A 57,671-nucleotide genomic window follows, 5' to 3' on the forward strand; every position below is an offset into this window, starting at 1 on the left:
GCAATGGCTGCCGGGGGTGAGCATCAACTATCGCCCAGACGATCTCACCGTGTATCGCGCCTCGTTCCGGCGCAGTTTCAGCCGCCCGGCGTTCGGCCTGATTTCCGGGCAAACCGTGTATTCCATCGACGACACGCAACAGGTGGTCGGCATCTCCAAGCCCAATCCGGATCTGCAGCCAAGCAAGGCCGACAACGCCGATCTGTCTGCCGAGTTCTACGACCACAGCGGCGGTGTGCTCAGCGCCTCCACCTACTACAAGCGCATCTCCGGCTTCATCTATACCTCGCAATCGGCCACCAGCAACGACAACACGCTGGGCGGCCTGGTGCCGACCGGCACCACCTTCGAAAACGGTGTCCCGGTGACCATGCCGCAGAACGGCGGCACCGCAACGCTCTACGGCCTGGAGTTGGCAGCGAGCAAACGGCTGCAGCAGTTGCCGGGAATCTTGAGCAACCTGGGGGTCACCGCCAACCTCACACTGCAACATAGCCAGGCAGACAGCAGACGCAGCGATCAGCCGGAAAAGACCTGGCTCCCACGTGCGCCCGAACGGCTTTACAACCTGGACCTGTTCTACGACGACACGCACCTGCGCACCGACCTGAGCTACAACTACACCGGCCTGCATTTGCTGGGGCTGACCACCGACCGGCTCAACTACTACCTGCAGCCGGTGAAGTCGCTGGACTTCAATGCCACCTATCACCTGCCGCACCATGTGGATGTGGGCGTGTCGGCCAAGAACCTGCTCAACGCCGCCACCTTCTACGAGACCCAGGGCAAATCCAGGCGCTACATGGCCTACGATCCCGGCGCCGACGGTGCCTATGTGCAGACCGGGCGCGTCTACATGCTCACGCTGGGCTACACCTACTGATGCCCGCAGGCGTGGTGTTGCGCGCGCGTTGACGCGCGCGCAACACCACGCAGCAGTAGCTATCGAACAGCACAGATGGCCATACGCCGCCGTGCCTGATTCCCGGCAATGCATCCGCCGGCGCAATCCCCCGCTCTCACGATTCCCCATTCCCCATTCCCCATTCCCGCCAGCCATGCCCTGTCGAACCCAAAACCGCCTGCCCAACCGCTCAGTTCCTGTGCAGCCATTTCACGCAGAAAACGCAGCCGGCTGCGGCAAGGTGCGCGCATGTCTCCCTTGGATCTGCACATGCCATCACGCTCCTATGCTCGTGTCTGCTTGCTTGCCCTGGCGCTGAGCGCGTCGCTGCCTGCGCTGGCGCAGGCACCGCAACCTGCGGCGGCCGCTGCGCCGGCACCGGCAGCTGCGCCTCCTGCCAAGCAGGTGGACACCGGGCCGCGATCGGATCTGCATGCGCAGGTGCTGCTGGACCGCGCGCATTTTTCGCCGGGCGAGATCGATGGCGAACGTGGCTCCAACCAGAAGCGGGCGGTGTCCGGCTTTCAGGCTGCACACAAGATCAAGGTGACCGGCGAGCTGGATGACGCCACCTGGCAGGCGCTGCAGGCCGACAGCACGCCGGCGCTGGTGCAGTACACGCTGACCGACGCCGACGTTGCCGGCCCTTTCCAGCCGATTCCCAAAGGCCCGGCCGAGCAGGCCACGTTGTCTGCGCTGGGCTACGCATCGGTGGACGAGGCGCTGGGCGAACGTTTCCATGCCGCGCCGGAACTGCTGCGCCAGCTCAACCCCGGCGTAGAGCTGGGCAAGGCCGGCAGCGTCATCCAGGTGCCGAACATCGACGGCGTCGCGCCCCTGGCCAAGCCGGCCAAGCTGGTGGTGGACAAGTCCGAATCGACGCTGCGCCTGTTCGATGCCGACGGCAAGGTGTATGCACAGTTCCCGGTGTCTTCCGGCAGCAAGCACGATCCGCTGCCGATCGGCCGCTGGAAGGTGCTGGGCGTCGCGCGCGACCCGGTGTTCAAGTACAACCCCAAGTTGTTCTGGGACGCGAAGAAAGACGACAAAAAAGCCACGTTGCCGGCAGGCCCGAACAACCCGGTCGGGCGCGTGTGGATCGATCTGTCCAAGCCGCACTACGGCCTGCACGGCACGCCGGAACCGGGCCACGTGGGCAAGACCGAATCGCATGGCTGCGTGCGCCTGACCAACTGGGATGTGGTCAATCTGGCCAGCGTGGTCGGTCCGTCCATGCCGGTGGTGATGCAGGAGTAAGCATGAAACTGCTGATGATCTTGATCGCAGGCGTGGCGATCGGCGCAGGCGGCTATTGGTGGCTGGAGCGCAGCGCGCCCGAGGCGCAGGTGCCGTCGCCAGCGACCGCTGAACCGGCCGTTGCAGCGCCGTCCACGGCAACCGCGGCCGTGTCGGCAGCTGCGCCTGCACCCGCACCCACCGTCCCGGCCGCGGCAGAGCCCGTGAGCGCTGCCCAGGCACCTGCCGCCTCAGCCCCGGCGGCCGATGCGTCGGCGGCCGGCTCCGGCCTGCTGATTCCGGTGCAAGGCATCGGCCGCGAGCAGTTGCAGGACACCTTCACCGATGCGCGCAGCGAAGGCCGGGTGCATGACGCCATCGATATCCTGGCACCGACCGGCACACCTGTACTTGCGGTCGCCGACGGGACGGTGGAAAAGCTGTTCAACAGCGAACGCGGCGGTCTCACCGTGTATCAGTTCGCGCCGGGTGGCACGTACTGCTATTACTACGCCCATCTGGAACGCTATGCCGATGGGCTGGCAGAGACGCAATCCATCAAGCGAGGCCAGGTCATCGGCTATGTAGGCAGCACCGGCAACGCAAATCCGGCCGCGCCGCATCTGCATTTCGAAATCCACCGCCTGGGGCCGGAAAAGCAGTGGTGGAAAGGCGATGTGCTCAATCCCTATCCCATCCTGCATGGCGACCAGCCACTGCAGTGATTCCCCTGACGCTGCGCCCTCATACCGGAGTGCAGCGTCATCGCAGCTGGACCTGCCGCACGCGGCGATGGCGTTCTGACCGACGACATCGCCGCACTGCGGAGACGCCTCAGATCAGCATCCCGCCGGAGACTTCGATGCGCTGCGCGTTGATCCAGCCCGTGCCCGGCGCCAGCAAGGCCGCCACCACCGGCCCGATATCGTCCGGCAGGCCCGTCCGGCCCAACGCGGTGACCGAAGCCACCATCGCATTGACCTGCGCATTGTCGCGCACCGTGCCGCCGTTGAAATCGGTCTCGATCGCTCCCGGCGCCAACGTGTTGGCACGGATGCCGCGTGCACCCAGCTCCTTGGCGAGATAGCGGGTAAACACTTCCACCCCGCCTTTCATCATCGCGTAGGCGGAGGAACCCGGCAGCGCGAAGCGCGCCAGCCCGCTGGAGACGTTGAGGATGCGTCCACCGTCGGCGATCAGTGGCAACAACGCCTGGGTCAGGAAGTACGGCCCCTTGAGATGGGTGTCGACCAGCGCGTCGAACTGCGCCGGCGTGGTGTCGGCGATGGCGGCATGCAGGCCGGTGCCCGCGTTGTTGACCAGCGCATCGAACTGGATGCGCCCCCACCCGGCCAGCACCGCCTTCAGCTGCGCGGCGAATCCGGCAAAGTCATCGGCCTTGGCGACATCCAGCTGCAACGCGTGCGCGCGCCGGCCCAACGATTGAATCTGCGCCACCACCGCTGCGGCTTCGTCGGCTTGGCTGCGGTAGGTCAGCACGATGTCGTTGCCATCGGCAGCGAGCGCAAGCGCGGCATTGCGCCCCAGCCCGCGGCTGCCGCCGGTGATCACGGTGATGGGTGTGGAGGTGGTCGACATGGGCAAACTCCTGGGGTGATGACGGCGATAGGTGGCGTGGCGACGATCAGACGAGGCGATCGCGCAATGCGTTACGAACGCGCTCAGGCTAGTGCGCTTGCCGTGCCGCATAAATCAGCTCAATCTGACTTCACCGTTCAAGATCGCCGACCAATCGATGGACACCATGGAGTCGTTGCGCGCCTTCCTGCGCGTTGCCGAGCTGGGCAGTTTCACCCGTGCCGCCGACACCCTGGGCCTGCCCAAGGCCAGTGTCTCGACCGCCGTGCAACGGCTGGAAGCTTCGCTCGGGACCCAGCTTCTGCATCGCACCACGCGACGCGTGCAGCTCACCGGCGATGGCACCGCGTTCTCCCAACGCGCCCGCGACATCCTCGACGACATGGAGGAGTTGCACGGCATGTTTCAGCGCGAACGCGGCCAGCTGCGCGGTCGCCTGCGGGTGGATATGTCGTCCGGCATCGCACGCAACTTCGTGATCCCTGCGCTGCCGTCGTTTCTGGCCCGGCATCCGCAGCTGGACGTCGAGATCAGCAGCACCGACCGTCGCGTCGATGTGGTGCGCGAAGGCTTCGATTGCGTGCTGCGCGTGGGCACGCTTGAAGACACCAGCCTGGTCGCCCGCCCGCTGGGTGCGGTCCGCATCGTCAGCTGCGCCAGCGCCGACTATCTTGCCCGCCGCGGCACGCCAAGCTGCCTGGACGATCTCGCCCAGCACGACCTGGTGCATTACGTGCCAACGCTGGGGCAGCGCTCGCCCGGCTTCGAATATCACGACGGGCAGCGCTATCGACTGCTGCCGATGCAGGGCCCGGTGACGGTGAACAACGGCGATGCCTATCTTGCCGCCGCGCTCGCAGGGCTGGGCATCATCCAGGCGCCGGCCAGCCCGCTGCGCCCGTATCTGGACAGCGGCGCGCTGCGTGTCGTGCTTGCCGACCACCCCGCCGAACCAATGCCGGTGACGTTGTTGTATGCGCAGCGCCGCCATCTGCCGCAACGCGTCAGCGCCTTCATGGAATGGGTGGCGCAGGTGCTGGCACCGCAACTGGAACCGGTGATGCGTTGAGCGATGGTCACCGCAGCGATGCGGCGCAGTGTCGTTGGAGTGCTGCAGGCATGGCGCGCTGCAGACGCCGCACTGCGGTCATGCCAACCGGGTCGTGCGCGTTCCCGTCCGCACCACGCCGTTCCAGCGCGACAGCCAAGGGCTGCCACTGACAAAGCGCTCCGCTCCACGGCAGACCCGCCATCCCCGTCACTGCGTGGACGGATATAAAAAAACACAGGCACCGTTCCGGCTGCCTGTGTTTTTGCTCGACAAGACCGGGCAGCAGGGCGCCCGGCGTGGCCGTGGATCAGAACGTGTAGTTGAAGGTCAGCATGCCGTTGCGCGATGCACCCCATGCGCCATAGCCGCCGTTGAACTGCGCGTAGTAACGCTTGTCGAGCAGGTTATCGACGTTGAGTTGCACGGAGAACTGCGGCGACAGACGGTAGCGTGCGAATGCGCTCACCAAGGCATAGGCGCTCTGCTGGAAGGTGCCGTAGACCGGGTCCACGTAGTACGCACGGTTCTGCCAGTTGACGCCACCACCGACGGTGAGATCGCTCCACGCACCCTGCGGAGTGTAGCTGCTGAACAGCTTGATGGTGGTGCGTGGCAGGTGGGTGTTGATCGAGGTGCCGCTGTCGTCGCGTGCGGTGTAGTGCGAGGCGCCGAAGGTGGCGTTCCAGCCCTGGGTCAGGCGGCCGGAGAGCTCGAAGTCGAAGCCTTCGCTGACCACGCCGCTGGCAGCCACGAATGCGGACTCGCTGCTGCCCGGCACGAAACCGCCGGTGGCCACGCCCAGGTTGTCCTGCTCGATGCGGAACAGGGCCAACGAAGCATTGAGCTGATCGTCGAACCATGCGGCCTTGACGCCGGCTTCGTAGCCCTTGCCGCTCAACGGGTCCAGGTAGCCGCCATTGGCATCGCGCAGCGTCTGCGGGTTGAAGATCTCGGTGTAGCTGACGTAGGTCGACCACACATCGTCGATGTCGTACACCAGACCGGCGTACGGGGTGACTTCGGTCTGCGTGTCGGAGAACGGTACAAGCCCCTGCACCGCATCGACGTTGCGGCCATCGATCTGCCAGTCGGTATAGCGCGCGCCCACCAACAGCGTCAGCGGGTCGGCCAGCGAGAACCGTGCGGCCACGTAGGCGGCCTTCTGCTTGATGGTGCCGTCGCTCTGCACCGAGCGCGGGCTCCAGTTGGGCTCCGGATAGGCTCCGGTCCAACCGAAGTAGCTGTCCAGCGGCGCCGGGAAATCGAAGGTGCCGTTGTTGACGTACTCGCGGCGGTTGTAGCTGGCGCCGGCCACCAGGTGATGCTCACGGCCAAACAGCTGGAACGGGCCTTCCGCATACACATCGGCGCCATCGGCCTTGCGCTCGGTCTGGTAGTTGCCCGAATACGGCACCACGCCACCGCCGGTGGCGCGGTCGAAGCCGAAGATCGTATAGAACGGGTAGAACAGGTGGTTGGCCGCTTCGGTCTTCTCGTGGCTCACGTTGGCCTTCAGCAACCAGCCGCTGTCGAAGCTCTGCTGCAGGCTGGCGAAGGTGCGCTGCAGGCGCGTGTCCCAGAAGGTCCAATCGGCGGCCGGGTTGAACGAGCGGTCGTAGTTGGTGCGCGTGCCATCGCTGTAGAACAGCGGGAAGCCGCCCCAGGTGACATCGTCTGATTCCTTCTTCTGGTACTCATAACCCACGCTCAGCAGCGTGCTGTCGGTGAGGTCGGCATCGATGATGACCGAACCGATCTTCTTGCGCAGGTTGTAGCGGTCCATGTCGGACTCGCCGTCCTGATACACGCCCACCACGCGCGCACGCACGGTGCCCTCGGGGCTCAGCGGCACGGTGACATCGGCCACGCTGCGGGTCTTGTTGAAGTCGCCGCCGCCCACCGACACGGTGCCGGTGAAGTCGCGGCTCACCGCATGCTTGCGCACCAGGTTGATCGATGCCGACGGGTTGCCCGAACCGGTGAGCAGGCCGGTGGCGCCACGCACTACTTCGACGCGGTCGTACAGCGCGACGTCCAGCGCCGAGTCACCGTAGCTCCAGGCCTGCTCCATGTAGGCCGGGATGCCGTCGAACTGGTAGTTGTCGATGTAGAAGCCGCGTGCGTAGAACTCCAGCCGCTCGCTGTCGCTCTGCGCCACCGAGATGCCGGTAACGTTGTTGAGCACGTCGGTGATGCTCTGCAGGTTCTGGTCGTCCATGCGGTCGCGCGTGATCACGGTGACCGACTGCGGAATCTCGCGCAGCGCCAGGTTCATGCGCGTACCGGCAGTGGTCTTTTCCACCGTGTAGCCCTTGGCCTGCTCGCCCTGCACGTTGAGCCGGTCCAGGGTGGTGACCTCGGCTTCGCCGGCCGGCGTTTCGGCAAGTGCCTGGCCGGCGGCCAGTGTGCACAGCGCGGCAAACACCGCATGCGACAGCGCGCGCGGGCGCCCCGCGATGGGAAGAAGACGCATTACGGTAGGACGGTTCATCACAGCTCCGGCGCAGACAATCGAGGGCGGCCACCGCAGGATGTGCGGCGGCAGACAAAGGGGGAAGGACACCACGGACCCGTGGCAGCGCCGCATTTTAATGGGAATGATTCACATTTTAAACAGGCAATGCACACATCGCCTTGTGCGGCTGCGCGTCGAAGCGAACGCTTCAGCAGGATTCGGGCCGCGCAGGCCTTGCCGGGCCGTGCTTACCCCCCGGTGAGAACGCCGTCTGGCGCCGCGACCGGACTCATCAGGTTCACCCGTGCCGACGTCTCCGGCGCAGAGGCGACCGCGACAGCAAGCCCCTGCATCCCAGTTTGCCGGGGGGAGATTTCACCCAGGTCGCGACTGGCGGCACCAGCCTGTCGATGCCCGGATCTTCGATCTATGTTGCTGGCGGCTAGTGCGCCGGCAGCTCGGGCATGCGCGGCAAGTGACCGGGTGTACTCCATGCACGCTGTACCACGCTGGGTGAAGGATCGCCTCCACCTGCCTGAGTGCGACGTAGCAGTAGTTGTCGCTTCAGCGTCCCTGCAAGCCCACGTTGCGCCCGCACCGACACCTCCCTGCCCCGCGCGCACGCACGCACGCAGCGTGCATTCAAGCGCCCCGGCATGCACACGCTCGGCGTCATCGGCCCATGGCAATGCCCGCACAGGACACGCGACGCGCTGAGGTAATCAACAAAAAACGCCGGCAAACGCCGGCGTTTTTTGTTGCGACACTGCGCGGATTTACAGCGCCTTCGCTGCCTGTACCACGTGCTCGGCAGTGATCTTGAAGTACGCATACAACTGATCGGCCGGCGCCGAGGCGCCGAAGGTGTCGATGCCGATGACATCGCCATCCAGGCCCACGTACTTGCGCCAGAAGCCGGTCACGCCCGCTTCCACCGCCACGCGCTTGCGCACTGCCTTCGGAAGCACGGATTCGCGGTACGCCGCATCCTGGCGGTCGAACACATCGGTGGACGGCATCGAGACCACGCGCGTCTTCAGACCCGCGGCGTCCAGGGTCTTCTTGGCTTCCACCGCCAGACCCACTTCCGACCCGGTACCGATCAGGATCACGTCCGGCGTGCCGCCTTCGGCATCGGCCAGCACGTAGCCACCGCGTTCGATCAGCTTGATCTGCTCGGCGCTGCGCGGCTGGTGCTGCAGGTTCTGGCGGCTGAAGATCAGGCAGCTCGGGCCGTCCTTGCGGGTGATGGCGGCCTTCCAGCTCACCGCCGACTCCACCGCATCGCCCGGGCGCCATACATCGTTGTTGGGGATGTAGCGCAGCGAGGCCAGGTGTTCCACCGGCTGATGGGTCGGGCCGTCTTCGCCCAGGCCGATCGAGTCGTGCGTGTATACGTGGATGGCATGCGCCGGGTTCAACGCGCTCATGCGCACGCCGTTGCGCGCGTAATCGCTGAACACCAGGAAGGTGGCGTCGAACGGAATGAAGCCGCCATGCAGCGCCAGGCCATTGGCAATGGCGGTCATGCCGAACTCGCGCACGCCGTAATACACGTAGTTGGCGTCCGGGTCGTCGGTGGCCACCGACTTGCTGGCCTTCCACAAGGTCAGGTTGGAGTGCGCCAGGTCGGCCGAGCCGCCGATCAACTCGGGCAGCAACGGCGCAAACGCTTCGATCGCCAACTGCGAGGCCTTGCGCGAGGCGATGGTCTGGCCGTCTTCCTGCGCCTTGGCGATGTAGGCATCGGCCTTGGCGATGAAGTCGGCCGGCAACTCGCCGTGCGAGCGACGGGTCAGCTCGTCGGCTTCGCTGCCGTACTGCTTGCTGTACTTGTCGAACAGCTGCTCCCATTCGGCCTGACGCAGGGTGCCGGTGCCGCCGGCGCGCCAGCCGGCGTAGATTTCTTCGGGAATTTCGAACGGGCCGTACGGCCAGTCGAGCGCCTTGCGGGCGCCTTCCAGTTCTTCCTTGCCCAGCGGCGCGCCGTGCGAGGATTCCTTGCCGGCCTTGCTGGGCGCACCGAAACCGATCTTGGTGCGGCAGCAGATCAGCGTGGGCTTGTCGCTGTTTTCCAGCGCGGCCTCGATGGCGGCCTTGATCTTGTCGGCGTCATGCCCGTCCACGTCGCGGATGACGTGCCAGCCGTAAGCCTCGAAGCGTGCCGGGGTGTTGTCGCTGAACCAGCCGGCAGTGTTGCCGTCGATGGAGATCTGATTGTTGTCCCAGAACGCGACCAGCTTGCCCAGGCCCCAGGTACCGGCCAGCGAGGCGGCTTCGTGCGAAATGCCTTCCATCAGGCAGCCATCGCCCATGAACACCCAGGTGCGGTGATCGACGATCTCCAGCTCCGGGCGGTTGTAGCGCTGCGCCAGCAACTTTTCGGCCAGCGCAAACCCGACCGCATTGGCAAAGCCCTGCCCAAGCGGACCGGTGGTGGTCTCCACGCCGGGGGTTTCGCTGCGCTCGGGGTGGCCGGCGGTCTTGCTGTGCAACTGACGGAACTGCTTGAGCTGCTCGATCGGCAGGTCGTAACCGGACAGGTGCAGCAAGGCGTACTGCAGCATCGAGCCATGCCCGTTAGACAGCACGAAACGGTCGCGGTTGAACCACTGCGGGTTGTTCGGGTTGTGCCGGAAATAATCGTTCCACAGCACTTCGGCGATATCGGCCATGCCCATCGGCATGCCGGGATGACCGGACTTGGCGGCTTCGACCGCGTCTGCGGCAAGAAAACGGATGGCGTTGGCCAGCTGGCGGCGGGTGGGCTGGGTCATGGGCGTCTATGGAAGCGGAGGGGAACACCGCTGGAAGCGGAGACACCTATTCTCCCATACACGGCGTTATGGGAATCGGGAGTCGGGAATGGGGAATCGGATGCAGCGTTGCGGGTTGGTCGATGGACTCCCCTCCGCACCGGGCCGGGCCGCTTCGGCGACGCGGCAAGACCACGCATCACTCCTTACCCTCGCAACAGCCCGCTTTAACGATTCCCGATTCCCGATTCCCTATTCCTCGCCCTTGGCCACCAACGTCGTCAGCGCCAGATCCCCGGTCACGTTCAATGCCGTGCGGCACATGTCCAGGAAGTGATTGACGCCCAGGATCATGCCGATGCCGACCGGGTTGACCCCGACCATGGCGCAGATCAGCGCCACCACCGGCAGCGAGCCCGACGGCACGCCTGCAGTGCCGATGCCGCCCAGGATGCAGACCAGCATCACCATGAACTGCTGGCCCAGGCTCAGGTCCACGTTGAAGAACTGCGCCAGGAAGATCACCGTCACGCCTTCGAACAGCGCGGTGCCGTTCTGGTTGGCGGTGGCACCCACGGTCAACACGAAGCGCGATACGCGTGGCGGCAAGCCCATCTCGTCGGCCACGCGCAGCGCAGTCGGCAGGGTGGCGTTACTCGACGCGGTGGAGAACGCCATCATCGTGGCCGCCTGGGTCTGCTTGAAGAAGCCCAGCGGCGAGCGCCCGGCAAACTTCACCGCCAGCCCGTAGCTCACCACCATGTGCAGGCCCAGCGCCAGCACCACCACGCCCACATAGGCGCCCAGGCGGATCAACAGATCGAAGCCGAACAACGCCGCCAGGTTGAACATGAAGCAGGCCACCGCATACGGCGCCAGGCGGATCACCAGCCCGATCAAGGTCATGGAAATTTCGAAGATGCCCTCGATGCCGCGCTTGAGCGTGGCGACCTTTTCATCGGCGGTCAGCACCATGCCCACGCCGAACATCACCGCGAAGAACATCAGCGACAGGATCGCGCCATTGCTCGACGCGGCAGCAATCACGTTGTTGGGCACGATCGACAGCAGCATGTCCATGCCCTGCGGCTGGGTGCCGGAGCTGGAGATGATTTCGCGGGTGCGGTCGGCGTTTTCCTGGATCAGCTGGTTGGCCAGCTGCGGGTCCACGCCGGCGCCGGGCTTGAGCACGTTGACCAGCACCAGGCCCAGCAACACCGCCACGCCGGACAGCACGACGGTATAGCCCAGGGTGCGCCAGCCCACCCGTCCAAGGGCACGGATGTCGCCCATTTCGGAAATGCCCATGACCAACGCCGAAAACAGCAGCGGCACGATCAGCATGAAGATCAGATTGAGGAACACCTGCGAAAACGGCGTGGTGACGTACTTGGTCACCAAACGCACCCACTCGGCGTCGCTGCCGGCCAGGTAATAGACCGCAAGACCCAACAACAGGCCGACGGCAAAGCCGATCCCCATCTTCCAATGCAGGGGCAGGCCCGGGCGGCGCGCGGCTGGGGATGCAGTCATCTGGTCGGCCTTGTTCTGGACACAAAGGCCGGAGCTTAACAAACGCCAAGAATGCGGCCACCTACCCGGGTGCTCCTGCGCGCCTGCTGGCGGGTAGGTGCACCTCCCAATCTTGGGTGATGCAAGCGTTGGAACTCGCTTTGCACCTGACTGTTCCCACCTGCGCGACAACGGAAATCTCAAGTCGTAGCGGCGCCTCCTATGTCGTCAGATGCCTCAGGTCGAAAGCCTGGTGTATCGAGTGCGCGGTGCCCTCACCGCTCGCGGGACACGCCGTCAACCCGTCCATGGGGGCTCGGTGGCGGCATCCATGCCGCCAACGGTCCCGCAAGCGGTAAGGACACCGCACCAGACAGTTGGCTGGTGGTTTTGTTGAAGAGCGAAGTCAGCGCACTAGACAGTTTGCTGGCTGCTTTATTTAAATCTATGCAAACCGACCATCTTGACTGGTCCTTGCCCGCCCACCGTCGCGGGACCTTGAGCGGCATGGATGCCGCGCCAGAGCCTCCAGGGACGGATTCACGGCGTGTCCTGCGATGGTGGGCGGGCAAGGGCCCTGCAGCAGACTCGCAGCAGTAACGTTTTTCTCGGCGACACGGTTTTCAAACCAGCCGCATGGAGCTCAGAGAACTACGGCGACGTAAAAGTGATAACCATCGTCGCCATCAACCGCCACCGATTCATCGCAGCCGATCAAGACACCGGCGGATACAACGGCGCCAGCACCTCGGGCTCTGCCGCGCTCGCATGCCGCCAGCGGGGACCCTTGGCAAATGCGTCGCGCAGCGCGGCGCGTGCCCCTGCCACATCCCCGTCGCCACCCCAGCGCGCACGTTGCATTCGCGCCACGGCGTCGCGCTGGGCGGGATCGGCCAAGGCGGCCAATACGCTGTCGATATCGGCCACACCGGCCATGCCACAGAGCACGTTTGCCACATCGTCCATGCCCCCGCTGTCCAGCGCGCGGCGCAGCTCGGCCACGCCATGGGTTGCACGCTTGCCGGGCATGGGCGCGTCGCCGACGGTGGCCTCGGCAGAACTGCGTGCCGTGCCGCGCCGGCGCCGCAACGCCCATACCAACGTCACCACCCACAACACCGCAAAGCCTGCGGCGGCGGCCATCCATCCCCACGGCCGTTGCGTAGCTGGCGACGGCTGCTGCTGCAACGTCAGCGCACTGGCTGCTGGCGCAGGCGCCGCGTCGTTGCTTGCCGGGCTGCCTGTGGGCGCAGGTGCCGGCGCCGGGGCCGCAAAGGCCCCGCTACCCGCCGCAACATCCAATGTCAGATCCGGCACCGCTGCAGTCTTGGCCGCGCCTGCGCCGACATCCCACCAGGCCACCTGCAGCCCCGGCACGACCAGCGGGCCGGCGCGGTTGGGCACGATCGAATAGCGGCGCGTCAGGCGCAGCTGCGGCGAGCCGTCCACAAAGCGTTCTTCGTATTGCGGCGGCTCGGCGAACACCTGCGCATCGGGCACGCTTGGCGTGGGCAGCTCGGGGAACTGCGCCTGGGTGGCGCCGCGCGCGCTGGCTTCCACCACGAACTGCGTCGCCTCCCCGGCAGTGGCGCGTTGCGGCGTGGCCGTGTAGCGCAACTGCAGGCTGCGCAGCGGCAGCCAGGGCTGCGGCGCGTTGACGGGCTGGGCGCGTACCTGCAGCGGAATGCTGGCACTGCGCGCGCTCAGCTCACCGTTGCCGCGACCGAAATGATCGTCGAAGAATCCGCCGACCGATCGCCCGTTGAATCGCGCCGGGGGCAGCACCAGCCGGCCGCTGCGCTCGGGCACCAGCAGATAGCGCCGCTCCACCACGTTGTACTGGCGGCCGTTGACCAGCTTGACCGAACTGACGTCATCGCCGATGCGTTGCAGCGACGCGCCATCGGGCGCTTCCAGATCCAGCTCGCCCGATGCCAATTGATTGGCAAAGTACAAGCGCACCACCACCCCCACGCTCTGCTGCACATAGGGCTGCGGGTCGTCCACCCGGGTCTCGACGAAAGCTTCTTCATTGCCCTGCGCCGCACTCGGCCCACCGGCAGCGCCGCTGGAACTGCTGGCGGCATCGTTCGCCGCTCCAACCACCTGCAGGCGCAGCGGTTCGGTGCGCTCATTGCCCACCCGTATCGCCGGCACGATCAGCTCACCACTCTTGCGCGGCGTCAGTACCACACCGAACAAGGCACGCACCGTCACCGAACCGTTGGTCACCTGCATCTGCTGATTGGCGCTCTTGGCGCCCAGCGAAAAATCGGTGCGCAGCGGCGTGTAATCCGGATCGACGCCGCGTTGGTCGGTTTCGATGTTCAACATCACCACGTCGCCAGCATTGGCGCTGTCGCGATCCAGCCACGCGCGCGTGACCGCACCCGCTGGTGCGCCAACCAGCAGCATCATGCAGGCCAGCATGCCGATCGCCGCGCGGCGCAAGTGGTGTCTGCCGATCATCGTCCGTCCCGTTGCCTGCGTTCGTATTCCAGCCTGAATTTGGTCCGCAGCAAGCTGCCCGGATCGTCCGGTACCCGCCGCAACCACGCATCCACCGCCTGGCGTTGCTCGCGTTGCTGCGGCGTCTCGCTTGCGGCGGCGGCGGCCTGCGTGCCGCCTGCGTCCGCCTGTTTGTCGCCCGCCTGCGCCATGGCTTGTTGCATCTTGCGACGCTGCGCCTCATCGGCCTGCTGCTGCGCCTTGGCATCGGCAGACTGCGGTGGCGTGTCCTGCCTGTTCTGCTCGCCTTGCCCGTTTTTGGACTGCGCATCCTGCGACTTGCCGTCCTGCGGGGTCTGCGCGTCGGAAGGCTGCTGCTTGCCGTCCCGCGGCTTCTGCTTCTGCCCATCCTGGCCGGACTGCGCGTCCTGCTGATTCTGGCCCGTCTGCTGTTGCCCGTTTCCATCCTGGCCGGATTGTTTCTGATCCTTGGACTGGCTCTTGCCGTCCCGACCTTTGCCGTCCTCGTTGCCCTGCTGCTGCCGCTTGCGCGCCGCGTCGACTGCCGCGCGATTGGCGATCGCATCCTGCTGGTTGGGATGTTGCTTGAGCGCGCGATCGTAGGCTGCAATTGCCTCGTCGTAGCGGCCCTGGCGCGCCAGCGCATTGCCCAGGTTGTACAAGCCCTCGTCGGTCGGCACCGCTTCGAACGCCTTCTGCGCAGCGGCAAAGTCCCCTTTGCGATACGCCTGCACCCCGGCATCCAGACGCTGTTGCTGCACCTGATCGGCACGCTGCCACAAGGTGCCGTCCGCCGCCCGTGCAGGTTGCGCCAGCGGCAACATGCACACCAGCGCCAGCACCGCCACAACCGCGCGTCGACGAAACGCCAGCAGCGCCAACAGCATCACCGGCATCACCAGCCAGTAACCCTCATCGAGCCAGGTCTTGCCGCCGCCGGCTTCGGCCGCCTCATCGGCAAGCGGCTGCTGGGCAGGATCGAGCACGCCCAGCGCCTGCAGATCCGAGTCGTCCGGGGCAATGCGCGCATAGCGCCCGCCACCCTGACCGGCGAGATCGCGCAGGCTGCCCTCGTCGAGTTTTGCCTGGGCGATCTCGCCGCTACCGGTACGGTAAGCGGCACCACGCACACTGCCGACGCCCAGGGCGGAGACATGGAACCCGCGTGCGCGTGCGGTGCGGGCAGCGCTTTCTGCCGACCCATCGGCACCGTCGCTGACCACCAGGATGTCGCCCTGCTTGAAGCCGGCCTGCTGCAGCAACTGGCTCGCCGCCGTGATCGCCCGATCGGCGCGTTTGCCATCGACCGGCATCACCGACGGCGACAGCGCATCCAGAAACACGGCCACGTTGGCGGCGTCCTGCGTCAGGGGCGCGACGGTGAAACTTTCGCCGGCATAGACCAGCAACGCCACATCGCCACCGGCACGCTTGCGCAGCAACGTGGCCAGTTTCGCGCGCGCTTGGAGCAGGCGCGAGGGCGGCAGGTCGGTGGCGAGGCTGCTGGAGGACAGATCCAGCACCACCACCAACGGCATGCTGGATTGAAACACCGGGCGCTCGGTCTGCCGCCAGCTCGGCCCGCTCATCGCCACCACCGCCAGCGCATAGGTCAGCGCGGCCAGCGTGAAACCCAGCCATCCGCGCCGCCCGCCGGCCACCAGCAAGGCCGGCAGCAGGTGCGCGTCCACGCTGTGACGCCACACATCGGCACTGCGCCGGCGTACGTGCCACAGCAGCGCCGCCGGCACGATCGCCAGCAACGCCCACAGCCAGTCGGGGCGCAACAGATGCAACGCTGCCAGCAATTCGGTGGGCGCGCTCATCGCCATCTCCGCGGCAACACGTATGCCAGCAACGCGATCACCATGGCTGCGCCCAACGGCCAGTAGTAGCGTTCGACCCGCGGCTGCACCGAAGGACCCAAGGCCTTCACCGGCTCCAGGCGATCGAGTTCGGCGTAGATGCCCGCCAGCTCTTCCGTATCGCGGGCACGGAAAAAACGTCCGCCAGTTTGCTCGGCGATCTTGCGCAGCCCATCCTCGTCGATATCGTCGTTGCCGCCAGCCGGAATCGGCACGCCGAACAGCGAGTAGCCGCCGCTGCCACCGAAAGCGATAGTGTGCACACGCACGCCCTCGGCCTTGGCCAGTTCGGCCGCCTTCAACGGGTTGAGCACCCCGGCGGTGTTGACGCCATCGGTGAGCAGGACCACCACCCGTTGGCCCTGCTTCTGCTCGCGCAGCCGCTTCACCGACAACGCGATCGCATCGCCGATCGCAGTCTCGCGCCCGGCCAGCCCCACCACGCTGTCGGCCAACTGGTCGCGTACGGAGGTCAGATCCGCGGTCAGCGGCGTCAGGGCATACGCGCGCTGGCCGAACACCAGCAAGCCGACGCGATCGCCGTCGCGCCGATCCAGAAAGTCCGACAGCACCGCCTTGGCGGCGGTGAGGCGATCGACCACGTTGCCACCGAGCACCATGTCCGGCTCGCTCATGCTGCCGGACAGATCCACCGCCAGCATCATCTGCCGTGCTTCGCGCGGCGGCTGGATCACCTCGCCCAGCTGCTGCGGACGCGCCAGGGCGGCGCACAACAAGAACCAGCCCAGCCACGCCAGCCAGCGCGGCATGCGCAACGACGGCGCGCGTTGCGCCTGGGCCACCGCATGCAGCTGATCGGCATACGGCACGCGCAGCGCCGCAGACTCCTGGCCGCGCTGCGGCCAGAACCACATCAGCAGCGGCAGCGGCATCAACCACCACGCCCATGGCCAGGCGCAATGCGCCAGCGCGTCCTGCCACTGCGACCACTGCAGCCAGTTCATCGCTGGCCCCGCATCAGACCCAGAAACCGGGCACGCGCCAGTGCCTGCACCGCGTCCAGGTCGGCCACCGCCGGGGCGCGCTGAAAGCCGCCGTCGAGCAGCGCGCGACCCGGCCCTTGCGAAAATGCGCGCGTCTTGCTGTTGCGGCCATCCAGAAACTGCAGCCAGGCATCGCCCTGCAACCGATCGGCCCGCGCATCGACGCTCCGCGCAGCGCGGCGCAGCAGCGCCGACAGTGCTGCCAGACGCTGCGCAGGCGTTGCGGCACGCTGCAGCTCTGCATCGAAAGCCGCCAGCCAGCGACGTTGCCGTTGGCGGCGACGCCACCACCAGAACCACACACCGGTCAGCACCAGCACGAATGCCGCGATCAGCAGCCACCAACCCGGCGCCAGCGGCCACCACGGCGGCGACGGCGGCAGATGAACATCGCGCAGCGGCAGTGCCTGCGGGCTCATCGTCATGCGCCCCGCACGAGGGTGCTGCCGCCCAGCCACGCGTCGCTGGCATCGTCGGTGGACAGGCGATGCACGCGTACGCCGCGCGATTGCAGCAGTGTGGCCAGCTGCTCCAGCGGCGCGACGAACTCGGCCTGCCAGCGCGCGCGCGCAGCCTGGCTGGCAAGATCCACCGCGATGCGCTCACCGCGCACATCGAAACTCAGGGCGCGGGCTGGCGGCGACAGCTCCAGCGGGTCGACCAGCACGATCACCACCACCTCGTGATGCAGCGCCAGGCCGGACCAGCGCGTTGCGGAGATCCGGCTTGCACTGCGCGCATCGGCCAGCACGGTCAGGCGCGCGCCTGGCCGCAGGAGCCGCGCCGCATGATCCAGGGCAACCTCCAACCCGGCGTCGCCAGCAGGCGGCTGCGCATACCAGCGCGCCAGGGCATCGAGCACCGGCAGCACACCGCGCTGCCCCGACCGCGGCGCGATCGGCGCCTCGCTGGCGGTGCCGCGCAAGGCCGCGACACGGTCGCCCTGGCGCTGCGCCAGCCATGCCGCCACAGCGCCGGCACGGGCGGCCTGCACCGACTTGTAACGCACGCGGGTACCGAAGAAGAGCGCAGGCGCGGTATCGGCCACGATCAGGCTCAAGCGCTCGCGCTCGGCCTGAAACAGCTTGGTATGCGCCCGCCCGGTGCGTGCAGTGACGCGCCAATCGATATGCCGCGCATCGTCACCGGCCACGTACTCGCGCGACTCGGCATATTCCATCCCACGCCCGCGCGTGGCGGCCGGCACCGGCCCCACCAGCCCATGCCGGCCACGCCCCGGTTGCCCGCGATGCTGCGCGGTGCCGCGCAACGCGATCAACTCGGCAAGGCTGGGGCGCAGGCCGTCACCGGCCACGGATGCCGGTGGGTTCGCTGGGAGGAAGGACGGAATCGAAGACATCGGGCTCGGGCGGGAGAGCGGCATACCTCGGTAGCACACTGCCCGATCAGGGCAGCGGAATCTTGTCCAGCAACGCGGTGACCAGGCGCTCGCCATCCCACCCTTCGGCGGTGGCTTCGTAGCTGGGCAATACGCGGTGGCGCAGCACATCCGGCGCAATGGCCCGGATGTCGTCGGGTGTGACGTAGTCGCGCCCGGCCAGCCACGCACGCGCACGCGCGCACCGCTCCAGCGCGATCGAACCGCGTGGGCTCGCGCCCCAGGCGATGCGCCGCGCCAATGCCGGGTCGTAGCGCTGCGGATCGCGCGAGGCCAGCACGATCTCGATCAGATACCGCTCAAGCTGCGGCGCCAGGTGCACATCCAGCACCACGCGGCGTGCGGCGAAGACGTCGTCCAACGGAATCCTGTCGGGGACGGTCTCGTGCTTTTCCAGGGTGTCGCGGGCCGCCTCGCGCGCCAGACGCAGGATTTCCGCCTCGGCATCGGCCTGCGGATAGCCAATGCGCACATGCATCAGGAAGCGGTCCAACTGCGCTTCGGGCAGCGGGAACGTGCCCTCCTGCTCGATCGGATTCTGTGTCGCCATCACCAGGAACAGCTGCGGCAGCGCGTACGTATGCCGGCCAACGGTCACCTGACGTTCGCCCATCGCCTCCAACAGCGCCGACTGCACCTTGGCCGGCGCACGATTGATCTCGTCGGCCAGCAGGATGGGATGGAAGATCGGCCCCGGCATGAACTCGAACCGGCTGTCCTGCGGCCGCCAGATCTCGGTACCGGTCAGATCGGCGGGCAACAGATCCGGGGTGAACTGCACCCGCGCAAAATCCGCTTCCAGCCGCGAGGCCAGCGCGCGGATCGCGGTGGTCTTGGCCAGGCCCGGCGCGCCCTCCACCAGCAGGTGGCCATCGGCCAGCAGGGCGATCAACAGCCGTTCCACAAGCGCGGACTGGCCGACGATGCGCTGCGCCAGCGACTCGCGCAGCGAGGTGAATTGACGATGCAGCCGGTCCTCGGCGGGCGCGGCGGCGGCTTCTGGCGGGAGGAGCGGCGGTGCGTTCATAGGTCCAGTGTGACCGATTCGAACGCGATTGGTTCACCTTCAACCCACGCATTGTTCAGTGAGTGACGGGAGTCATGCCCGGATTAGCCAGCTGCAGACATCCATACACGACAAAGCCTGGCAGCGAGTCGCATGCCAGGCTTTGTCTAAGCCAGCAGATCAGCGAACCGCGGACGCGACGCGGAGCACCTTCGGCGTAATGAACACCAGCAGTTCGGCCTTGCTCTTGCTGCGGCCGCGACTCTTGAACAGATTGCCAAGGAACGGGACGTCACCAAGAAACGGAACCTTGTTGACACTGGCGCGATCAGTGAACTCGTACACGCCACCAATCACGACCGTCTGCCCGTCGTCCACAAGCACGGCCGTGTTGATTTCGCGACGGTTGATCGACGGCACCGTGCCGTAGTTGGGCAGTTCGATCAGCTGATCAACTTCGTCCTTCTTTACATTCATGTTGAGAAAGACGCGATTGTCGTTGGTGATCGTCGGCGTTACCTTCAGCTCCAGGAGCACTTCCTTGAACTGGACATTGGGCGTCGCCGCCTGGCCCGCAGTACCGCCGGTAATAGTGACATAGCCAATTTCACGCCCCTGCTTGATCACACCTTCACGCTGATTGGACGTCACGATGCGAGGGTTGGAGATCACCTCGCCTCGACCTTCCTGCTGGAGGGCGGAGAGCTCAAGATCCAGATTGAAATTGGAACCCAGCAGCGTGTAGGCGAGGCTCGGCGCAGAAGCGCCGCTGGTAAAGGCGCCCGTCGGCAGATTAACGTTCAGGCCTCGACCCGCAGCAGTTCCACCGCCGCTAACGGTATTGCCGATAGTCGCAACGTTATCGCCATAAGTATGCGTACCGCCCAGCCCGAATCGCGCACCCAAATCACGCGCAAACGTATCGGTTGCAATCACGATACGACCTTCGATCAACACCTGATCCACGGGGCGGTCGATATGCGAGATCAGCTCGCGCATCTGCGCGACCTTCTTCGGAATGTCGCTGATCATCAAGGTGTTGGTACGCTCGTCGGCCACCAGGCGACCGCGCGGCGACAGGAAGCCATTATCCTGCTGACCTGCACCGCCACCGCCACCGCCACCACCGCCCTGACCACCACCACCACCGCCAATCCCCTTCGCCTCGGTCAGCGCCTTAAAGATCACTGCCGCATTGTGGTAATTGATCTGCACATAATCGGTGATCAGATCCTCGCGGTTCTCGATCGCGATACGGGCGTCTTCCTTGTCCTGCTCGAACTTGGCCAGCTCCGGTTGCGGGGCGACCCAGACCACGCCGCCATCGCGGCGCTTGTCCAGGCCCTTGGCGCGCAGCACGATGTCCAGCGCCTGGTCCCACGGCACGTTCATCAGACGCAGGGTGACGTTGCCCTGCACGGTGTCGGAGGCGACGATGTTGAGGTTGGACTCTTCGGCGATCAGCTGCAGCACGGTGCGCACCGGCACGTCCTGGAAGTTGAACGTCACCGGGCGACCACTGTAGCCGCGCGCGGCAATCTGCGCGGCGGCTTGGGTGACCGACGCGGCGCTCACGCCGCCAACGGCTGGCTGGCCCTTGCGCGGGGTGATTTCCACCACGTATTCGTTGCCGGTCTGATAGGCCAGCGAATCGAAGGCGCCCTTGGTCGACAGCACCAGCTGCGAGCCGGAACCGGACGGCTTGACCTCCACCCGCTGCACCGGCGTGGCGAAGTCGGTGACGTTGAGCGGGCGTTGCAGCTCGGCCGGCAGCCTGGCGTTGCTGATGTCCACCAGCACGTTGTCGCCCTGCGTGCGCAGGTCCGGGCTCGCGCCCTGCCCGTCGAACTTCAGGATCAGGCGGCCCGCACCATCGTCACCGCGTTTGAAATCGATCTTGGACACCGCCAGGCTCGCCGGAGCGGTCTTGGCAGGGTCCTGCACGGGCTGTGTCAGCGCGGCAGCGGCAAACGCGCTGCCGCCGGCCAGCGCCAGCGCGCATCCCAACGCGCAGGCCTGGAGCATCGCGTGGCGTCGAACCGGACGCAACCGCTGGGCATTGGAAAACGTCATCGTGCTATCCCCTATCACTTTATTGATCATCCAATGCGAGCGCGGCCGGCCGTTCAAGCCATCCACCCGCACCGTCCGGCACAAGTTCAATCAGCTCGATGCGGTCTTCGTAGACCCCGGTCACCCGGCCATCGCTCTGTCCCAGATACACACCCGGCCGCACGCGGTAGGTCACCTTGTCCGGTGCCATCACCAGCGCGATCAGACCCGAGCCGCCCCCAATGGTCCCCACCATGTCGAGAGCGTCGAGCGGAAAGGCCTCCAACGGCTCCTTGCGCCGGTTCGGATCCGGACGCGTGCCGTTGCCGCCTTCCGCACTGACCCAGGCATCGCTGAACGGGTCGCGCATCACCTGTGCGGCATATTCGAACGTCTCGAACTGCTGCATCACCGGCAACGGCTCCAGCGGCGGCGCAGGGCGCGCGCGCACTTCGGCCACCCAGGCTTCCAGATTCGGCGCATCGCCCGGGGTGCTGGTCACACCGCGCGTGCACGCCGGCAATACAGCAATTAGCGCCACGCAGGACAGGATCTTGAGCAGTTTCATGGTCATTGGCCGCCCTTCTTTGCCGCGTCGGCCGCCGCCTTCTCCTGCTCGGCCATTTCCTCATCGTCCAGATAACGATAGGTCTTGACCGTGCCGGACAGCTCCAGCGCGCCGCGCGGTGTGATGCCGGCCTTGGCATCCTTGGGCTTGAGGTTGATGTCGTGCATGGTCAGGATCACCACGCGCGGCAGCGATGCCACGCCGCTGACGAAGGCGCCAAACTGGTGGTAGCTGCCCACCATGCGCAGGGCGATCGGCTTCTCGGCGTAGAACTCCTTCGGCGATTCCGGTCCCGGCTGGAACAGCTCGTTGGACAGGCCGCTGGACAACGCGGTCTGCGAGATATCGATGATCAGATCCGGCATTTCGGTCTTGCTGGGTAGCTGACGCAGCATCTGCTGCAGCACCTGTTCCATCTGCGCGAGCTGCTGCTTGAGCGGCTCCAGATTCACCGCGCGCCCCTGCTGGGTCTCGAACTCGGTGCGCAGCTGCGTTTCGGTGCCTTCCAGCCCTTCCAGTTCATCGCGCTTGCCGCTGATCAACAGGAACCAGGCCAGCACCAGGATGAACAGGCCAACCACCACGCAGAACACGATGCGTGCCTGCTGCGGCCAACCACCGATGTTGTTGAAATCCAGATCGCTGAGCTTGAATGATTTCTTACTCATGACGCCGCCCCCTCCTGCGGCCGATTGGCGGGCGCCGGTGCTGCCTGCGTCGGTGCAGGCGCCGCGGCCGGCGACGTTGCGGGCGCAGGCGCCGCTGCCGGGGCAGCAGGCGTGGCACCGGCAGGTGCTGCACCCGGTGCTGTGGTACCCGGCGCGGCCGGATCTACCACGCCCGGCGTAGTGCCGTTCTTGTCAGCTTCGTTCGGGTTGGCCAGCTTGACCTTGAGCGTGAACACGTACGGCAGCGTCTTGGTGTCCATCGACGAGGTCGCAGGCTGCCCGGCCTTGTCCTGGCTCTTGGCCTCGATGATCGACAGGTCCGGATTGGTCATCCAGCCCGAACCTTCCAGGTTGCGCATGTAGGCACTGACGCGGGCGTTGGATTGCGAGCGGCCTTCCAGCGTCAGGATGTCGCCGTCCTGCTTGATGTTGGTCAGCGCCACGCCATCGGGAATGGTGCGCACCAGCGAATCGAACAGGTGCACCATCTGCGAACGGTTGGCCTGCAGCTCCTCGATCACCTTCTTGCGCGCAAGCAGGCGGTCCTTCTTCTTGTCGAGTTCCTTGATCTCTTCGTTCTGCGCCTTGACCTTGTCGATCTCGGTGGTCAGGAACGCATTGCGCTCGGTCTGGCCGGTGATCTGCGCGTCGTAGTAGAACCAGATCAACGCCGACAACAGCACGCCGCCCAATGCGGCGAAGCCCAGCATCGAATAGAACTCGCGCTCGCGCGCCTTCCGGCGCTCGGCGCGCCAGGGCAATAGATTGATTCTTGCCATCAGTCAAAGCTCCTCAGGGCCAGGCCGGTGGCGATCATCAAGGCCGGCGCATCCAGCGCCAGCGCATGGGCCTGAACCTTCGGGCCCAGCGTCATCTGTGCGAGCGGGTTGGCGACCACGGTGGTCACGCCCAGCTGCTCTTCCACCATCTCCGGCAGGCGTGACAGCGCGGCGCACCCGCCGGCCAGCACGATGCAGTCGACGCGATTGAATTCGCTGCCCGCATAGAAGAACTGCAGCAAACGGCTGATCTGCTGCACCGTCGCTTCCTTGAACGGCTCCAGCACTTCGACCTCATAACTTTCCGGCAAACCGCCCTGGCGCTTGGCCAGGCCAGCTTCTTCGTAGGTCAGGCCATAGCGGCGCATCACTTCGTCGGTGAGCTGCTTGCCACCGAACACCTGTTCGCGGCTGTACAGGCTGCGCCCGGAGCGCAGCACGCTGAGCGTGGTCATGGTGGCGCCGATGTCGACCAGCGCAACCACCGCATCGGCGGCGACCGGCAGTTCGCTGGCGACCAGGGCGAACGCGTTTTCGACCGCGAAGGCCTCCACGTCCATCACCTTGGCGGTCAGGCCACCCAGTTCCAGCGCCGACTGGCGCAGTTCCACGTTTTCCGAGCGCGAGGCGGCCAGCAGCACCTGGACCATGTCCGGGCTGTTGGGCATCGGGCCCAGCACCTCGAAATCGAGATTCACTTCCTCGATCGGGTACGGAATGTAGTTGGTGGCTTCCAGTTCGACCTGGGCCTCCATGTCGCTGTCGTCCAGGTCGGCCGGCATCGGGATCAACTTGGTGATCACCGCCGAGCCAGCCACGGCAGCTGCCGCGTTCTTGGCCTTGCTGCCGGAACGGTTGATGGCGCGGCGAATGGCTTCGCCGACCGCCTCCACTTCGACGATGTTCTTTTCCACCACCGCATTGGGCGGCAACGGTTCAACCGCGTAGTGCTCCACGCGGAAACGATTCCCGCTGCGCGACAGCTGCAACAGCTTGACCGCAGTGGAACTGATATCGACACCAATCAGTGGCGACTGACTCTTGGGTAGAAGCCCCACGGTAACTCCCCTGCCGACGGGCACTTGGACGCATGTCTGCGCCCTCGTATTAATAATCAAATTTTAACAGTTGACAAGCCCTTCACGCGCAAGGCAGTGACCTCGCGACCGTGACCCCTTTGCTGTCTTCTGCGATCCCCAGAGTTCGGCCCCAGCCAAACCCGGCGTCATCTATACTCTGTGACCAAGAAATCTGCAATCGGAATCTCTCTTACATGCCCCGTATTCGCCGTTGGCTGGGCTGGATCCTGGCCGCGCTCGTCGTGCTCGCACTGCTTGGCGCTATCGCTGCCGGCGGCCTGTATTACGCCATTTCCTCGAAGTTGCCCGATGTGCAGTCGCTCAAGCAGGTCGAGCTGCAGGAGCCGATGTACGTGTATGCCAGCGACGGCCGCCTGATGGCCGTGTATGGCGAGACCCGGCGCTATCCGATCCAGATGAAGGAGGTGCCGTTGCGGCTGAAGCAGGCCTTCCTGGCGACCGAGGACGCGCGCTTCTACGAGCATGGGGGCGTGGACTACAAGGGCATCGGCCGTGCGGTGTGGCTGCTGGCCACCACCGACGCCAAGCGCGTGCCGGGCGGCTCGACCATCACCCAGCAGGTGGCGCGGCAGTTCTTCCTCAGTTCCGAGTACAGCTACACCCGCAAGCTCGCCGAGATCCTGCTGGCACGCAAGATCGAGAGTGAGCTGAGCAAGGACGAGATCTTCGAGCTCTATCTCAACAAGAGCTTTTTCGGCAATCGCGCCTACGGTGTGGGTGCGGCCGCCGAGTACTACTTCGGCAAGAAGATGAGTGAGCTGAGCCTGGACGAGATGGCCTCGCTGGCCGGCATTCCCAAGTTCCCGTCCAGCGGCAACCCGATCAGCAACCCGGAACGCGCCCGCGAACGGCGCGACTACTACGTGCTGCAGCGCATGGCCGACCTGGGTTTCGTCAGCCAGGCCGAAGCCGATGCGGCCAAGGCGGTGCCGATGCATGCCAAGCCGCACGAGCCACCGGTCGAGGTCTACGCGCCGTACGTGGCCGAACTGGTCCGCCAGGAGATGATCGCCAAGTACGGTGGCGATGTGCTCAACAAGGGCTACCACGTCACCACCACCATCGACGCCACGCTGCAGACGGGCGCGGACGCCGCGATCAACGACGGCCTGCGCCTGTACGACCATCGTCATGGCTGGCATGGCGTGGAGCAGCACGTCGACGTGGCCGCAGATGCCGACGCGCCCGCGCTGGCCAAGCATCTGTCCGGGGTGTTCACCCAGGGCGGGCTGCGCCCGGTGATCGTGGCACGCAGCAACCCTGACGGCGGCGTCACCGTCGTGCAGCACGACAAGACCGAGCTCACCCTGCCTGCCTCGGCCAGCCGCTGGACCGGCAGGACGCCCGCCAAGCTGCTGACGCGCGGCGACCTGACCCGCATCCGGGCAGGCGAAAAGGACGGCGAGTGGATCATCGACCAGCTGCCGCGTGGCCAGGCGGCCCTGGTCTCGCTGGACGCCAACAGCGGCGCACTGCGCGCACTGGTCGGCGGGTTCAGCTTTGCCGGCAACAAGTTCAATCGCGCCACCCAGGCACGCCGCCAGCCAGGCTCGAGTTTCAAGCCCTTCGTGTACGCGGCGGCCTTCGAAAAGGGCTTCAACCCGGCCTCGATCGTGCTGGATGCGCCGGTGGTGTTCCGCGACCGTCGCGGCAAGACCTGGTCGCCACAGAACGATGGCGGCGGATTCCGCGGCCCGATGCGCCTGCGCGAGGCGCTGGTGCAGTCACGCAACCTGGTGTCGGTGCGGCTGCTGGATGCGATCGGCGTCGATTTTGCACGCAAATACATCAGCCAGTTCGGTTTCCAGGAAGCAGAGCTGCCGCCCAACCTGTCGATGTCGCTGGGCACCGCATCGCTGACCCCGCTCTCGGTGGCACGCGGCTATGCGGTGTTCGCCAACGGCGGCTCACGCGTGGACACCTGGATCGTGGACGAGATCAAGGACCGCGATGGCAACGTCATCTTCAAGGAGATGCCTGCCGTGGCCTGTCGCACCTGCGCGCTGCAGGGCGGCAATGTCGCACCGGTCAGCCAGGTGGTGGACGGTTTCAACTTCGGCGCGCAGGCACCGGCAACACCGCCTGCACCGGTAGCCGATGCCGCACCCACGCCGGCAGACGCCGCGCCGGCACCGATTGCCGAAACCAAGATCGCCCCGCGCGCCATCGACGAGCGCACCGCCTACCAGCTGGTGTCGATGATGCGCGACGTGGTCCAGCGCGGTACCGGCACCGCGGCCAAGGTGCTCGGCCGCGAGGACGTCGGCGGCAAGACCGGTTCCACCAACGACCACCGCGATGCCTGGTTCTCCGGCTTCGGTGGCCCGTATGCCACCACCGTGTGGGTGGGCCGCGACGACTTCCGCTCGCTGGGCTATCGCGAATACGGCGGCAAGGCCGCCCTGCCGATCTGGATCGACTACATGCGCGTGGCGCTCAAGGACAAGCCGATCGCCGCCAACGACCCGCCCGATGGCATGACCCAGGCCACCATCAATGGCGCGGTCGAATGGGTCAAGAACGAGGACCTGGATCGCCTGCAGGATTACGACTACGGCCTGCAGGAGCAGCAGGACGAGAAGGCCTTCGATATTTTCTGACGGCCGGGAATCGGGAGTCGGGATTGAGGAATGGGGAATCGGAACAGCGGGGCTGCTCCGGTTCCCCTTTTTCTTGGGCGGGTGAGGCAGGTGCAGTGACGCGAACAGGCAGCTGCCGTTTGTGGCTGATTGCCTGATTGAGCGAAATCGGCAGTACGACGCGGTTCGTGCGCGACATGGCGCGACGCATTCGCCATGTCTTCATGCAGCTGTTGTAGAGTCGAACCCAGGTTCATCAGGGGAGCCGGGTCATGCAACACGCACGCGAGCACGCCGATACACGCACCCGGGAGCGTCGCCATCGTCTGGCGCATGAGGCCGCCCGCCTGATGGCCGAGGGCGGTATCCGCGATTTTCATCAAGCCAAGCTCAAGGCCGCCAGCAGGCTCGGCATTCATGACGACGCCTCGTTGCCGCGCAACCGCGAGATCGAAGATGCATTGCGCGAATACCAACGCTTGTTCGCCGGACCCGGGCATGGCGTGCGTCTACGCCAACGCCGCGAAGCCGCCGTGCGTGCACTGGAATTCCTCAGCCCGTTTCAGCCGCGACTGACCGGCCCGGTGCTGGACGGCACCGCCGATGCGAACGCGCCGGTGCAATTGCAGCTGCATAGCGACGACACGGATGCAGTGCAGCGGTTTCTGGAAGACCACCGCATCCCGGCCGAGGCGCGCACCCGCCGTCTGCGCCTGGATCGCGACCGCACTGGCGACTTCCCGGTGTGGCTGTTCAGTGCCGAGGAGCTCACCTTCGACCTGACCGTGCTGCCCTACGACGCATTGCGGCAGGCACCGCTTTCGCAGTTGGACGAAAAACCGATGCCGCGCGCCTCGGCGGCGCAGGTGCGGCAACTGCTGGCCGATGACGAGCGCCAGGGTTACGTACAGCAGCTGCCCTGAGCCGTACCGAACGCGCGGCGCCACCGGCCCAGGCGTGCAGGCCTAATCACTCATCCGGCAGACCGCAAGCCACGACGCAAAACGCCCCGCGGTGCGGGGCGTTTGCTTACGCAGACAACTTGAAACCGCTTAGCGCTTGGCGCTGTCGGTGTAGTCGCGCTTGTCGTAGCCGGTGTAGATCTGGCGCGGACGGCCGATCTTCATTTCCGGGTCGACCTGCTGCTCCAGCCAATGCGACACCCAGCCGGCGGTACGCGCAATAGCGAACATCACGGTGAACATTTCCACCGGGATATTGAGCGCCTTGTAGATCAGGCCCGAGTAGAAGTCGACGTTGGGGTACAGCTTGCGCTGCACGAAGTAGTCGTCCTTCAGAGCGGCTTCTTCCAGCTTCAACGCCACTTCCAGCAACGGGTCGTTGACGCCCAGCTCGCCCAGCACCTTGTGGGTCATCTCGCGGATGATCTTGGCGCGTGGGTCGAAGTTTTTGTAGACGCGGTGGCCGAAGCCCATCAGACGGAACGAAGAGTTCTTGTCCTTGGCCTTGGCAACGGCGGACTCGACGTTATCGGCGGTGCCGATCTCTTCGAGCATCTTCAGCACCGCTTCGTTGGCGCCGCCGTGTGCCGGGCCCCACAGTGCGGTGATGCCGGCAGCCACCGACGCGTACGGGTTGGCACCGGTCGAACCGACCAGGCGCACCGTCGAGGTGGAGGCGTTCTGTTCGTGGTCGGCGTGCAGGATGAACAGCAGATCCAGCGCCTTGGCCACGACCGGGTTGATCTCCAGCGGCTCGCTCGGCACTTCGAACATCATGTGCAGGAAGCGGTCGACGTAGTTCAGGTTGTTGCGCGGGTAGCGGATCGGCCAGCCGATCGAATAGCGGTACGCGGCAGCCGCCAGGGTCGGCACCTTGGCGATCAGACGGATGGCGGCCTGACGGCGCTGCTCCGGATCGTTGAGGTCCAGGGTGTCGTGGTAGAACGCCGACAGCGAAGCGACCGAGCCGGCCAGCATGGCCATCGGATGCGCGTCGTGGCGGAAACCGCCGAGGAAGTTCTTCAGCGACTCATGCATCATCGTGTGATGCGTCACTTCGTGGTCGAACTTCTTGAATTCGTCCGCCGTCGGCAGTTCGCCGTTCATCAGCAGGTACGAAACTTCCAGGAAGCTGGACTTCTCGGCCAACTGTTCGATCGGGTAGCCGCGGTACAACAGCACGCCATTGTCGCCATCGATATAGGTGATGGCCGACTTGCAGCTGGCGGTGGCGGTGAAGCCCGAGTCGTAGGTGAACAGACCGGTTTCTTTGGTCAGCTTGGAAATATCGACGCAGTCATTGCCCAGCGTGGGCTTGAGAACCGGCAGAACGACCGACTTGTCGCCGGCGTTGAGCGTGACCTGATCAAGATCGGACACTGTGTACGCTCCTTCAGTGGAAGGCGCCTGATCCCACATGGGCAGGCACGTGATGGAAGTCCAAGGCGTCGCCTCGGATCACGTCATTATCGCACAGCAGCATTTTGGCCGTCGCTTGGACAGAAGTCGTAGACGCACTGGCTGGGGGCACGCAAACGAAGCGCGGGCGATCCAAAAACAACGGCCGCGCAATGCGCGGCCGCTGCCGGTACAGCCCGTCCTGCAAGTTCAGCGCGCGTAGCGCTTCTGGAACTTGTCGATACGGCCGCCGGTGTCGATCACCTTGTGCTTGCCGGTATAGAACGGGTGCGACGCCGAGGAAATTTCCACCTTGACCAGCGGATATTCCTGGCCGTCTTCCCACTTCACGGTCTCTTTCGAGCTCATGGTGGAACGGGTCAGAATCTTGAAATCGGACGTCACGTCGTGAAAGACGACGTCTTTGTAGTTGGGATGCACGTTATCTTTCATGGACTTGGCGCCGGGCTGCCTGGATAAGCCGGGCATTATAGCGGCCCCCACTTGCCCGGCGCAAGGCGGGCCCTAACTGGCGGCCAGGGCGGCCCCGACCAGGCCGTAGAACTGCTGAATGTCATAGGCCAGCAGCAGGTTGGCGTTGTCGGGCGCCCCACCCTGGCGGTTCCAGTCCACCAGGGTCATGCCGCGGGTGTGGGTGCCCGACAGCTCGATGTGCACCGGGCGCTGCTCCAGCTTCTGCGCGCCTTCCGGATGCAGGGCGAACGCCATGGCCAGCGCATCGGCCGCATACCAGTACTCGCCGCGGCTGTCCTCGGACCACAGCCGGGTCTTGCGCGAGATTTCCTCATAGAAGCGGGCGCGGGGGGTGTCAGCGGCCAGCCACTGCTCCACGTCCCGGTGCAGCAGGCCGTGCGCGATGGTGGCCTCCCAGTCGGCGACGTCGAACTGCGGGAAGCCGCGGAACACGATGTGCGCCGCCTCGGGGTCGAAGCCGATGTTGAATTCGGCCGCCGCGGTGATGTTGCCGTGCCCGGTCAGCGCCCCGCCCATCACCACCAGCCGCGCCACGCGCTGCGGCAGGGTCGGGTCCAGGGTGAGCGCTAGCGCAAGGTTGGTCAGCGGGCCAAGCGCGACCAGCAGCAGCTCGCCGGCGTGTTCGTGCGACAGGCGCAGGATGGCGAGCGCCGCATGCTCGGCCTCGGCAGTGCGCTTGGCCGGTGCCAGCCCTACGTCGCCGAAGCCGTCGATACCGTGCACGTGCGCCGCATCCACCGAGGGGTGCAGCAACGGTTGCGGGCAGCCTGCGTAGACCGGCACATCGGTACGGCCAGCGATCTCGCAGACCTTCAAGGCGTTGCGCACGGTGTGATCCAGGCCGACGTTACCGGCGGCGATGGTCAGCCCGACCACCTCGTGGCGGGTGTCGTTGAAGGCCATCAGCAGCGCCAGCGCGTCATCCACGCCCGGGTCGGTATCGATCAGCAGCGGTATCTTGTCAGTCATGGGATTCGGGATTGGGCATTCGGGATTCATTACCGCATCTTCGCAAGGATCGGCCGGCCACGCGAATCAACGACGCCCAGGTCGCAGCAATCCGCTTTGACGATTCCCCAATCCCGATTCCCGATTCCCGGCCGCTCAAGCGGCCGCATACCGCACCGCGCTACCGATCCAGCGCGCGACGACGCGGTCGGCGATTTCCGGCGCGTCGGCGAGCAGCCGTTCGGCCAGCACCTGCACGCGCGGTAGCAAGCCGGCGTCACGCGCCAGATCGGCGATGCGGAAACTGGCCAGGCCGGTCTGCCGTGTGCCGAGCAGTTCGCCGGGGCCGCGCAACTCCAGGTCCTTTTCCGCGATCACGAAGCCGTCGTTGGTCTGGCGCATGGTTTCCAGACGCTGGCGCGCCATCATCGACAACGGGCCCTGGTACAGCAGCACGCAACTGGAAGCGGCCGCGCCGCGCCCGACCCGGCCGCGCAGCTGGTGCAACTGCGCCAGGCCCAGGCGCTCGGCATTTTCGATGATCATCAGCGAGGCATTGGGCACGTCCACGCCAACTTCGATCACGGTGGTGGCAACCAGCAGATCGCTGCGGCCCTGCTTGAAATCGAGCATGGCCTTTTGCTTTTCGGCCGGCTTCATACGGCCATGCACGAGTGCGACGCGCACGCCGGGCAGCTGCGCCGACAAGGCGTCGAAGGTGACTTCTGCGGCCTGCGCTTCGATGCGTGGCGGCCCGTTTGGCGCACCCTTGCCGGGGTCTTCGCTTTCTTCGATCAGTGTGCACACCCAGTACGCCTGCCGTCCTTCGGCGCAGGCGGCGCGGATGCGTTCAACCAACTCGGGGCGGCGTTCTGCGCTCAGCACGATGGTCTGCACCGGCGTGCGGCCGGGCGGTAGTTCATCAATGGACGAGACGTCCAGATCGGCGTAGGTCGACATCGCCAGCGTGCGCGGGATGGGCGTGGCGGTCATCACCAGCTGGTGCGGCACGCTGCCGGCCGCTGCCCCCTTGTCGCGCAGCGCAAGCCGCTGATGCACGCCGAAGCGGTGTTGCTCATCGATGATGGCCAGCGCCAGATCGTGGAAGACCACCGCCTCCTGCATCAGTGCGTGCGTGCCCACCACCACCTGCGCCTGGCCGGAGGCGACCTCGGCAATCGCCGCAGCGCGCGCCTTGCCGGTGACCTTGCCGGCCAGCCAGACGATGCGCACGCCCAACGGCTCCAGCCAGCCGCGCAGATTGGTGAGATGCTGCTCGGCCAGCAGTTCGGTGGGCGCGGCGAGTGCGACCTGTTTGCCCTGCTCCACCGCCAGCATCGCCGCCAGTGCAGCAACCACGGTCTTGCCGCTGCCGACATCGCCCTGCACCAGTCGCAGCATCGGCGATGGCTGCGCAAGGTCGTGCGCGATCTGTGCGAACACGCGTTGTTGCGCGCCGGTGAGCTGGAACGGCAACACGCTGCGCAATTGCAGCACCAACGTGCCATTGCCGGGCAACACCGGCGCATGAAACCGCTGCAGCGCGATGCGCTGGCGACGCAGGCTGAGCTGGTGTGCCAACAGTTCTTCGATGGCCAGGCGTTGCTGGGCGGGGTGACCGCCGGCAAGCAATTGCTGCGGATCGGTGTTCACCGGCGGCCGATGCATGGTCAGCAATGCCGTCCGCAGCGATGGCAGGCGCTCGTCCTGCAGCCAGTGCGGCGGCAGCAGCTCCAGTGCCGCCTCCGGTGGCAAGCGCTCCAGCGCCTGGCCGATGAGCTTGCGCAACGTGGCCGGGCCGACACCTTCGAGCACCGGATAGACCGGGTCCAGGCTGTCGCCCAGGCCGGCATCCTCGCCCGGGGCGAGCACGCGATAACTGGGGTGCACGATTTCCCAGCCCTGCTGGCCGGGCTTGGGGGTGCCGAACACGCGCACGCGCGTGCCAACGGCAAACTGCGCCACCTGTGCGGCGCGGAAATGGAAGAAGCGCAGGACCACGCTGCCGTGCGAATCGTCCGAGACCGCCACGCGCAGCACCGGGCGGAAGCGGAAGCCGCGTTCCACCGCATCGACCCGCCCTTCGATCTGCGCCGGCACGCCGCTCTGCAGCTGCGCGATCGTGGTCAGGCGGGTGCGGTCTTCATAGCGTAGCGGCAGATGCAGCCACAGGTCCTGCACGCTCAGGATGCCGCGCGCAGCAAATTTCTCGGCCACTTTCGGGCCGACCCCGGGCAGGCTGGCGAGTGAGGCCTGGCCGGCGACGGCCAGGGCCGGAGTAGCGGGACGCGCGCGCGGCACGACGGATCGATCGGCTCAGTTACGCACGATCACTCGAGCACCATCACCGCATCGACTTCGAAGCCGGCGCCCTTGGGCAGGCCGGACACTTCGATGGTGGAACGCGCGGGGAACGGGGCCTGGAAATAGTCCTGCATCACCGCATTGACGGCGGCGAACTGGCCGAGGTCGGTGAGGTACAGGCCCAGGCGCACGATCTTGTCGAGCGAGCCGCCGGCCGCTTCGGCCACCGCCTTGAGGTTGTCGAACGCGCGACGTGCCTGCGCACCGATATCACCCGGCACGATCTCGCCGGTGGCCGGGTCCAGCGGAATCTGGCCGGAGAAATACACGGTGTTGCCGGCACGTACGGCCTGCGAATACGGGCCGATGGCGGCGGGCGCCTGGTCGGTATGGATGATCTGGGACATGGCGACTCCGTCAACGCTGAAAACGAACGCGCATTGTATCGGCGCATGCGGTTGACGGGCGAATGGGGGAATGAGGGATGGCTGCGCGCGGGCGGTAGCTGGCGGACTAGCGGCGCGTTGCTCGGTGGACTGGGCGTCTTGCCGTGGTATTGGTTGCGGCTGGCTTTCGCTCGCGCGCGCCACGGCTTCAGTGAGGCTGTGGGTGTGCGCTGCTGGACGCCTGTGACGTAGTGCGTGAGGCTGCGCCCGTACCCTCATCCGCCCCTTCGGGGCACCTTTTCCCCCATGAAGGGGACAATGTCCCGATGGGAGAAGGGAGGCGCGCCTTCTCCCGTGAGAGGGCCAGGACTAGGTAATCGGCGCCGGATTGAACAGCGCCAGGTCGTTGTGCAGGCGGTGGTGCTCGGTCCAGGTGCGCTGGCCGCTGGCCACATCCAGATAGCGCTGGAACAACTCCCAGCCCAGCTGTTCCAGCGTCTTGGTGCCGGTGGCGACGCCGCCGGCATCGATGTCCATCAGGTCGGACCAGCGTTGCGCCAGTTCGCTGCGAGTGGCGACCTTGATCACCGGGACCATGCCCAGGCCGTAAGGCGTGCCGCGCCCGGTGGTGAATACATGCAGGTTCATGCCGGCCGCCACCTGCAGCGTGCCGCAGACAAAGTCGCTGGCCGGGGTGGCGCAGTACTGCAGGCCGCGCCCTTTGACGCGCTCGCCCGGCGGTACCACGCCATTGATCGGGGAGAAGCCGGACTTGGCGATCGAGCCCATCGCCTTTTCCACGATATTGGCCAGCCCGCCCTTCTTGTTACCCGGTGTCGTGTTGGCGCTGCGGTCGGCCTGGCCGCGCGCCAGGTAGGCGTCGTACCAGGCCATTTCGCGCACCAGCGCCTTGGCCACATCGGCATTGGCCGCGCGCGGCACCAGCAGGTGGATGCCGTCGCGCACTTCGGTGTTTTCGGAGAACATCACCGTGGCGCCGGCCCGCACCAGCAGGTCGGCGGCCACGCCCAGACCCGGGTTGGCCGTGACGCCGGAAAACGCATCGCTGCCGCCGCACTGCATGCCCACCACCAGCTCGCTGGCCGGCACGGTTTCGCGCCGGCGGGCGTCCAGATGGCGCAGCCGTTCTTCGGCCATGGTCATGATCGAGCTGACCATGTCGGCAAAGCCCAGGCTGGCTTCCTGCAGCCGGTAGACGCCGCTGTCGTCGGCGCTGGCATCGTCCGGGAGCAGGCGTTCGGGGGCGAGCTTTTCGCAGCCAAGCCCAACGATCAGCGCCTGCCCACCGAAGTTGGGGCTGCGCGCGATATTGCGCAGCGTGCGGATGGGAATGATCGCCTCCGGTGCGGTGATCGCCACGCCGCAGCCGTAGACGTGATTGATCGCCACCACATCATCGACATTGGGATACCTGGGCAGCAGCTCGGTACGAATGCGCTCCACCGCGTGACCGAGCACGCCGACCACGCATTGCACGCTGGTCATGATGCCCAGGATGTTGCGCGTGCCCACGCTGCCGTCGCGGTTGCGGTAGCCCTGGAAGGTGTAGCCGTGAAGCGGCTCAGGCTCCGGCGCGGGGTGCAGCGCCAGATCCAGTGCGGCCAGCTCTGGGGCCTCGGGCATCGCCAGCAGCTGCTCGCTGACCCACGCGCCGCGCGCGATGTCGGCGTTGGCGGTACCGATCACCGCGCCCAGGCGGATCACCGCCGCACCTGCGGGCAGGTCCACCAGCGCGATCTTGTGGCCTTGCGGAATGTGCTCGATGGCGGTCAAGCCATCGGCGAAGGTGGCACCGGCCGGCGCGCCGTCATCGTTGACGACGATGGCGACATTGTCGCGCGCATGGGCGCGGATGCTGAGCCAACGGGTGGGTTGCGGGGTTGCGGACATCGTGGGGCTACCTTGCAAACGTGGGGTGGACTGCATTACCGGTCGGGGCTGTCGAACTGGCGCTGGTACTGCAGGATCAGGCGGTTTTCATCGACATTGCGCTGGTAATTGGAGCGGAAGGTGCCGTTGAACCAGATGACGCTCACATGCTTGAAACGCTCGCCCTGGAATTGATACGTGGTCAACACATCGCGCGCCCATTCGCGGCCTTCGCCCGCATAGGTTGCCGGGCGTGCACTGTCGCCGCTGATATAGCGCGCCATGATGCTGAGCCCGGGGATGCCGATGCTCTTGCCATCGATGCTGTAGCGCAGCTGCCAGCTGCGTTCGCCGCGTTCGAGAAAGTCGTTGATGAAGGTCCAGTTGAAGACATTGCCGTCAGTGCCGCCCGGCCACGGCATGGCGCTGGGGCCGCTCAGTTTTTGATAGCCGGCACCGATTTCGTGCCCACCCGTGCGCCAGGACAGCATGCTGCTAAACATGCGGTTGTCGATCAGGCCGGCACGTGACTGGCCGATGTCGTCGGTGCGGAAGTAGCGCAGGTCGAGACGTAGTTGGTCCTTGCCGAACGTGTGCGTCTGGATCAGGTTGTAGAGCTGCTGGCGGTAGATGTCTTCCATCACCGCGCCCTGATAGCGCAGCTGCGTTCCGGGCACCAGCGTGTAGGTCGCCGATACCAGGTTGAGCGCATCCGAATCCGGCGTGCCCAGAAAGCGCCGGTTCTTGTTGGTCAAGGTGATCGGCACGCGCGAGTCCCCATCGCGGTACCAGGCGCTGGTGAAGCGGGCAAGCAGCAGGTCGAGCTTGGGGATGTCCTTGGATTCCAGCGTCACGCCCTGAAACGTCTCCGGCATGATGCGGGTGATGCTGGCGCGTACCAGCGGCTCGTTGGGAATGAAGCTGCCCCATTTCACCTCGGTCTGCGAGGCGCGCAGCTTGAGCGTGGGTGCCACGCGCACCAACGCATGTTGCGCGGTGCCGTCGTCATTGTTGGGCAGCAGCCCGGTGCCGCCTTCGGCACGCACGCCATCGAGCTTGAAGTCGCCGATGCCGAGCAGATCCAGCCCGGCACCGATCGGGCCGCGCGTGTAACCGCTCTTGGCATCCACCACGAAGCCCTGTGCCCATTCGGCGCGCTTGCCCTGCCCGTCGCCGCTGCGGAAATCGCGGTTGTAGTAGAAGTTGAGCGCGGTGACCTCGGCCGTTGCGCCGTTCCAGAATCCCGCGTCCGGTTCCTGCGCCCGCGCACGGCCGCCCGCACCGACCGCCAGCAGCGCCGCGCCGCCGAGTGCCATCATGCTTTTCATTGCTCGGTTCTCCACCTGCGGTGACCTCGCGGTCAGGCGGTGCTGCCCAGGCGCGGGCAGCAGGCGTCGGCACGCTTCAGCGCACCAGGCACGGCCGCTTGTTGTCGAAGGTCCAGTCGGGAATCAGCGCCTGCATGGCGGCCGCGTCATCGCGCGCGCCCAGGCCCAGGCTTTGATAGGTGCGATGCGCCGCGTCCAGTGCATCCAGGTCCAGTTCCACACCCAGGCCAGGCTTAGCCGGCACCTGGATCTGGCCGCCTGCAATCTGCAACGGGTTGCGCGTCAACCGTTGGCCGTCCTGCCAGATCCAGTGCGTATCGATCGCCGTCACCTGCCCCGGCGCTGCGGCCGCCACGTGGGTGAACATCGCGAGCGAAATATCGAAATGGTTGTTGGAATGCGAGCCCCAGGTCAGGCCCCAGTCGCGGCACAGTTGCGCTACGCGCACCGAGCCCTGCAGCGTCCAGAAATGCGGATCTGCCAGCGGGATGTCCACCGACTGCAGCTGGATGGCGTGACCCATCTGCCGCCAGTCGGTGGCGATCATGTTGGTGGCGGTGGGCAGGCCGGTGGCACGGCGGAATTCGGCCATCACTTCGCGACCGGAATAGCCCTGCTCGGCGCCGCACGGGTCCTCCGCATACGCCATGACCCCGTGCATGTCGCGGCACAGCGCGATGGCCTGCTGCAACGACCATGCGCCGTTGGGATCGAGCGTGATGCGCGCCTGCGGAAAGCGCGCATGCAAGGCGTGGATGGCCTCGATTTCGGCTTCCCCGCGCAGCACGCCGCCCTTGAGCTTGAAATCGCGGAAGCCGTATTTTTCATACGCGGCTTCCGCCAGCCGCACCACCGCTGCCGGGGTCAAGGCTTCCTGGTCGCGCACCGCTTCCCAGGCATCGCTTGCATCGCTGCCGTCGCGGTAATCGAGCCCGGTCTTGCGGCGGTCGCCGATGAAAAACAAATAGCCCAATACATCCACTGCATCGCGCTGCTGGCCTTCGCCGAGCAGCGCAGCGACCGGTTGATCCAGGTATTGCCCCAGCAGATCCAGCAAGGCCGCTTCGATCGCGGTCACTGCGTGGATGGTGATGCGCAGGTCGAAGGTCTGCAGCCCACGCCCAGCACTGTCGCGGTCGGCGAAGGCGGTGCGCACCTGGTTGAGGATGCGCTGGTACTCGGCGATGGAACGATCGCGGATGAGTGCGGCCGCTTCGTTCAACAACCCGGCAATGGCAGCGCCGCCAGGCACCTCGCCCACGCCGGTGCGCCCGGACGAATCGCGCAGCACCAGCACGTTGCGGGTGAAGTACGGCGCATGCGCGCCACTGAGATTGAGCAGCATGCTGTCCTGCCCGGCGACCGGCACCACGCGCACGTCGGTGATGCGCGGCGTGGTGCCGATGGCTGCAGGTGATGTGTGGATGGTCATGAGGATTCTCCGAGGATGGTCACAGCGGTGCGGGCACGGGCATGGACGGGCCGCCGGGAGGCGCCTTCAGTTCCACGCGCTTGATGTCGCCCACGATCACCAGATAGGACACCACCGCCAGCAATGCGTTGAGCCCGACGAACACCAGGGCCCACTCGAAGCTGCCGGTGGTGGAGACGATGTAGCCAATGACGATTGGCGTGGTGATGCCGGCGATGTTGCCGAAGGTGTTGAACAGGCCACCGGACAAGCCGGCGATCTCCTTGGGCGAGGTGTCGGCCACCACCGCCCAGCCCAGCGCGCCGATGCCCTTGCCGAAGAACGCCAGCGCCATCAGCCCGACCACCATCCATTCGGCCTGCACGTAGTTGCAGCCGATCATCGTCACCGACATCAGCATGCCGATCACGATCGGCGTCTTGCGCGAGACGGTGAGCGAATAGCCGCGCCGCACCATGCGGTCGGACACATAGCCGCCCAGCACGCCACCGATGAAGCCGCACACCGCCGGCAGCGAGGCCACGAAGCCCGCTTCCAGGATCGACATGCCACGCTCCTTGACCAGGTACACCGGGAACCAGGTCAGGAAGAAATACGTCAGCGTGGTGATGCAGTACTGGCCGATATACACGCCCAGCAACATGCGGTTGCACAGCAGTTGCTTGGCGTAATGCCACTGGGTGCCTTTGGGCTGAGTGCCGGGCTTGTTGCCCTGCTCCATGTCCACCAGTGCGCCGTTGCGCTGGATGTAGTGCAGCTCCTGTGCGCTCAGGCGCGGATGTTCGCGCGGTGCGTAGATGGTCTTGCGCCATAGCGCTGCCAGCAACACACCCACGCCGCCCATCACCAGGAACACGTGCTCCCAACCCCAGGCATGCACCAGCCAGCCCATCAGCGGCGCAAATGCCACCGTGGCGAAGTACTGCGCGGAATTGAAGATGGACGCGGCCAGGCCGCGCTCGGCAGTGGGAAACCAGGCCGCCACGATGCGGCTATTGCCCGGGAACGACGGCGCTTCGGCAATGCCCACCAGAAAGCGCAGCACGAACAGCGTGGTGACCGCCCAGGCCACCGGCACCCAGCCGATGAAGCCCTGCAACGCCGTAAATACCGACCAGATCAGCAGCGACAAGCCATACACGCGGCGCGAGCCGAAGCGGTCGAGCAGCCAGCCACCGGGAATCTGCCCGGCCACATACGCCCAACCGAACGCAGAGAAGATGAAGCCCATCTGCAGCGCGTCGATGCCCAGCGCATCCTGGACCGCGGAACCGGCGATGGACAAGGTGGCGCGATCGGCATAGTTGATCGTGGTCACCACGAACAACATCAACAGGATCAAATAGCGCCTGCGCGGAACTGTCGTCGAGCCGACGGTCGTTGAATCGGTAGCCATCATCGTTCCTCACCTATGACGATGGAAGCGCAGTGCGCTTCGGTACTCCAAATGGCGCCTGCAGCTGGCATGCCGGACCCTCCTCCGGCACGCCTCAGGCATGGTTGCCGCCGGTGCTGTCAGTCGTGCCCCAGTGCGCCGTCGACGCGTCGCCACACGCCGAGCGGATTGCCGTGCGCCACGGCAGCAGGCAGCAACGCGGCGGGCAGGTCCTGGTAGCAGACCGGCCGCAGGAAGCGATTGATCGCCAGCGTGCCCACCGAGGTGCTACGGCTGTCGGAGGTGGCTGGGGACGGGCCACCGTGCACCATGGCGTGACAGACCTCCACGCCGGTCGGCCAATCGTTGACCAGGATGCGGCCGGCCTTGCGTTCCAGCACCGGCAGCAGCGTGGCAGCCAGCGCGGTGTCGTCGCCATCCATGTGCAAGGTGGCGGTGAGCTGGCCTTCCAGGTGCTCGCTCAGCGCGCGCAGCTGATCGACATCCCTGCAGCGGACCAGCAACGACGAGGCACCGAACACTTCGGCTTGCAGTGCCTCGTCGGCCAGAAATGCATCGGCATCGGTGCCGAACAACGCAGCCGGGCAGCGCCCGGATTCCGCCGCAGCGCCGCGCGCCAGCGTGGCGACCTGTGGATGTGCCGCCAGGCGTTGGACGCCTTGCGCAAAGGCATCGCCGATGCCTGCGGTCAGCATCGCCGCCGGCGAGACGTCCTGCAGCGCCTGTGTCGCAGACGCGATAAAGGCATCCACCGCCGGAGAATCGACGGCCAGCAGCAAGCCGGGATTGGTGCAGAACTGCCCGGCCCCCAGGGTCAGCGAACCGACGAAGGCCTTGCCCAGGGCCGGCGCGCGCGCCTGCAATGCCTGCGGCAACAGGTACACCGGGTTGATCGCACTCATTTCCGCGTACACCGGAATCGGCTCGCGGCGGGCGGCAGCGATCTTGACCAGCGCCAGGCCGCCAGCGCGCGAGCCGGTGAAGCCCACCGCCTTGATGCGTGCATCGGCCACCAGCTGCGTACCGATCTCGATGCCTGCGTCGAACAGCAGCGAGAACACACCCTCGGGCAGGCCGCATTGCGCCACGGCCGCCTGGATCGCGCGGCCCACCAGTTCGGAGGTGCCCGGATGCGCGCCATGCGCCTTGACCACCACCGGGCACCCGGCTGCCAGCGCCGACACCGTATCGCCGCCAGCCACCGAAAACGCCAGCGGGAAATTGCTGGCGCCGAACACTGCTACCGGCCCCAGCGCGATATGCCGCTGGCGCAGATCCGCACGCGGCAACGGCGTGCGCTGCGGCAATGCCGGGTCGATGCGCGCCTGCAACCAGCTGCCTTCGCGCACCACGGTGGCGAACAGGCGCAGCTGCCCGACCGTGCGACCGCGCTCGCCTTCGAGCCGGGCGCGCGGCAGCCCGCTTTCGCGCATGGCGCGCTCGATCAAGGCATCGCCCAGCGCCAGGATCTGCTCGGCAATGGTTTCCAGAAAGACCGCGCGTGCTTCCAGCGTGGTTTCGCGGTAAGTGTCGAAGGCCGACTGCGCCAACGCGCAAGCCTGCTCCAGCTCCTGCGCGCTCACCGAGCCGAAAGCCGGCTGCAGCGATTCGCCGCTGGCCGCATCCACGCCATGAAATTGTGCGCCGGTGCCTTGCACGCAGCGCTGCCCGATCAGCGATTGACCTGTGATGGCATGCATCAGCGGCGCCCTCCGATCAGTTGCTTGAGCTGCGCGGATTCTTCATCGGTCAGGTCCGCCAGCGGCGTGCGCACCGGCCCGGCCGGGCGGCCGACCGCGCGCATGCCGGCCTTGACGATGGACACCGCATAGCCGGCGCGGCGATTGCGCAGCACCGTGTACGGCAACACGAAGTCGTTGAGCTCGCGGTAGATGGTGGCGTGGTCGCGCGCGCGCACGGCAGCGTAGAAGTCCAAAGCCCATTCGGGCAGGAAATTGAAGATGGCCGACGAATACGTGGTGACGCCCATTTCCAGATACGGCAGCGCGAAGGTTTCGGCGGTGGGCAGGCCGCCCACGTACAGCAAGCGGTCGCCCAGCCGCGCGTAGATGCGGGTCATGCGGTCCACATCGCCGATGCCGTCCTTGTAGCCCACCAGGTTGGGGCAGCGCTCGGCCACGCGCGCCAGCGTCACATCGTCGAGCCGAGCGTTGGCGCGGCCGTAGACGATCACGCCCAGCGAGGTCGCCTTGCAGACGCGCTCGACATGCTCGGCCACGCCGTCGGCATCGCACTCGGTCAGGTACGGCGGAAACAGCAGGATGCCGTCGGCGTCGTTGCGTTCGGCGGCCTGCGCCATCTCGATCGCGATCGAAGTGCCGTAGCCGGCCGGCGCAATCACCGGCATGCGGCCGGCGGTCTGGGTCACGGCGGCGCGCACCGCGCGGTTTACTTCGTCCAGCGTCAGCGAAAACAGCTCGCCAGTGCCGCCGGCGGCGAACAGGCCGGCAGCCGGATGCGAGGACAGCCAGTCCAGGTTGCTGCGGTAGGCCGGCTCGTCGAAGGCCAGCTCGGCATCGAAATGGGTGACCGGAAACGACAGCAACCCGGCGCCAAGCGCCTGGGCCATTTCGGTCGGTGTGTATCTGCTGCTCATTGGACAAACGCTCCTGGGCGGGGGATGCGATTGATCCTGGGACGGCAGATCGTTGCCGGTCCAAACCAAAGGACGTATTGTTTGATACATCAATTGAATCAATCGCCTCACCAGCCGCTGCAATGAGCCGCAAATGACTGCTTTGCAACGGTTTTCTTGAGCCTTTGTAATTACCAATGGTTGCGCCCGTCAGCCACTCCACGCCTGCCCATGCGCCCATTCATCGGCGCTGGCGATGCGCAGATGTTGCGGGTGCAGCATCCAATTCCAGCACTTCGCCAGCCAAGACCTTTGCCATGTTCGATCTGCAGCAACTGCGTTGCTTTGTGGCCGTCGCCGACGAGCTGCACTTTCGGCGCGCGGCCGAGCGCCTGAACATGACCCAGCCGCCGCTGAGCCGGCAGATCCAGCTGCTGGAGCACAGCGTTGGCACCGCGCTGCTGGAGCGCAATAGCCGGCATGTGCGACTGACCCAGGCCGGGCGCAGCCTGCTGGCCGAAGCGCGCGCGATCCTGCGCATGGCCGAAAACGCCGGCTTGCGTGCACGGCGGATCGGCACCGGCGATGCCGGCAGCGTATCGGTGGGCTTTACCGCTGGCGCCAGCTACCGCTTCCTGCCCGAGGCGATTGCGCGCTGGCGCAGCGAAGCGCCGGATGTGGACCTGCAACTCAAGGAAATGGTCAGCCTGGCGCAGCTGGATGCGCTGGACGCCGGCCGGCTGGATATCGGCCTGCTGCGTCCGCCGATCCAGCGCCAGGGCCTGCACAGCCGCTGCGTGGCCCGCGAACCGCTGATCGCCGCGCTGCCGGAAGACTCGCCGCTGGCGCAACACGACAGCCTGCGCCTGCAGGATTTCGACGGCCAGCCACTGGTCAATTACGCGCCAGACGAAGCGCGCTATTTCTACGACCTGCTGGCGCAGCTGTTCGGCGCACGCGGCATCGCACCGCGCTCGGTGCAGTACGTCAGCCAGATCCATTCGGTGTTGGCGCTGGTGCGCGGCGGCATGGGCATGGCCTTGGTACCGGAAGGTGCCAGCGGCCTGCGCTACGCCGGCATCGTCTACCTGCCGCTGCGCGATGAAACGCCGGCCACGCCGGTGGAATTGCATCTGGTGTGGAAGCAGGACAACGACAACCCGGCGCTGCGCCGGTTGATTGCCTGAGCACAACGAATGAAGCGCATGCTCACCGCCAGCAACGTCGAGCGGCAGACAAAACGACGGCCCTCACCGGCAGGCGAGCGCGGGCGATACCCTCTGCCGCATGTGCCACGCGTGCACGGCAGTTGCTGCCTATCGTCAGTGACTCACTTCGTCCGCGACTCACTGACGACGGCCAGCTCTTACTGCCGCCCCACGCTCTGCACCACATGCAGGCGGCGCAGCCGGCGCATCACTTCGGCCAGATGGCGGCGGTCGCGCACCTGGATATTGAAGCGCAGCACGGCCGCATTGAAATCGCGGTCCAGGTAATCCACGCGTTCGATATTGGACTGGCTCTGCGCAATGGCCGCGGCCAATTGCGCCAGCACGCCGGTGCGGTTTTCCACTTCCACCACCAGCGCGGTGTCGTAGTCCCCGGTCACGCTGAAATCCCAGTCGATCGGCACCCAGCGCTCGGGCGACTTGCGCAGCTCGGCCAGGTTCGGGCAATCCAGCCGGTGCACCACGATGCCCTTGCCGGCGGTGTGGTAGCCCATGATCTCGTCGCCAGGAATCGGCTGGCAACAGTTGGCGAAGCTGATCACGCCGCGTTCGCTGCCGTCGATCAGGATCTTTTCGTGCGAATGCTTGGAATGGCCGCCACCACGCAATTCCGCGTAAGCCATCAACGCCTGCGCGGCCTGGGTCGGCATCCAGTTGCCCAGTGCCACATCGGCCAGCAAGGCTTCCAGGCGTGGGTAGCGATGCTCGTTGAGGAAGGCGTCCAGGCGGCCCTTGGGCAGCCGCTCCAGCGAGGAGTCCATCGCCTCCAGCGCACGATCGAGCATGCGGTGACCCAGCTGCACGGCATCTTCGTGCTCGAGCTGCTTGAGCTGATGGCGGATGGCGGTGCGCGCCTTGCTGCTGACCACAAATTCCAGCCACTGTGGCTTGGGCGTGGCCGAGCGCGCGGTGATGATTTCCACCGCCTGCCCGCTGACCAGCTTGGTGCGCAGCGGCACCAGCTTCTTGTCCACGCGCGAGGCCACGGCGCGGTTGCCCACGTCGGTATGCACCGCGTAGGCGAAATCCAGCGCGGTGGAATTGCGCGGCAGCGCCAGGATCTTGCCCTTGGGCGTGAACAGATAGACCTCGTCCGGGAACAGGTCCACCTTGACGTTGTCCAGGAACTCCAGCGACGAGCCGGCGGCGCGCTGCGAATCGATCAGCTCCACGATCCAGTCGTGCGCGCGGCTCTGCGCGCTATTGGGCGAGGCCGAGCCGACCTTGTAGGTCCAATGCGCGGCCACGCCGCGTTCGGCGATCAGGTCCATCTCTTCGGTGCGGATCTGCACTTCGATCGGCGAGCCGTAAGGGCCGAACAGCACTGTGTGCAGCGACTGGTAGCCGTTGGCCTTGGGGATCGCGATGAAATCACGGAAGCGCCCGTCCAGCGGCTTGAAGGTGGCATGCACCGCGCCGAGGGCGTGGTAACAGTCGGCCACCGAGCGCACCACCAGGCGGAAGCCGAACACGTCCATCACCTGGTCGAAGGACTTGTTCTCTTCGTGCATCTTGGAATAGATGCTCCAGGGCGTCTTGATGCGGCTGACCAGCCGATGTTCCAGCCCTTCCTTGGCCAGGCGCTGCGACAGCTGCACTTCCACCTGCGCCATCGATTCGCGCCGCACCACCGGCTGGCTGCGGATGTGTTTTTCGATGATGGCGTGGCGCCACGGATACAGCGCGCGGAAGCCCAGGTTCTGCAGCTCGGACTTGATCAGGCTCATGCCCAGGCGCTGGGCGATGGGTGCGTAGATCTCCAGCGTCTCGCGTGCGATACGGCCGCGCGCTTCGGTGCTCTGCGCGCCGAGCGTGCGCATGTTGTGCAGGCGGTCGGCCAGCTTGATCATGATCACGCGCAGGTCGCGCGACATCGCCAGCAGCATCTTGCGGAAACTTTCCGCCGCCGCTTCCTGGCGGTCGCGAAACTTGAGCTTGTCCAGCTTGGTGACGCCATCGACCAGCTCGGCCACCGCTTCGCCGAATTCGGACGCCAGCTCCTCGCGGGTCAACGGCGTGTCTTCGATGGTGTCGTGCAGGATCGCGGCGATCAGCGATTCCATGTCCAGGCCCAGCTCGGCCAGCACGCCGGCCACGGCCACCGGATGGGTGATGTAGGGCTCGCCGGATTTACGGGTCTGGCCGGCATGTGCGGTGGCGCCAACCTCCCAGGCACGGCGCAGGATCGGCAGCTGCTCCCTGGGCAGGTAGCTGGCGGCGCGTTCGAAGTGCAGGACGTAGTCGGGAATGGCCTGGTCGGAAGACGGAGACGTCACGACGGTCGCCTGGGCAGTGGGGCCTGGGTTCATGGCGGAAGACTATGCCAGCGGCGCAGTGACGGCAAACGTTTGCACACGCCGGCGTACTGCCGGAGCCCCAAACGAAAACAGCCCGCGTGGATGCGGGCTGTTCGAATCGATCACCGTGACGCGGGCAATCAATCGTCGTTCTTGGACATGTCTTCGTCGGCGACCACTTCGGCGGCGGCCCATTCCAGTGCTTCGCGCTCGGCACGCTCGCGCTCGGCTTTCTCGACTTCGTCGATCAGCGCGTTGTCGATCCGGCGTGCGGCGATCTCGCGCAGTGCCATCACGGTGGGCTTGTCGCTGGCGTCGGCGTTTTCGATCAGCGGCTGCACGCCGTTGGCGAGCTGACGGGCGCGCTTGGAGGCCATCATGACCAGCTCGAAACGGTTGTTCACGACTTCCAGGCAATCTTCTACGGTAATGCGGGCCATGCGGGCTCCCGGCGACCAGCAACGGCCGCGCATCGAATGAGGGAAAGGGGGCGGAGTGTACGCCTGTGCGGTTGAGCGGGCAACCGATGGCCGTTCAGTTTCCTTTGGAATCAGCGACTTGGACCCGTGCACCAGGCCCAGGAATCGTTGCCGGTGCGCAGACCCGGCCCCTGCCCACCCGCTGAACGCGTCCACTGCACCCGAATGCGAGCCGCCTGGCGCCCTGCCGCATGGCCGGATCAGTGCCCGCCACGCCACCCGCGCTGCGGGCGACGGTCACGCATGCGCCCTCAGTCCAGCAAGGCCTGGATCAGCCCGGCATGCCGCTGCTGCTGCGCCTGCCGGCGCAGGCGGCTGGCGGTGAAGATGGCGCACATCTCCGACACGGCGGTGTCGAAGGTTTCGTTGATGATCACGTAGTCGAACTCTTCGAAATGCAGCATCTCCTCGCGCGCGGCAGCCAGACGCTGTGCCATCACGTCCTCGCTGTCCTGCCCGCGCTTGCGCATGCGCTCGTCCAGCGCCTGGCGCGACGGCGGCAGGATGAACACGCTCACCGCATCGGGCACCTTCTGGCGCACCTGGCGCGCACCCTGCCAGTCGATCTCCAGCAACACGTCGTGCCCGGCGGCCAGCTGCGGCTCCACCGACTGCCGCGCAGTGCCCTTCCAGTCGCCATGCACCAGCGCGTATTCGAAGAAATCGCCCGCCTCGATCATGCCCTGGAACTCATCGGCAGAGACGAAATGGTAGTGCTCGGCATGCCGCTCGCCCGGCCGCGGCGCGCGCGAGGTGAACGAGATCGACAGGGCGATCTTGGGATCACGCGCCAGGGTGGCGTTGACGATGCTGCTCTTGCCGGCGCCCGAGGGGGCCGCAACGATATAGAGGGTGCCGCGCATTTTAGGGAATAGAGAGTCGGGAATAGGGAATGGGGCACCGCGCCAAGCAGGCAGGCCGGGGGGTGAATCGTACCTGCTTTGACGATTCCCCATTCCCGATTGCCTATTCCCGGCTACTCGATGTTCTGCACCTGCTCGCGGATCTGGTCGATCAACACCTTCAGATCCACGGCGGCATTGGAGGTGCGGCTGTCCACCGACTTGGAACCCAGTGTGTTGGCTTCGCGGTTGAACTCCTGCAGCAGGAAGTCCAGGCGGCGGCCCACCGGCTCGCGCTGCTTGAGCACGCGACGGATCTCGGCGATGTGGCTGGACAGGCGGTCGAGCTCCTCGTCCACGTCCAGCTTCTGCAGCCACAGCACCAGTTCCTGCTCGGTGCGGCCCGGGTCCACCGGATGCGGCAGATCGGCCAGGCGCGCGGCCAGCTTGACGCGCTGCCCTTCGCGAATTGCCGGAATCAGCGTGCGCACCTCGGCGGCGATACGTTCGATCGCATCCACCCGCTCGCTGATCGCCGCGGCCAGCTTGCTGCCCTCACGCTCGCGCGCAGCAACAAAGCTGTCGACCACCTCGTCCAGCAAGGCCAACGCCTGCGCCTGCAGCGCGGGCGCATCCACGTCCTGCACCTGCAGCACGCCGGGCAACTGCAGCAGGTCGGTAAAGCCCACCTGCAGCTTGGGGAAGACGCCATCCAGCCGCGCGGCAAGCGCACCCAGTTCCTGCAGCAGTGCTTCGTTGACGGCCAGTGTCTGTGCGTTTTCCGGCGCGCGCAGGCGCAGCGTCAGGTCCAGCTTGCCGCGGCTGTTCTTGGCAGCCACGCGCTCGCGCAGCAGCGGCTCCAGCGCACGCAATTCTTCCGGCAGGCGCGTGCCCACTTCCAGAAAGCGGTGGTTGACCGAGCGCAGCTCGCAACCGAGCGTGCCCCAGGGCGTGATGCGTTCGCCGCCAGCAAACGCGGTCATGCTTCGGATCATCGTGAATTCCGTACCGTCAAAGCGCGAATGGTACCCTAGCCGCCCTTGCCGGCTGCCTGCACGCCGCGCACTGACGCCCGACCCACCTCCCGACTTCCGGACTCATCGCATGCCCTTTTCCCGTCCCAGCGGCCGCACGGCCGACCAGCTGCGCCCGGTGCGCATCGAACGCGCCTTCACCCGCCATGCCGAAGGCTCGGTGCTGGTGAGCTTCGGCGACACCCGCGTGCTGTGCACCGCCAGCGTGGAAAACCGCGTGCCGGGCTTCCTGCGCGGCAAGGGCGAAGGCTGGGTCACCGCCGAATACGGCATGTTGCCGCGCTCCACCCACACCCGTTCCGACCGCGAGGCCGCCCGTGGCAAGCAGGGCGGGCGCACGCTGGAAATCCAGCGCCTGATCGGCCGCGCACTGCGCGCCTGCGTGGACCGCAACGCGCTGGGCGAGCGCACCATCACCCTGGACTGCGACGTGCTGCAGGCCGATGGCGGCACCCGCACCGCCGCCATCACCGGTGCTTACGTGGCGCTGGCCGACGCGGTGAACCTGCTGCTCAAGCGCGGCGACATCAAGAAGCACCCGTTGATCGGCGCGGTGGCTGCGGTGTCGGTCGGCATCTATCGTGGTGAACCGGTGCTGGACCTGGATTACCCCGAAGACAGCGACTGCGATACCGACATGAATGTGGTGATGAACGATGGCGGCGGCTTCATCGAGCTGCAGGGCACGGCCGAAGGCCATGCCTTCCGTCGCGACGAACTCAACGCGCTGCTTGCCCTGGCCGAAAAGGGCATGGGCGAGCTGTTCGCGCTGCAACGCGCCGCACTGGCCGGATGAGCCGTCGCATCGCCCTGACCACCTTGCTGGTTGCCGACTACGATGCGGCGATTGCCTGGTACACCGGCGCGCTGGGCTTCCACGTGCTGGAAGATCGCGCACTGGGCGATGGCAAACGCTGGGTGGTGATCGGCCCGGGCGGCACGCAGGACGCCGGCCTGCTGCTCGCGCAGCCGGCCGACGCCGCGCAACGCGCGCGCATCGGCGATCAGACCGGTGGGCGCGTGGATCACTTTCTCTACACCGACGACTTCTGGCGCGACCATGCGGCCATGCAGGCCTTCGGCGTGGAATTTCTGGAAACCCCGCGCGAGGAGCCATACGGCACGGTCGTGGTGTTCCGCGATCTGTACGGCACCAAGTGGGATCTGCTGGAGCCCAAGCAATGAAGCAACTGGTATTGGCCAGCGGCAACGCCGGCAAGCTGGAAGAACTGCGCGCCATGCTGGCGGCACTGCCGCTGCGCATCGTCGCGCAGGGAGAGCTGGGCGTGGAAGACGTGCCGGAAACCGGCCTGACCTTCGTCGAGAACGCGTTGATCAAGGCACGCCATGCCAGCGCGGTGACCGGCTTGCCGGCGCTGGCCGATGATTCGGGTTTGATCGTCGATGCGCTGGGCGGCGCACCGGGTTTGTACAGCGCGCGCTACGCCGGCAGCCCGACCGATGCGCAAGCCAACAACGCCAAGTTGCTCGATGCCATGCGCGATGTGCCCGCCGAACGCCGCAGTGCGCGGTTTTACGCGGTGATCGTGTTGCTGCGTCACTCGGAAGATCCGCAACCGCTGATCGCCGAAGGCAGTTGGGAAGGCGTGATCACCACGCAACCGCGCGGCGACGGCGGCTTTGGCTACAACCCGGTGTTTCTGGATCCGGTGCATGGCCTGACCGCGGCGGAAATGGACAGCGACATGAAAAACCGCCTGAGCCACCGCGCAGTGGCACTGGCAACGCTGCAGCACAAGCTGCACGCGCTCACGCTGTAACCGACGACCGCACGCAGTGCCCGCCCTGATCCCGCCCCCGCTCTCGCTCTACGTGCACCTGCCCTGGTGCGTGCGCAAATGCCCGTACTGCGATTTCAACTCGCATGCGGCCAAGGGCGTGCTGCCGTTCGAGGAATACGTAGATGCACTGATCCGCGACCTGGATGCAGACCTGCCGCTGGTGTGGGGCCGGGTGGTGCATTCGGTGTTCTTCGGCGGTGGCACGCCCAGCCTGTTTCCGCCGCAGGCGATCGACCGATTCCTGCAGGCGGCTGCAGCGCGGCTGCGCTTTGCACCGAATCTTGAAATCACCCTGGAAACCAATCCGGGCACTGCCGAGCATGGCCGCTTCGAACACTACCGCGCCGCCGGCGTGAACCGCCTGAGCTTCGGTGTGCAGAGCTTCGACGATGTGGCATTGCAGCGGCTAGGGCGCATCCACGATAGCGCCGAGGCCGAGCGTGCAATCAAGCTGGCGCAGGATGCCGGCTACGAGAATCTCAATATCGACCTGATGTACGCGCTGCCCGAGCAGACCCTGGCGCAGGCCGAGCGCGACCTCGAACGCGCCTTCGCGTTGCAGCCCACCCACATGTCGCATTACCAGCTCACGCTGGAGCCGAACACGGTGTTCTTCGCGCGGCCGCCCAAGGGCATTCCCGACGACGATGCGGCCTGGGATATCCAGGAACATTGCCAAGCGCTGCTCGCCGAGGCTGGCTATGCGCAGTACGAGGTCAGCGCCTATGCCAAACCGGGCCGGCAGTGCGCGCACAACCTCAATTACTGGCGGTTTGGCGACTACCTGGGTATCGGCGCAGGTGCGCACGGCAAGATCAGTTCCGGCGCCGAACAACACGTGCTGCGGCGCTGGAAGCACAAGCATCCGCAGAGCTACCTGGCCAGCGCCGGCACGCCCGCATCGGTCGGTGGCGACGAGGTCGTACCGCGCGAGCGGCTGCCGTTCGAATACATGCTCAATCTGCTGCGGCTGCACGAAGGGTTTCGCCTGGGCGATTTCGAAGCGTGCACCGGCCTGGCCGCGTCGGCCATCGCCGCACCGGTCGCGCGTGCGGTGGCGCAGGGTTGGCTGGTCGAACAGGACGGGCGCGTGCTGCCCACCGAGCTGGGCCGCCGCTTCACCAACGACGTGGTCGAGCTGTTTTTGACCTGAGCACGCGCCCCCTGCTGCGCCGGCAACATTGCGGTGCGGCGACATGCGCCAGCGTGGGCTCGTGCCCCATCGAGGCGGCGCGGCCGGCACCGGGCTCCTGGCACCTCGCATCGCGATGATCGCTGCGCAGCCGGAAAACATGCTACATAGCTCACGCTTCGCACCGAGCCCATCTCCCCGGATGTCCACGCCCCTGTCCTCCCCGCAGCCCACGCTCAGCGGCCCGATCGCTGACGCGCCCGTTTCCGCGCGCGGCCGGCGCCTGCTCGGCATGTTGCATGCGCAGTGCGTGCAGGCGCTCGGCGGCCCGCTGCGGCTGACCATCGTCGAGCTGGAACGCGCGCTGCTGCATCAGGCCGAGCACGCACGCAACAGCCAGATTCAGGCCGATACCTACGCGCAGATGCGCGGCTTGCGCGATCACATCGACCGCTTTCCGCAGCTGTTCCTGCAGCATCTTGCGCAGGACCTGGCGGCATTGCAGGAGCGCCCTGCGCTGATGCCGCCCGCCGATGCGTCCACGCCACCGCAGACGCTGACCTTGGTGGAAGACACCGACATCGATCGCGACATCGTGCTCAGCGACATCGCCCGCCGCGAGACCTCGCGGCGTGCCGATGCGCTGCAACTGCTGGCGCAACGTCTGGCAGTGATCGGCGCAGTGCCGGAATTCGAGCTCGACGCCCTGCCGCTCGGGCCCTATGCCCTGTGCCGGATCGTGCGTGAGTGCGGCCAGTGCCTGGGTCTCGGCCTGGATGGGCAGCTCGCGCTGTACAAGGTCTTCGAGCATCAGGTGATGGATCGCCTGGGCGATGTCTACAAGAGCGCCAATGCCACGCTCGCGCAGGAAGGCATCCTGCCCGGGCTGATCTATCACCCCTACCTGGTCAAGCCCACCCATGTGCAGACGCGCCGCACCGCGCCAGCGGGTGCGGCGACACCTGCAGGCAACGCCGCGGCAGGCACACACGGCAGCGCGCAGCGCCCCCCGCGGCCGGCCAACGGCTGGCACGGGCACGCCGCTCCGAACGCCTGGCAGAGTGCCCTGCTCGATCCGCAAGGCCTGCCCCCTGCAGCGTCGGGTGCTACCAGCAGCATGCACGCGGCCTCGCCCGGGTTGAACGAGGCCGCACACGCACTTGGCGGCCTGATGTCCTCGGCACGCCACTGGCAGGCAGCCGGCACCGCCGGCGCGCACGGCGCTACCGCCCCGGGCAGCTTGCTGCAGGCCGCCGCCCAGCCGGCTGCAGCGCCGGCAGCCAGCGCTGCGCCCTGCGTGCCCAAGGCCGCGCTGGGCAAGGCACTGGCCAGCCTGCAGGGCGCGCCGGGCGCACGCCCGGGTGCATTTTCGCCGGCACCCGGTATCGATGCGGTGCAGCGCCAGGTGCTGGAGCTGCTGCGCGCCGAGCACGGCGCAGACGCCACGCTGTCGCCGCAGGACAACGACACCTTCGACCTGCTTGGTCTGCTTTACGCACAGATGCAACGCGAAGTGCGCGATCACACACCTGCGCAGGCCCTGCTCGCCAGGCTGCAGGTGCCGGTGGTACGCGCAGCCCTGGCCGACACGCATTTCTTCGTGCGCGACCAGCACCCGGTGCGCGAGCTACTCAACACCGTGGCCGAGTCCGGCGCGGTGTGGCTGGGCGAGGACGATGTGGACCCGCAGCTGCTGCACAAGCTGGGCGCCGCGGTCGACACCATCGTCAACGATTACCAGGGCGACGAGGCGACCTTTGCCGCCGCCAACGATGACATCCAGGCGCATCTGCGCACCCTGGCGCGCAAGGCCGACGTGGCCGAACGCCGGCATGTGGATGCCGCGCGCGGCAAGGAACGGCTGGAAACTGCCAAACAGCAGGCGCAGGCGCGGATCGAGCAGGTGTGCGACGACAGCGCACCGCCGCGGTTCGTGCAATCGCTGCTGCGCCAGGCCTGGTCCGACGTGCTCACGCTCACCCTGCTGCGGCAAGGCGAGCAGTCGCCGGAGTGGGACGAGCGCCTGGCGCTGACCACGCGCATCGCCGAGGTCACCTGCCGCAACAAGGGCGAGCCCACCGACATTGCGCTCGGCACCGATGTCGAAACCGCGCTGCTGCAGGTGGGCTATCACCACGACGAAGCGGCCGCGATTGCGCGCCGCCTGTCCACACCCGGCGGCGACGATGCGCTTAGCTCGCGCACCGAACTGGCCGCCAAGCTCAAGGCGCGCGCGCGCCTGGGCGAGCAGGCCGACACTGCAGCGCACAAGCCCGCCGCCATACCGCGCACGCCGGCCGAAGATGCCTGCTACACGCAGCTACGCAGCCTGCCGTTCGGGACCTGGTTCGAATTCGTGATCAACCAGCAAGGCGACCTGCGCCGGCAACGCCTGTCCTGGTACAGCCCGATGACCGGCCATGCATTGTTCGTCAATCAGCGCGGGCAAAAGATCGGCGAGCACTCGCTGGACGGGCTGGCGCGGCTGATGGCCGGCGGCCAGGCGCGCCTGCTGGTCGAAGAGAAATCCCGCCTGATCGACCGTGCCTGGCATGCCACCGTGCGTACGTTGCGCAGCCTGGCCGGCCACGCTCCCGCAGAGGCCTTGCCATGATCCAGGACACCCGCCGTGCGCCGCGCCGCCAACCAAACGACATGGTGCCGGTGATCGACATGCTCAGCGAAGCGCAGATCGGCCGGGTCGGCAATGTCTCGGAAACCGGCATGCTGCTGCTGGCCTCGGTTGCCCTGCACGACGACGCGCTGTACCAGCTGCGTTTCAGCCTGCCCGAACGCGTTGGCCGCGCCACCGAGATCGACGTCGGCGTGCACCTGCTGTGGTCGGAGCCGGCGCATGCGCCCGGGCAGGCCTGGGCCGGCTTCCGGTTCCTGAGCATGTCCGAGCCGCATCGCCAGCGCCTGCGCGCCTGGATCGCCGAAGAACACATGGTCGGCTGACGCAGCGCAGTGCGATTGCGGCAAACTTGCGCATTGCTTCGCATTGCCGATCGAGTCCCGCATGACCCAGCCCTCCTTGAGCCACCTGTATTCCGACCACCTGCGCACGCTGACCGCGCGTGCCGACCAGGCGCTGCAACGCGGCGGCTTCGATCATCTGGTGGTCCCCAGCGGCAGCACGCACTACCAGGTGTTCGACGACCGCGATTACCCGTATGCAGTCAACCCGCAGTTCAAGACCTGGGTGCCGCTGACGCGGGTGCCCGACAGCTGGCTGGTCTACACCCCGGGCCGGCGGCCGACGGTGATCTTCCACCAACCGTTCGACTACTGGCACGTGGTGCCCGACGCGCCGAGCGGCTGGTGGGTGGAGCACTGCGACATCCACATCATCCGCACCCCGGAACAGGCGCTGGCGCTGCTGCCCAGGCAGGTCGAGCGCTGCGCCATCCTCGGCGAGGCGCGCAGCGCACTCGGCGCCTACGTGCCGAACAACCCGCAGCCGGTGCTCGACTACCTGGACTATCAGCGCGCCTTCAAGACCCCGTACGAGCTGGCGTTGATGCGTATCGCCCAGCAGCTGGCAGTGCGCGGCCATCGTGCCGCCGAAGCGGCATTTCGCGCCGGCCAGAGCGAATTCGGCATCCATATGGCCTACTGCGCGGCCGTGGGCCAGGATGCCAACACGCTGCCATACGGCAACATCATCGCGCTCAACGAGCATGGCGCAGTGCTGCATTACACCGAGCTCGGCCAGCAGCCACCGCAGCCGCTGCGCAGCTTCCTGATCGATGCCGGCGCGTCGGCACATGGCTATGCCAGCGACATCACCCGCACCTACGCCGCCGATACCGGCAGCGAATTCCAGGCCCTGATCGATGCAGTCGACGCCGCGCAGATCCGCATGGGCCAGGCCGTGCGCGCCGGCGTGGACTACAAGCAGCTGCACATCGATGCGCATCTGGCGTTGATGGGCATCCTCCAGCAGTTCGGCATCATCACCGTGTCGCCGGAGGCCGCGCTGGCCACCGGCGTCAGTGCCGCGTTCTTCCCGCATGGCCTTGGCCACCTGATCGGCCTGCAGGTACACGATGTGGCCGGCTTTGCCGTCAGCGACCGCGGTGGCCGTATCGAACGCCCGGCAGGCCATCCCTACCTGCGCCTGACCCGCGTGCTGGAACCAGGCATGGTGGTGACCATCGAGCCGGGCGTGTATTTCATCGACATGCTGCTGGACGAAGTGAAGAAGAACGGCCACGCCGCCAGCATCGACTGGCAGCGCGTGGAGCAGTTCAAACCGTATGGCGGCATTCGCATCGAAGATGAAGTGGTGTGCACCGACGACGCGCCGGAAAACCTGACCCGCCCGGTCTTCGCCGCTGCTTGAGCAGCAGGCGCGGCCGACCACACCACGGTGTGCAATGCCGGGCCACAATGGCGAAAGACCTGAAATGGGCGCCTAACCGCGCCATCCACCGCCCGATCACGCCCCGCTACGCTGCAGCACCACCACACGGAGCACTGCCATGAACGACCCACGCCAGAGCGCGCACCCGGACCACGCGATGTATCAGCAGATCGAACGCGGCGTGCATGCGATCGATGCGGCGCACGGTCGCACGCCCGATCAGACCAGCGCACGCCTCACCGCCGCCTTGTTGCCGCTGGCCAAGGAAGGCGGGCTGTCGCGCGTGGACCACGTGCTGATGAGCGAAGCAAACCATCGCGGCGTGCACGGCGGCGAGAACGTGTTCGTGGTGCAAGGCGACCCGTCCAATCCGGCGCACCTACGTGCGCACATGAAAACCGAACAGGCGCTGGGCACACCGGAAGAACAATCGTTCGAGCGCGCGCGTCAACTCGCCGGGCCGAGCGAGCCGGTGCAGCACCCCGAACGCACCCAGACGCCGCAGCTGGGCCAATGAACCCAGCCGACAAAACGCCTATGCAGTCGCCAGGCGGGCGCAGCTGGTGTTTGGGATCGGCGTAAGCACGCGTCCACTGCGGCGACTGCGTTTTTGCCTGCGCCTTCATGACGCTCACTGCGGTGTGTTGGCCGCTGCGACCCTCCCGCGCGCCGGCGGTTACGCGCTGCCGGCCATCACCGCTTCGATCTCGTCGGCGCTGCGTGCCAGTGCATCGGTCAGCACGCGGTGGCCATCGCCGGTGATCAGCACGTTGTCTTCGGTGCGGATGCCGATGCCGCGCCACCTGGGCTCCACCGTGGTGTCGTCGGCAGAAACATAGAGCCCTGGCTCGATGGTGAACACCATGCCGGGTTCCAGCAGGCGCGAGTCGCCGGCCAGCCGGTAATCGCCGACATCGTGCACGTCCAGGCCCAGCCAGTGGCCGGTCTTGTGCCGATAGAAGCGCTTGTAATGCCCCTCGGCGATGTTGCGTTCCAGCTTGCCCTTGAGCAGGCCCAGGCGTAGCAGGCCCTCGGTCAAGGTCTCCACCGCGGCCAGATGCCCGGCCTCATAGGCCACGCCGGGGTGCGCCTGCGCGAGCGCCGCCGCCTGCGCCGCACCGACCAGATCGTGCAGGGCGCGCTGTGCCGGCGTGAAGCGGCCGTTGACCGGGAACGTGCGGGTGATGTCGGCCGCATAGCCACGGTATTCGGCACCGGCATCGATCAGCACCAGATCGCCGTCGCGGCTGCGCGCGTTGTTGGCGCGGTAATGCAGCACGCAGGCGTTGCTGCCGGTGCCGACGATGCTGCCGTAGGCCGGCCACCCATCGGCGGCGCGAAATTCGCGCTCCACTTCGGCCTGCAGTTCGTACTCGTGCACGCCCGGGCGTGCCAGTCTCATGGCGGCCAGGTGCGCACACACGCTGATGTCTGCGGCCTGCTGCATCAAGGCGAGTTCATCGCGCGACTTGAACAGGCGCTGCTCGTGCAGCAGATGTCCCAGCTCCAGAAATTCATGCGGCGGCTGCGCGCCATGACGCACCTGCTCGCGCACCCGCTTGAGCCAGCCGATCAGCTTCAGATCGAAATCGACATCGCGGCCGAAGTGGTAATAGACCCGGCTGCGCCCTTCCAGCAGACCCGGCAGGATCTCGTCCACATCGTCGATCGGGTACGCATCGTCCATGCCGTAGCGTTCCACCGCCCCTTCCTGCCCCTCACGCGGGCCGTCCCAGGCTTCGCGCTCGGCATCGCGCTCGCGGCAGAACAAGATGGCTTCGCCGTGCCGGCGACCGGGCACCAGCACCAACACCGCCTCGGGCTCGGGAAAGCCGCTCAGATACCAGAAGTCCGAATCCTGCCGGTACGGGTAATGGGTGTCGTGGCTGCGCACGCGCTCGGGAGCGGCGGGCAGGATCAGGATGGCGTGCTCGCCGGCCATCTGCATCAGTTGCTTGCGCCGGCGCGCATACTCGGCCGCGCCGATCCCGGTGAGCTTCTTCATGACGGGACGACGATCAGTTCAGACGTTGGCGAAAACGCGGCCCCATGACGCAGTCGCCGTGCAGCAACAGCACCGCCACGCGGACGAATTCCTCGATCTCGGCCAGGGCGGTGTCGTCTTCTTCGCCGGCATCGAAATCGTCGCTGGATGCCTGCGCCAGGCGGGCCAGATCCTGCAGCGCTTCTTCGCCTTCTTCGGTGAGCGCCGGGCGCTGCTGCGCGGCCAACCCGAAGCCGCCCAGAAACGCGCGGCACCAATCGAACAGCGCATCGGTACGCGCCGGCAACGGGGCGCCTTCTTCGACCAGCAGCAGATCGAACGCAAAGTCGCGGTCTTCCAGCTGTGCCA

General features: G+C 66.4%; 47 protein-coding genes (2 of these 47 running past the window's edge). 15 read left to right on the forward strand and 32 right to left on the reverse strand.

Features of this window, described 5'->3' with window-relative positions; translation table 11 throughout:
- The 3 genes from XnspCFBP7698_RS07045 to XnspCFBP7698_RS07055 all read left to right on the forward strand — a co-directional run.
- A protein-coding gene (locus XnspCFBP7698_RS07045) for a TonB-dependent receptor (RefSeq protein ID WP_104580738.1) crosses the window boundary here: on the forward strand, nt 1–883 show its end. Its footprint begins 1,832 nt before the window's first position; only the last 883 of its 2,715 coding nucleotides appear in the window; its start codon lies off the left edge, out of view; its stop codon occupies nt 881–883.
- Nucleotides 884–1,174: 291 nt separating this feature from the next.
- Nucleotides 1,175–2,161, forward strand: a complete 987-nt coding sequence (locus XnspCFBP7698_RS07050) for a L,D-transpeptidase (protein ID WP_104580852.1) — start codon at nt 1,175–1,177, stop codon at nt 2,159–2,161.
- Between the two features lie 2 nt (nt 2,162–2,163).
- On the forward strand, nt 2,164–2,865 hold the full coding sequence (locus XnspCFBP7698_RS07055; protein WP_104580737.1) for a M23 family metallopeptidase: 702 nt from the start codon (nt 2,164–2,166) through the stop codon (nt 2,863–2,865).
- A gap of 109 nt (nt 2,866–2,974) precedes the next feature.
- Here the strand turns inward: XnspCFBP7698_RS07055 and XnspCFBP7698_RS07060 are convergent, their stop codons facing one another.
- On the reverse strand, nt 2,975–3,739 hold the full coding sequence (locus tag XnspCFBP7698_RS07060; RefSeq protein WP_104580736.1) for an SDR family oxidoreductase: 765 nt from the start codon (nt 3,737–3,739) through the stop codon (nt 2,975–2,977).
- 91 nt (nt 3,740–3,830) lie between these two features.
- Between XnspCFBP7698_RS07060 and XnspCFBP7698_RS07065 the strand changes: the two genes are divergently transcribed.
- Nucleotides 3,831–4,808, forward strand: coding sequence for a LysR family transcriptional regulator (locus XnspCFBP7698_RS07065; RefSeq protein ID WP_199680065.1), 978 nt, complete (start codon nt 3,831–3,833; stop codon nt 4,806–4,808).
- Nucleotides 4,809–5,097: 289 nt separating this feature from the next.
- Here XnspCFBP7698_RS07065 and fhuE read toward each other — a convergent pair whose 3' ends face one another.
- The 14 genes from fhuE to XnspCFBP7698_RS07140 all read right to left on the reverse strand — a co-directional run bounded on the left by fhuE (nt 5,098) and on the right by XnspCFBP7698_RS07140 (nt 24,381).
- A complete protein-coding gene (gene fhuE / locus XnspCFBP7698_RS07070; protein WP_104580734.1) occupies nt 5,098–7,281 on the reverse strand; it encodes a ferric-rhodotorulic acid/ferric-coprogen receptor FhuE in 2,184 nt (727 codons plus the stop codon).
- A gap of 740 nt (nt 7,282–8,021) precedes the next feature.
- Nucleotides 8,022–10,022 (reverse strand): transketolase, encoded by a 2,001-nt coding sequence (gene tkt, locus XnspCFBP7698_RS07075; RefSeq protein ID WP_047695627.1) that lies wholly within the window; start codon nt 10,020–10,022, stop codon nt 8,022–8,024.
- A 231-nt stretch (nt 10,023–10,253) separates the two neighbouring features.
- On the reverse strand, nt 10,254–11,534 hold the full coding sequence (locus XnspCFBP7698_RS07080; RefSeq protein ID WP_081419363.1) for a dicarboxylate/amino acid:cation symporter: 1,281 nt from the start codon (nt 11,532–11,534) through the stop codon (nt 10,254–10,256).
- A 693-nt stretch (nt 11,535–12,227) separates the two neighbouring features.
- Complete coding sequence (locus tag XnspCFBP7698_RS07090) at nt 12,228–13,982, reverse strand: BatD family protein (RefSeq protein WP_123137327.1); 1,755 nt, start codon at nt 13,980–13,982, stop codon at nt 12,228–12,230.
- Nucleotides 13,979–15,808 carry a tetratricopeptide repeat protein gene (locus XnspCFBP7698_RS07095; RefSeq protein WP_123137328.1) on the reverse strand — a complete coding sequence of 610 codons (1,830 nt, stop codon included), beginning with the start codon at nt 15,806–15,808 and terminating at the stop codon, nt 13,979–13,981. The genes XnspCFBP7698_RS07090 and XnspCFBP7698_RS07095 overlap by 4 nt, the downstream gene beginning before the upstream one ends.
- On the reverse strand, nt 15,805–16,812 hold the full coding sequence (locus XnspCFBP7698_RS07100; protein ID WP_039565391.1) for a VWA domain-containing protein: 1,008 nt from the start codon (nt 16,810–16,812) through the stop codon (nt 15,805–15,807). Before XnspCFBP7698_RS07100 ends, XnspCFBP7698_RS07095 begins: the two co-directional genes overlap by 4 nt.
- Nucleotides 16,809–17,270 carry a DUF4381 domain-containing protein gene (locus tag XnspCFBP7698_RS07105; RefSeq protein WP_104580731.1) on the reverse strand — a complete coding sequence of 154 codons (462 nt, stop codon included), beginning with the start codon at nt 17,268–17,270 and terminating at the stop codon, nt 16,809–16,811. The genes XnspCFBP7698_RS07100 and XnspCFBP7698_RS07105 overlap by 4 nt, the downstream gene beginning before the upstream one ends.
- Before the next feature lie 2 nt (nt 17,271–17,272).
- Nucleotides 17,273–18,235 (reverse strand): DUF58 domain-containing protein, encoded by a 963-nt coding sequence (locus XnspCFBP7698_RS07110; RefSeq protein ID WP_146093236.1) that lies wholly within the window; start codon nt 18,233–18,235, stop codon nt 17,273–17,275.
- Nucleotides 18,236–18,257: 22 nt separating this feature from the next.
- The gene (locus tag XnspCFBP7698_RS07115) at nt 18,258–19,277 is read right to left on the reverse strand and encodes a MoxR family ATPase (RefSeq protein WP_104580729.1); all 1,020 of its coding nucleotides are present in this window, start codon (nt 19,275–19,277) and stop codon (nt 18,258–18,260) included.
- 159 nt (nt 19,278–19,436) lie between these two features.
- Entirely contained in the window at nt 19,437–21,329 is a 1,893-nt protein-coding gene (locus XnspCFBP7698_RS07120; protein WP_123137329.1) for a type IV pilus secretin PilQ family protein, read from the reverse strand.
- A gap of 19 nt (nt 21,330–21,348) precedes the next feature.
- The gene (locus XnspCFBP7698_RS07125) at nt 21,349–21,882 is read right to left on the reverse strand and encodes a pilus assembly protein PilP (RefSeq protein WP_011038332.1); all 534 of its coding nucleotides are present in this window, start codon (nt 21,880–21,882) and stop codon (nt 21,349–21,351) included.
- Complete coding sequence (locus tag XnspCFBP7698_RS07130) at nt 21,879–22,544, reverse strand: type 4a pilus biogenesis protein PilO (protein ID WP_123137330.1); 666 nt, start codon at nt 22,542–22,544, stop codon at nt 21,879–21,881. The genes XnspCFBP7698_RS07125 and XnspCFBP7698_RS07130 overlap by 4 nt, the downstream gene beginning before the upstream one ends.
- The gene (locus tag XnspCFBP7698_RS07135) at nt 22,541–23,323 is read right to left on the reverse strand and encodes a PilN domain-containing protein (protein WP_047695638.1); all 783 of its coding nucleotides are present in this window, start codon (nt 23,321–23,323) and stop codon (nt 22,541–22,543) included. The genes XnspCFBP7698_RS07130 and XnspCFBP7698_RS07135 overlap by 4 nt, the downstream gene beginning before the upstream one ends.
- Nucleotides 23,323–24,381: a pilus assembly protein PilM gene (locus XnspCFBP7698_RS07140; protein ID WP_039409920.1), complete on the reverse strand. Its 1,059-nt coding sequence runs from the start codon at nt 24,379–24,381 to the stop codon at nt 23,323–23,325. Before XnspCFBP7698_RS07140 ends, XnspCFBP7698_RS07135 begins: the two co-directional genes overlap by 1 nt.
- A 119-nt stretch (nt 24,382–24,500) precedes the next feature.
- Between XnspCFBP7698_RS07140 and XnspCFBP7698_RS07145 the strand changes: the two genes are divergently transcribed.
- Together XnspCFBP7698_RS07145 and XnspCFBP7698_RS07150 are read left to right on the forward strand one after the other, a co-directional pair.
- The gene (locus XnspCFBP7698_RS07145) at nt 24,501–27,023 is read left to right on the forward strand and encodes a penicillin-binding protein 1A (protein WP_123137331.1); all 2,523 of its coding nucleotides are present in this window, start codon (nt 24,501–24,503) and stop codon (nt 27,021–27,023) included.
- 251 nt (nt 27,024–27,274) lie between these two features.
- Nucleotides 27,275–27,925 carry a hypothetical protein gene (locus tag XnspCFBP7698_RS07150; protein ID WP_047695640.1) on the forward strand — a complete coding sequence of 217 codons (651 nt, stop codon included), beginning with the start codon at nt 27,275–27,277 and terminating at the stop codon, nt 27,923–27,925.
- A 129-nt stretch (nt 27,926–28,054) separates the two neighbouring features.
- Here XnspCFBP7698_RS07150 and XnspCFBP7698_RS07155 read toward each other — a convergent pair whose 3' ends face one another.
- The 11 genes from XnspCFBP7698_RS07155 to kdgD all read right to left on the reverse strand — a co-directional run bounded on the left by XnspCFBP7698_RS07155 (nt 28,055) and on the right by kdgD (nt 42,158).
- Nucleotides 28,055–29,344: a citrate synthase gene (locus XnspCFBP7698_RS07155; RefSeq protein WP_039409911.1), complete on the reverse strand. Its 1,290-nt coding sequence runs from the start codon at nt 29,342–29,344 to the stop codon at nt 28,055–28,057.
- Nucleotides 29,345–29,572: 228 nt separating this feature from the next.
- Entirely contained in the window at nt 29,573–29,815 is a 243-nt protein-coding gene (locus tag XnspCFBP7698_RS07160) for a type B 50S ribosomal protein L31 (protein ID WP_039409907.1), read from the reverse strand.
- 72 nt (nt 29,816–29,887) lie between these two features.
- Nucleotides 29,888–30,826 carry a nucleoside hydrolase gene (locus XnspCFBP7698_RS07165; RefSeq protein ID WP_123137332.1) on the reverse strand — a complete coding sequence of 313 codons (939 nt, stop codon included), beginning with the start codon at nt 30,824–30,826 and terminating at the stop codon, nt 29,888–29,890.
- 135 nt (nt 30,827–30,961) lie between these two features.
- Complete coding sequence (gene recG / locus XnspCFBP7698_RS07170; protein WP_104580725.1) at nt 30,962–33,106, reverse strand: ATP-dependent DNA helicase RecG; 2,145 nt, start codon at nt 33,104–33,106, stop codon at nt 30,962–30,964.
- 29 nt (nt 33,107–33,135) lie between these two features.
- The gene (locus tag XnspCFBP7698_RS07175) at nt 33,136–33,516 is read right to left on the reverse strand and encodes a RidA family protein (RefSeq protein ID WP_022972872.1); all 381 of its coding nucleotides are present in this window, start codon (nt 33,514–33,516) and stop codon (nt 33,136–33,138) included.
- A gap of 348 nt (nt 33,517–33,864) precedes the next feature.
- Complete coding sequence (garD, locus tag XnspCFBP7698_RS07180; RefSeq protein WP_104580724.1) at nt 33,865–35,406, reverse strand: galactarate dehydratase; 1,542 nt, start codon at nt 35,404–35,406, stop codon at nt 33,865–33,867.
- A gap of 35 nt (nt 35,407–35,441) precedes the next feature.
- Complete coding sequence (locus XnspCFBP7698_RS07185; protein WP_104580723.1) at nt 35,442–36,713, reverse strand: OprD family porin; 1,272 nt, start codon at nt 36,711–36,713, stop codon at nt 35,442–35,444.
- Nucleotides 36,714–36,789: 76 nt separating this feature from the next.
- Nucleotides 36,790–38,145, reverse strand: coding sequence for a glucarate dehydratase (gene gudD, locus XnspCFBP7698_RS07190; RefSeq protein WP_104580722.1), 1,356 nt, complete (start codon nt 38,143–38,145; stop codon nt 36,790–36,792).
- Between the two features lie 19 nt (nt 38,146–38,164).
- Entirely contained in the window at nt 38,165–39,544 is a 1,380-nt protein-coding gene (locus XnspCFBP7698_RS07195) for an MFS transporter (protein WP_039409887.1), read from the reverse strand.
- A 116-nt stretch (nt 39,545–39,660) separates the two neighbouring features.
- A complete protein-coding gene (locus tag XnspCFBP7698_RS07200; protein WP_104580721.1) occupies nt 39,661–41,241 on the reverse strand; it encodes an aldehyde dehydrogenase (NADP(+)) in 1,581 nt (526 codons plus the stop codon).
- Entirely contained in the window at nt 41,241–42,158 is a 918-nt protein-coding gene (kdgD, locus tag XnspCFBP7698_RS07205) for a 5-dehydro-4-deoxyglucarate dehydratase (protein WP_104580720.1), read from the reverse strand. Before kdgD ends, XnspCFBP7698_RS07200 begins: the two co-directional genes overlap by 1 nt.
- Before the next feature lie 296 nt (nt 42,159–42,454).
- Between kdgD and XnspCFBP7698_RS07210 the strand changes: the two genes are divergently transcribed.
- Nucleotides 42,455–43,324: a LysR family transcriptional regulator gene (locus XnspCFBP7698_RS07210; RefSeq protein WP_039410367.1), complete on the forward strand. Its 870-nt coding sequence runs from the start codon at nt 42,455–42,457 to the stop codon at nt 43,322–43,324.
- Nucleotides 43,325–43,503: 179 nt separating this feature from the next.
- Here XnspCFBP7698_RS07210 and XnspCFBP7698_RS07215 read toward each other — a convergent pair whose 3' ends face one another.
- The 4 genes from XnspCFBP7698_RS07215 to XnspCFBP7698_RS07230 form a co-directional block, all read right to left on the reverse strand.
- Entirely contained in the window at nt 43,504–45,675 is a 2,172-nt protein-coding gene (locus XnspCFBP7698_RS07215; protein ID WP_123137333.1) for a bifunctional (p)ppGpp synthetase/guanosine-3',5'-bis(diphosphate) 3'-pyrophosphohydrolase, read from the reverse strand.
- 128 nt (nt 45,676–45,803) lie between these two features.
- The gene (gene rpoZ, locus XnspCFBP7698_RS07220) at nt 45,804–46,103 is read right to left on the reverse strand and encodes a DNA-directed RNA polymerase subunit omega (protein WP_002812428.1); all 300 of its coding nucleotides are present in this window, start codon (nt 46,101–46,103) and stop codon (nt 45,804–45,806) included.
- 290 nt (nt 46,104–46,393) lie between these two features.
- Entirely contained in the window at nt 46,394–47,005 is a 612-nt protein-coding gene (gene gmk / locus XnspCFBP7698_RS07225) for a guanylate kinase (RefSeq protein ID WP_005996765.1), read from the reverse strand.
- 113 nt (nt 47,006–47,118) lie between these two features.
- Nucleotides 47,119–47,979, reverse strand: a complete 861-nt coding sequence (locus XnspCFBP7698_RS07230) for a YicC/YloC family endoribonuclease (protein ID WP_104580718.1) — start codon at nt 47,977–47,979, stop codon at nt 47,119–47,121.
- Nucleotides 47,980–48,088: 109 nt separating this feature from the next.
- On the opposite strand from XnspCFBP7698_RS07230, the gene rph reads away from it, so the two are divergent.
- From rph to XnspCFBP7698_RS07270, 8 genes are all read left to right on the forward strand, one after another.
- A complete protein-coding gene (gene rph / locus XnspCFBP7698_RS07235) occupies nt 48,089–48,814 on the forward strand; it encodes a ribonuclease PH (protein WP_104580717.1) in 726 nt (241 codons plus the stop codon).
- The gene (locus tag XnspCFBP7698_RS07240; protein ID WP_104580716.1) at nt 48,811–49,203 is read left to right on the forward strand and encodes a VOC family protein; all 393 of its coding nucleotides are present in this window, start codon (nt 48,811–48,813) and stop codon (nt 49,201–49,203) included. The genes rph and XnspCFBP7698_RS07240 overlap by 4 nt, the downstream gene beginning before the upstream one ends.
- Nucleotides 49,200–49,799: an RdgB/HAM1 family non-canonical purine NTP pyrophosphatase gene (gene rdgB / locus XnspCFBP7698_RS07245; protein ID WP_199680067.1), complete on the forward strand. Its 600-nt coding sequence runs from the start codon at nt 49,200–49,202 to the stop codon at nt 49,797–49,799. The genes XnspCFBP7698_RS07240 and rdgB overlap by 4 nt, the downstream gene beginning before the upstream one ends.
- 16 nt (nt 49,800–49,815) lie before the next feature.
- On the forward strand, nt 49,816–50,973 hold the full coding sequence (gene hemW / locus XnspCFBP7698_RS07250) for a radical SAM family heme chaperone HemW (RefSeq protein WP_104580714.1): 1,158 nt from the start codon (nt 49,816–49,818) through the stop codon (nt 50,971–50,973).
- Between the two features lie 181 nt (nt 50,974–51,154).
- A complete protein-coding gene (locus XnspCFBP7698_RS07255; RefSeq protein ID WP_104580713.1) occupies nt 51,155–53,566 on the forward strand; it encodes a DUF1631 domain-containing protein in 2,412 nt (803 codons plus the stop codon).
- On the forward strand, nt 53,563–53,910 hold the full coding sequence (locus XnspCFBP7698_RS07260; protein ID WP_047696865.1) for a PilZ domain-containing protein: 348 nt from the start codon (nt 53,563–53,565) through the stop codon (nt 53,908–53,910). The genes XnspCFBP7698_RS07255 and XnspCFBP7698_RS07260 overlap by 4 nt, the downstream gene beginning before the upstream one ends.
- A gap of 61 nt (nt 53,911–53,971) precedes the next feature.
- Nucleotides 53,972–55,297, forward strand: coding sequence for a Xaa-Pro dipeptidase (pepQ, locus tag XnspCFBP7698_RS07265; RefSeq protein ID WP_104580712.1), 1,326 nt, complete (start codon nt 53,972–53,974; stop codon nt 55,295–55,297).
- Nucleotides 55,298–55,436: 139 nt separating this feature from the next.
- The gene (locus XnspCFBP7698_RS07270; protein ID WP_039410424.1) at nt 55,437–55,835 is read left to right on the forward strand and encodes an XVIPCD domain-containing protein; all 399 of its coding nucleotides are present in this window, start codon (nt 55,437–55,439) and stop codon (nt 55,833–55,835) included.
- 159 nt (nt 55,836–55,994) lie between these two features.
- Here XnspCFBP7698_RS07270 and XnspCFBP7698_RS07275 read toward each other — a convergent pair whose 3' ends face one another.
- Together XnspCFBP7698_RS07275 and XnspCFBP7698_RS07280 are read right to left on the reverse strand one after the other, a co-directional pair.
- Nucleotides 55,995–57,323: an aminopeptidase P N-terminal domain-containing protein gene (locus XnspCFBP7698_RS07275; RefSeq protein WP_104580711.1), complete on the reverse strand. Its 1,329-nt coding sequence runs from the start codon at nt 57,321–57,323 to the stop codon at nt 55,995–55,997.
- Nucleotides 57,324–57,336: 13 nt separating this feature from the next.
- Nucleotides 57,337–57,671 carry the 3' portion of a YecA family protein gene (locus tag XnspCFBP7698_RS07280; RefSeq protein ID WP_104580710.1) on the reverse strand. 208 nt of this gene lie beyond the right edge of the window, so only the last 335 of its 543 coding nucleotides appear in the window; its start codon lies off the right edge, out of view — the gene reads right to left on this strand; the stop codon is at nt 57,337–57,339.

The sequence above is a fragment of the Xanthomonas sp. CFBP 7698 genome (assembly GCF_003600855.1).
Taxonomy (GTDB): Bacteria; Pseudomonadota; Gammaproteobacteria; order Xanthomonadales; family Xanthomonadaceae; genus Xanthomonas; species Xanthomonas cannabis.

Bases quoted from the DNA above. Each gene is read 5' to 3' on its own strand.
- XnspCFBP7698_RS07050 (WP_104580852.1), top strand. From the start codon at position 1,175: ATGCCATCACGCTCCTATGCTCGTGTCTGCTTGCTTGCCCTGGCGCTG.
- XnspCFBP7698_RS07055 (WP_104580737.1), top strand. From the start codon at position 2,164: ATGAAACTGCTGATGATCTTGATCGCAGGCGTGGCGATCGGCGCAGGC.
- XnspCFBP7698_RS07060 (WP_104580736.1), bottom strand. From the start codon at position 3,739: ATGTCGACCACCTCCACACCCATCACCGTGATCACCGGCGGCAGCCGC.
- fhuE (WP_104580734.1), bottom strand. From the start codon at position 7,281: ATGAACCGTCCTACCGTAATGCGTCTTCTTCCCATCGCGGGGCGCCCG.
- tkt (WP_047695627.1), bottom strand. From the start codon at position 10,022: ATGACCCAGCCCACCCGCCGCCAGCTGGCCAACGCCATCCGTTTTCTT.
- XnspCFBP7698_RS07080 (WP_081419363.1), bottom strand. From the start codon at position 11,534: ATGACTGCATCCCCAGCCGCGCGCCGCCCGGGCCTGCCCCTGCATTGG.
- XnspCFBP7698_RS07090 (WP_123137327.1), bottom strand. From the start codon at position 13,982: ATGATCGGCAGACACCACTTGCGCCGCGCGGCGATCGGCATGCTGGCC.
- XnspCFBP7698_RS07095 (WP_123137328.1), bottom strand. From the start codon at position 15,808: ATGAGCGCGCCCACCGAATTGCTGGCAGCGTTGCATCTGTTGCGCCCC.
- XnspCFBP7698_RS07100 (WP_039565391.1), bottom strand. From the start codon at position 16,812: ATGAACTGGCTGCAGTGGTCGCAGTGGCAGGACGCGCTGGCGCATTGC.
- XnspCFBP7698_RS07105 (WP_104580731.1), bottom strand. From the start codon at position 17,270: ATGAGCCCGCAGGCACTGCCGCTGCGCGATGTTCATCTGCCGCCGTCG.
- XnspCFBP7698_RS07110 (WP_146093236.1), bottom strand. From the start codon at position 18,235: ATGCCGCTCTCCCGCCCGAGCCCGATGTCTTCGATTCCGTCCTTCCTC.
- XnspCFBP7698_RS07115 (WP_104580729.1), bottom strand. From the start codon at position 19,277: ATGAACGCACCGCCGCTCCTCCCGCCAGAAGCCGCCGCCGCGCCCGCC.
- XnspCFBP7698_RS07120 (WP_123137329.1), bottom strand. From the start codon at position 21,329: ATGACGTTTTCCAATGCCCAGCGGTTGCGTCCGGTTCGACGCCACGCG.
- XnspCFBP7698_RS07125 (WP_011038332.1), bottom strand. From the start codon at position 21,882: ATGACCATGAAACTGCTCAAGATCCTGTCCTGCGTGGCGCTAATTGCT.
- XnspCFBP7698_RS07130 (WP_123137330.1), bottom strand. From the start codon at position 22,544: ATGAGTAAGAAATCATTCAAGCTCAGCGATCTGGATTTCAACAACATC.
- XnspCFBP7698_RS07135 (WP_047695638.1), bottom strand. From the start codon at position 23,323: ATGGCAAGAATCAATCTATTGCCCTGGCGCGCCGAGCGCCGGAAGGCG.
- XnspCFBP7698_RS07150 (WP_047695640.1), top strand. From the start codon at position 27,275: ATGCAACACGCACGCGAGCACGCCGATACACGCACCCGGGAGCGTCGC.
- XnspCFBP7698_RS07160 (WP_039409907.1), bottom strand. From the start codon at position 29,815: ATGAAAGATAACGTGCATCCCAACTACAAAGACGTCGTCTTTCACGAC.
- XnspCFBP7698_RS07165 (WP_123137332.1), bottom strand. From the start codon at position 30,826: ATGACTGACAAGATACCGCTGCTGATCGATACCGACCCGGGCGTGGAT.
- XnspCFBP7698_RS07175 (WP_022972872.1), bottom strand. From the start codon at position 33,516: ATGTCCCAGATCATCCATACCGACCAGGCGCCCGCCGCCATCGGCCCG.
- garD (WP_104580724.1), bottom strand. From the start codon at position 35,406: ATGTCCGCAACCCCGCAACCCACCCGTTGGCTCAGCATCCGCGCCCAT.
- XnspCFBP7698_RS07185 (WP_104580723.1), bottom strand. From the start codon at position 36,713: ATGAAAAGCATGATGGCACTCGGCGGCGCGGCGCTGCTGGCGGTCGGT.
- gudD (WP_104580722.1), bottom strand. From the start codon at position 38,145: ATGACCATCCACACATCACCTGCAGCCATCGGCACCACGCCGCGCATC.
- XnspCFBP7698_RS07195 (WP_039409887.1), bottom strand. From the start codon at position 39,544: ATGATGGCTACCGATTCAACGACCGTCGGCTCGACGACAGTTCCGCGC.
- XnspCFBP7698_RS07200 (WP_104580721.1), bottom strand. From the start codon at position 41,241: ATGCATGCCATCACAGGTCAATCGCTGATCGGGCAGCGCTGCGTGCAA.
- kdgD (WP_104580720.1), bottom strand. From the start codon at position 42,158: ATGAGCAGCAGATACACACCGACCGAAATGGCCCAGGCGCTTGGCGCC.
- XnspCFBP7698_RS07210 (WP_039410367.1), top strand. From the start codon at position 42,455: ATGTTCGATCTGCAGCAACTGCGTTGCTTTGTGGCCGTCGCCGACGAG.
- XnspCFBP7698_RS07215 (WP_123137333.1), bottom strand. From the start codon at position 45,675: ATGAACCCAGGCCCCACTGCCCAGGCGACCGTCGTGACGTCTCCGTCT.
- rpoZ (WP_002812428.1), bottom strand. From the start codon at position 46,103: ATGGCCCGCATTACCGTAGAAGATTGCCTGGAAGTCGTGAACAACCGT.
- gmk (WP_005996765.1), bottom strand. From the start codon at position 47,005: ATGCGCGGCACCCTCTATATCGTTGCGGCCCCCTCGGGCGCCGGCAAG.
- XnspCFBP7698_RS07230 (WP_104580718.1), bottom strand. From the start codon at position 47,979: ATGATCCGAAGCATGACCGCGTTTGCTGGCGGCGAACGCATCACGCCC.
- rph (WP_104580717.1), top strand. From the start codon at position 48,089: ATGCCCTTTTCCCGTCCCAGCGGCCGCACGGCCGACCAGCTGCGCCCG.
- XnspCFBP7698_RS07240 (WP_104580716.1), top strand. From the start codon at position 48,811: ATGAGCCGTCGCATCGCCCTGACCACCTTGCTGGTTGCCGACTACGAT.
- rdgB (WP_199680067.1), top strand. From the start codon at position 49,200: ATGAAGCAACTGGTATTGGCCAGCGGCAACGCCGGCAAGCTGGAAGAA.
- XnspCFBP7698_RS07255 (WP_104580713.1), top strand. From the start codon at position 51,155: ATGTCCACGCCCCTGTCCTCCCCGCAGCCCACGCTCAGCGGCCCGATC.
- XnspCFBP7698_RS07260 (WP_047696865.1), top strand. From the start codon at position 53,563: ATGATCCAGGACACCCGCCGTGCGCCGCGCCGCCAACCAAACGACATG.
- pepQ (WP_104580712.1), top strand. From the start codon at position 53,972: ATGACCCAGCCCTCCTTGAGCCACCTGTATTCCGACCACCTGCGCACG.
- XnspCFBP7698_RS07270 (WP_039410424.1), top strand. From the start codon at position 55,437: ATGAACGACCCACGCCAGAGCGCGCACCCGGACCACGCGATGTATCAG.
- XnspCFBP7698_RS07275 (WP_104580711.1), bottom strand. From the start codon at position 57,323: ATGAAGAAGCTCACCGGGATCGGCGCGGCCGAGTATGCGCGCCGGCGC.